Annotated in this window: 52 protein-coding genes and 2 tRNA genes (1 of these 54 running past the window's edge); 23 read left to right on the top strand and 31 right to left on the bottom strand. The window is 47.7% G+C overall.

Going from position 1 to position 57,671, the window contains the following annotated elements; all coding sequences use genetic code 11:
* The 6 genes from HNR50_RS17310 to HNR50_RS17285 form a co-directional block, all read left to right on the top strand.
* On the top strand, positions 1–223 hold the 3' portion of the coding sequence (locus HNR50_RS17310) for a PAS domain-containing protein (RefSeq protein WP_184748055.1). The gene continues 2,288 nt to the left of window position 1, outside the view; 223 of the gene's 2,511 nt are visible here — the last part of the coding sequence; the start codon falls outside the window, past its left edge; it ends in the stop codon at positions 221–223.
* A 127-nt stretch (positions 224–350) separates the two neighbouring features.
* Positions 351–725 (top strand): response regulator, encoded by a 375-nt coding sequence (locus HNR50_RS17305; protein ID WP_184748054.1) that lies wholly within the window; start codon positions 351–353, stop codon positions 723–725.
* 8 nt (positions 726–733) lie between these two features.
* Positions 734–2,137, top strand: a complete 1,404-nt coding sequence (locus tag HNR50_RS17300; protein ID WP_184748053.1) for a sigma-54-dependent transcriptional regulator — start codon at positions 734–736, stop codon at positions 2,135–2,137.
* A 341-nt stretch (positions 2,138–2,478) separates the two neighbouring features.
* A complete protein-coding gene (locus HNR50_RS17295) occupies positions 2,479–2,901 on the top strand; it encodes a YkvA family protein (RefSeq protein ID WP_184748052.1) in 423 nt (140 codons plus the stop codon).
* A gap of 135 nt (positions 2,902–3,036) precedes the next feature.
* The gene (locus HNR50_RS17290) at positions 3,037–5,121 is read left to right on the top strand and encodes a methyl-accepting chemotaxis protein (RefSeq protein ID WP_184748051.1); all 2,085 of its coding nucleotides are present in this window, start codon (positions 3,037–3,039) and stop codon (positions 5,119–5,121) included.
* 14 nt (positions 5,122–5,135) lie between these two features.
* Positions 5,136–5,702, top strand: coding sequence for a chemotaxis protein CheW (locus HNR50_RS17285; RefSeq protein WP_184748050.1), 567 nt, complete (start codon positions 5,136–5,138; stop codon positions 5,700–5,702).
* Positions 5,703–5,753: 51 nt separating this feature from the next.
* Here the strand turns inward: HNR50_RS17285 and HNR50_RS17280 are convergent, their stop codons facing one another.
* The 3 genes from HNR50_RS17280 to HNR50_RS17270 form a co-directional block, all read right to left on the bottom strand.
* Complete coding sequence (locus HNR50_RS17280) at positions 5,754–7,184, bottom strand: carbon starvation CstA family protein (RefSeq protein ID WP_184748049.1); 1,431 nt, start codon at positions 7,182–7,184, stop codon at positions 5,754–5,756.
* 111 nt (positions 7,185–7,295) lie between these two features.
* Positions 7,296–8,072: a LytR/AlgR family response regulator transcription factor gene (locus HNR50_RS17275; RefSeq protein ID WP_184748048.1), complete on the bottom strand. Its 777-nt coding sequence runs from the start codon at positions 8,070–8,072 to the stop codon at positions 7,296–7,298.
* Complete coding sequence (locus HNR50_RS17270; protein WP_184748047.1) at positions 8,048–9,721, bottom strand: sensor histidine kinase; 1,674 nt, start codon at positions 9,719–9,721, stop codon at positions 8,048–8,050. Before HNR50_RS17270 ends, HNR50_RS17275 begins: the two co-directional genes overlap by 25 nt.
* 62 nt (positions 9,722–9,783) lie before the next feature.
* Between HNR50_RS17270 and HNR50_RS17265 the strand changes: the two genes are divergently transcribed.
* The 8 genes from HNR50_RS17265 to HNR50_RS17230 all read left to right on the top strand — a co-directional run bounded on the left by HNR50_RS17265 (position 9,784) and on the right by HNR50_RS17230 (position 21,251).
* Positions 9,784–10,752 (top strand): substrate-binding domain-containing protein, encoded by a 969-nt coding sequence (locus HNR50_RS17265; protein ID WP_184748046.1) that lies wholly within the window; start codon positions 9,784–9,786, stop codon positions 10,750–10,752.
* The gene (locus HNR50_RS22785) at positions 10,749–12,245 is read left to right on the top strand and encodes a histidine kinase (protein WP_184748045.1); all 1,497 of its coding nucleotides are present in this window, start codon (positions 10,749–10,751) and stop codon (positions 12,243–12,245) included. Before HNR50_RS17265 ends, HNR50_RS22785 begins: the two co-directional genes overlap by 4 nt.
* The gene (locus HNR50_RS17255; protein ID WP_184748044.1) at positions 12,230–13,723 is read left to right on the top strand and encodes a response regulator transcription factor; all 1,494 of its coding nucleotides are present in this window, start codon (positions 12,230–12,232) and stop codon (positions 13,721–13,723) included. Before HNR50_RS22785 ends, HNR50_RS17255 begins: the two co-directional genes overlap by 16 nt.
* A complete protein-coding gene (locus HNR50_RS17250) occupies positions 13,720–14,745 on the top strand; it encodes a substrate-binding domain-containing protein (RefSeq protein WP_184748043.1) in 1,026 nt (341 codons plus the stop codon). The genes HNR50_RS17255 and HNR50_RS17250 overlap by 4 nt, the downstream gene beginning before the upstream one ends.
* Positions 14,746–15,003: 258 nt before the next feature.
* Positions 15,004–16,503 carry an ATP-binding cassette domain-containing protein gene (locus HNR50_RS17245; protein WP_184748042.1) on the top strand — a complete coding sequence of 500 codons (1,500 nt, stop codon included), beginning with the start codon at positions 15,004–15,006 and terminating at the stop codon, positions 16,501–16,503.
* A 16-nt stretch (positions 16,504–16,519) separates the two neighbouring features.
* Complete coding sequence (locus HNR50_RS17240) at positions 16,520–17,956, top strand: sugar ABC transporter permease (protein ID WP_184748041.1); 1,437 nt, start codon at positions 16,520–16,522, stop codon at positions 17,954–17,956.
* Positions 17,957–18,075: 119 nt separating this feature from the next.
* Positions 18,076–19,263 carry a substrate-binding domain-containing protein gene (locus tag HNR50_RS17235; protein ID WP_184748040.1) on the top strand — a complete coding sequence of 396 codons (1,188 nt, stop codon included), beginning with the start codon at positions 18,076–18,078 and terminating at the stop codon, positions 19,261–19,263.
* 125 nt (positions 19,264–19,388) lie between these two features.
* Positions 19,389–21,251 carry a methyl-accepting chemotaxis protein gene (locus HNR50_RS17230; RefSeq protein WP_184748039.1) on the top strand — a complete coding sequence of 621 codons (1,863 nt, stop codon included), beginning with the start codon at positions 19,389–19,391 and terminating at the stop codon, positions 21,249–21,251.
* 73 nt (positions 21,252–21,324) lie between these two features.
* On the opposite strand, the gene HNR50_RS17225 is transcribed toward HNR50_RS17230, so the two are convergent.
* Complete coding sequence (locus HNR50_RS17225; protein ID WP_184748038.1) at positions 21,325–26,760, bottom strand: ATP-binding protein; 5,436 nt, start codon at positions 26,758–26,760, stop codon at positions 21,325–21,327.
* A 230-nt stretch (positions 26,761–26,990) separates the two neighbouring features.
* Between HNR50_RS17225 and HNR50_RS17220 the strand changes: the two genes are divergently transcribed.
* From HNR50_RS17220 to HNR50_RS17210, 3 genes are all read left to right on the top strand, one after another.
* Positions 26,991–27,659 carry a BUD32 family EKC/KEOPS complex subunit gene (locus HNR50_RS17220; protein WP_184748037.1) on the top strand — a complete coding sequence of 223 codons (669 nt, stop codon included), beginning with the start codon at positions 26,991–26,993 and terminating at the stop codon, positions 27,657–27,659.
* Between the two features lie 69 nt (positions 27,660–27,728).
* Positions 27,729–27,800: transfer RNA gene (locus HNR50_RS17215), tRNA-Gln, on the top strand.
* Between the two features lie 6 nt (positions 27,801–27,806).
* A tRNA-Met gene (locus tag HNR50_RS17210) sits at positions 27,807–27,879 on the top strand.
* A 76-nt stretch (positions 27,880–27,955) separates the two neighbouring features.
* Here HNR50_RS17210 and HNR50_RS17205 read toward each other — a convergent pair.
* Positions 27,956–28,894: a DUF5692 family protein gene (locus HNR50_RS17205; RefSeq protein ID WP_184748036.1), complete on the bottom strand. Its 939-nt coding sequence runs from the start codon at positions 28,892–28,894 to the stop codon at positions 27,956–27,958.
* Positions 28,895–29,078: 184 nt separating this feature from the next.
* Here HNR50_RS17205 and HNR50_RS17200 point away from each other — a divergent pair, with 184 nt between their 5' ends.
* A complete protein-coding gene (locus tag HNR50_RS17200) occupies positions 29,079–30,449 on the top strand; it encodes a glycoside-pentoside-hexuronide (GPH):cation symporter (protein ID WP_281389135.1) in 1,371 nt (456 codons plus the stop codon).
* A 68-nt stretch (positions 30,450–30,517) separates the two neighbouring features.
* Here HNR50_RS17200 and HNR50_RS17195 read toward each other — a convergent pair whose 3' ends face one another.
* The 11 genes from HNR50_RS17195 to HNR50_RS17145 all read right to left on the bottom strand — a co-directional run bounded on the left by HNR50_RS17195 (position 30,518) and on the right by HNR50_RS17145 (position 37,845).
* Entirely contained in the window at positions 30,518–31,369 is an 852-nt protein-coding gene (locus tag HNR50_RS17195) for a class I SAM-dependent methyltransferase (protein WP_184748034.1), read from the bottom strand.
* A 119-nt stretch (positions 31,370–31,488) separates the two neighbouring features.
* Positions 31,489–32,388, bottom strand: coding sequence for an alpha/beta hydrolase (locus HNR50_RS17190; RefSeq protein WP_184748033.1), 900 nt, complete (start codon positions 32,386–32,388; stop codon positions 31,489–31,491).
* Complete coding sequence (locus tag HNR50_RS17185; protein ID WP_184748032.1) at positions 32,385–33,722, bottom strand: MFS transporter; 1,338 nt, start codon at positions 33,720–33,722, stop codon at positions 32,385–32,387. Before HNR50_RS17185 ends, HNR50_RS17190 begins: the two co-directional genes overlap by 4 nt.
* On the bottom strand, positions 33,719–34,276 hold the full coding sequence (locus tag HNR50_RS17180; RefSeq protein WP_184748031.1) for a TetR/AcrR family transcriptional regulator: 558 nt from the start codon (positions 34,274–34,276) through the stop codon (positions 33,719–33,721). Before HNR50_RS17180 ends, HNR50_RS17185 begins: the two co-directional genes overlap by 4 nt.
* A gap of 116 nt (positions 34,277–34,392) precedes the next feature.
* Positions 34,393–34,752, bottom strand: coding sequence for a NifB/NifX family molybdenum-iron cluster-binding protein (locus tag HNR50_RS17175; RefSeq protein ID WP_184748030.1), 360 nt, complete (start codon positions 34,750–34,752; stop codon positions 34,393–34,395).
* 69 nt (positions 34,753–34,821) lie between these two features.
* Complete coding sequence (locus tag HNR50_RS17170) at positions 34,822–35,685, bottom strand: ATP-binding protein (RefSeq protein WP_184748029.1); 864 nt, start codon at positions 35,683–35,685, stop codon at positions 34,822–34,824.
* On the bottom strand, positions 35,675–36,526 hold the full coding sequence (locus HNR50_RS17165) for an ATP-binding protein (protein ID WP_184748028.1): 852 nt from the start codon (positions 36,524–36,526) through the stop codon (positions 35,675–35,677). The genes HNR50_RS17170 and HNR50_RS17165 overlap by 11 nt, the downstream gene beginning before the upstream one ends.
* A gap of 3 nt (positions 36,527–36,529) precedes the next feature.
* Positions 36,530–36,895, bottom strand: coding sequence for a NifB/NifX family molybdenum-iron cluster-binding protein (locus tag HNR50_RS17160; RefSeq protein WP_184748027.1), 366 nt, complete (start codon positions 36,893–36,895; stop codon positions 36,530–36,532).
* Positions 36,896–36,960: 65 nt separating this feature from the next.
* Positions 36,961–37,272: a DUF134 domain-containing protein gene (locus HNR50_RS17155; RefSeq protein WP_184748026.1), complete on the bottom strand. Its 312-nt coding sequence runs from the start codon at positions 37,270–37,272 to the stop codon at positions 36,961–36,963.
* A gap of 91 nt (positions 37,273–37,363) precedes the next feature.
* Positions 37,364–37,540, bottom strand: coding sequence for a DUF5320 domain-containing protein (locus tag HNR50_RS17150; RefSeq protein WP_184748025.1), 177 nt, complete (start codon positions 37,538–37,540; stop codon positions 37,364–37,366).
* Positions 37,537–37,845: a DUF5320 domain-containing protein gene (locus HNR50_RS17145; RefSeq protein ID WP_184748024.1), complete on the bottom strand. Its 309-nt coding sequence runs from the start codon at positions 37,843–37,845 to the stop codon at positions 37,537–37,539. The genes HNR50_RS17150 and HNR50_RS17145 overlap by 4 nt, the downstream gene beginning before the upstream one ends.
* Before the next feature lie 131 nt (positions 37,846–37,976).
* Here HNR50_RS17145 and HNR50_RS17140 point away from each other — a divergent pair, with 131 nt between their 5' ends.
* Entirely contained in the window at positions 37,977–39,425 is a 1,449-nt protein-coding gene (locus HNR50_RS17140) for a hybrid sensor histidine kinase/response regulator (protein WP_184748023.1), read from the top strand.
* 3 nt (positions 39,426–39,428) lie between these two features.
* Here the strand turns inward: HNR50_RS17140 and HNR50_RS17135 are convergent, their stop codons facing one another.
* The 3 genes from HNR50_RS17135 to HNR50_RS17125 all read right to left on the bottom strand — a co-directional run bounded on the left by HNR50_RS17135 (position 39,429) and on the right by HNR50_RS17125 (position 41,415).
* Complete coding sequence (locus tag HNR50_RS17135) at positions 39,429–40,163, bottom strand: nickel/cobalt transporter (protein WP_184748022.1); 735 nt, start codon at positions 40,161–40,163, stop codon at positions 39,429–39,431.
* A gap of 130 nt (positions 40,164–40,293) precedes the next feature.
* Positions 40,294–40,926, bottom strand: coding sequence for a DUF1007 family protein (locus HNR50_RS17130; RefSeq protein ID WP_184748021.1), 633 nt, complete (start codon positions 40,924–40,926; stop codon positions 40,294–40,296).
* A 141-nt stretch (positions 40,927–41,067) separates the two neighbouring features.
* Entirely contained in the window at positions 41,068–41,415 is a 348-nt protein-coding gene (locus tag HNR50_RS17125) for a cupin domain-containing protein (RefSeq protein WP_184748020.1), read from the bottom strand.
* Between the two features lie 246 nt (positions 41,416–41,661).
* Between HNR50_RS17125 and HNR50_RS17120 the strand changes: the two genes are divergently transcribed.
* Positions 41,662–42,063 (top strand): GFA family protein, encoded by a 402-nt coding sequence (locus tag HNR50_RS17120; protein ID WP_184748019.1) that lies wholly within the window; start codon positions 41,662–41,664, stop codon positions 42,061–42,063.
* A gap of 75 nt (positions 42,064–42,138) precedes the next feature.
* Here the strand turns inward: HNR50_RS17120 and HNR50_RS17115 are convergent, their stop codons facing one another.
* From HNR50_RS17115 to HNR50_RS17095, 5 genes are all read right to left on the bottom strand, one after another.
* On the bottom strand, positions 42,139–43,230 hold the full coding sequence (locus HNR50_RS17115; RefSeq protein WP_184748018.1) for an ABC transporter permease: 1,092 nt from the start codon (positions 43,228–43,230) through the stop codon (positions 42,139–42,141).
* A gap of 1 nt (position 43,231) precedes the next feature.
* Entirely contained in the window at positions 43,232–44,320 is a 1,089-nt protein-coding gene (locus tag HNR50_RS17110; RefSeq protein WP_246434069.1) for an ABC transporter permease, read from the bottom strand.
* On the bottom strand, positions 44,317–45,819 hold the full coding sequence (locus HNR50_RS17105; protein WP_221439924.1) for a sugar ABC transporter ATP-binding protein: 1,503 nt from the start codon (positions 45,817–45,819) through the stop codon (positions 44,317–44,319). Before HNR50_RS17105 ends, HNR50_RS17110 begins: the two co-directional genes overlap by 4 nt.
* 111 nt (positions 45,820–45,930) lie before the next feature.
* On the bottom strand, positions 45,931–46,917 hold the full coding sequence (locus HNR50_RS17100) for a substrate-binding domain-containing protein (RefSeq protein WP_184748016.1): 987 nt from the start codon (positions 46,915–46,917) through the stop codon (positions 45,931–45,933).
* Between the two features lie 326 nt (positions 46,918–47,243).
* The gene (locus tag HNR50_RS17095; protein ID WP_184748015.1) at positions 47,244–47,861 is read right to left on the bottom strand and encodes a TetR/AcrR family transcriptional regulator; all 618 of its coding nucleotides are present in this window, start codon (positions 47,859–47,861) and stop codon (positions 47,244–47,246) included.
* Between the two features lie 88 nt (positions 47,862–47,949).
* Between HNR50_RS17095 and HNR50_RS17090 the strand changes: the two genes are divergently transcribed.
* Complete coding sequence (locus tag HNR50_RS17090; RefSeq protein ID WP_184748014.1) at positions 47,950–48,651, top strand: DUF4386 domain-containing protein; 702 nt, start codon at positions 47,950–47,952, stop codon at positions 48,649–48,651.
* Between the two features lie 69 nt (positions 48,652–48,720).
* Here the strand turns inward: HNR50_RS17090 and HNR50_RS17085 are convergent, their stop codons facing one another.
* The gene (locus HNR50_RS17085) at positions 48,721–49,203 is read right to left on the bottom strand and encodes a metal-dependent hydrolase (RefSeq protein ID WP_184748013.1); all 483 of its coding nucleotides are present in this window, start codon (positions 49,201–49,203) and stop codon (positions 48,721–48,723) included.
* 132 nt (positions 49,204–49,335) lie between these two features.
* Between HNR50_RS17085 and HNR50_RS17080 the strand changes: the two genes are divergently transcribed.
* Positions 49,336–49,797 (top strand): pyridoxamine 5'-phosphate oxidase family protein, encoded by a 462-nt coding sequence (locus HNR50_RS17080; RefSeq protein WP_184748012.1) that lies wholly within the window; start codon positions 49,336–49,338, stop codon positions 49,795–49,797.
* Positions 49,794–50,240 (top strand): MarR family winged helix-turn-helix transcriptional regulator, encoded by a 447-nt coding sequence (locus tag HNR50_RS17075; protein WP_184748011.1) that lies wholly within the window; start codon positions 49,794–49,796, stop codon positions 50,238–50,240. The genes HNR50_RS17080 and HNR50_RS17075 overlap by 4 nt, the downstream gene beginning before the upstream one ends.
* 37 nt (positions 50,241–50,277) lie before the next feature.
* On the opposite strand, the gene HNR50_RS17070 is transcribed toward HNR50_RS17075, so the two are convergent.
* The 6 genes from HNR50_RS17070 to HNR50_RS17045 form a co-directional block, all read right to left on the bottom strand.
* Positions 50,278–52,065 carry an FAD-dependent oxidoreductase gene (locus tag HNR50_RS17070; RefSeq protein WP_184748010.1) on the bottom strand — a complete coding sequence of 596 codons (1,788 nt, stop codon included), beginning with the start codon at positions 52,063–52,065 and terminating at the stop codon, positions 50,278–50,280.
* A gap of 2 nt (positions 52,066–52,067) precedes the next feature.
* Positions 52,068–53,246 carry an NADH-quinone oxidoreductase subunit D gene (locus HNR50_RS17065; RefSeq protein ID WP_184748009.1) on the bottom strand — a complete coding sequence of 393 codons (1,179 nt, stop codon included), beginning with the start codon at positions 53,244–53,246 and terminating at the stop codon, positions 52,068–52,070.
* Positions 53,246–53,782, bottom strand: a complete 537-nt coding sequence (locus HNR50_RS17060) for an NADH-quinone oxidoreductase subunit C (protein WP_184748008.1) — start codon at positions 53,780–53,782, stop codon at positions 53,246–53,248. Before HNR50_RS17060 ends, HNR50_RS17065 begins: the two co-directional genes overlap by 1 nt.
* Positions 53,783–53,789: 7 nt before the next feature.
* Positions 53,790–54,443, bottom strand: a complete 654-nt coding sequence (locus HNR50_RS17055; protein WP_221439923.1) for an NADH-quinone oxidoreductase subunit B — start codon at positions 54,441–54,443, stop codon at positions 53,790–53,792.
* Positions 54,444–54,452: 9 nt separating this feature from the next.
* A complete protein-coding gene (locus HNR50_RS17050; RefSeq protein WP_184748007.1) occupies positions 54,453–55,367 on the bottom strand; it encodes a respiratory chain complex I subunit 1 family protein in 915 nt (304 codons plus the stop codon).
* On the bottom strand, positions 55,368–57,671 hold a 2,304-nt coding region (locus HNR50_RS17045; protein ID WP_184748006.1), incomplete at its 5' end, for a proton-conducting transporter transmembrane domain-containing protein.

Here is a 57,671-nt window from a genome sequence, read left to right as displayed (position 1 = left end):
TCTCGATGTTGTTATGCCCGGGATGGACGGATTGAACTGCCTTATCGGTCTCAGAAAGATTAAGCCCGCCATTCCCGTTATCGTGGAAACGGGGTTTACAGCAGAGGAGAAAATAAACAGAATGAGAGAGATCGGCATCCAGGGCTTCATTCGCAAACCGGCTGGAGAAAAGGAAATTCGGCAGGTTATAGACGATGTTCTGAGTGCAACAATAGATGCTTAAAGGCAATAATTGTTGCTGGTTTTTCCCGGTACGGCCCAGGAAAACACCATGAGCGAACAGATCGATCCGGCATGATAATTGCAATGTAATCAGTGATTCCGGACACTTCCGGTTGCGCAGGTTCATTATGTCTCATGTTGGTAAAAGTAAGATTCTTTTTGTAGATGATGAAGAGGTTATCTGCTCCATGGCAGCTGAATTTCTGGAGATGCAGGGATTTATTGTCGATACTTATGAAGACAGCAGAGAAGCTTTCGATGCCTTCTGTCGGGATCCCGATGATTTTGATATCGTCATAACCGATCAGGTTATGCCGAAAATGACCGGAATTGAGTTATTGAAGAATATTATCGGAATCAGAAGTGCCATTCCCCGCATTCTCTGCACCGGATTCAGTGAAGAGCTGAACCATAAAGATGAAAAAGAGGTGGGAATCGACGCTTTTTTTATGAAACCCTATCGTTTTGACGACTTGATAGGACAGATTAAAAAGCTCGTTTAAATGATCTAATGAGTGACAGCAATCAGACCATTATTGTAATTGATGATGATAAGCCGATCCTTGTCAATCTGGAGATGGTTCTCCAGTCCGATGGTTTCAACTCGGTTGAGACATTTTCCTCAGGCATAGAGGGGCTTGAATACATTCAGTCAGGCAAAGGGGATGTCGTCCTTCTCGATTTGAACCTTCCCGAAATATCCGGTCTCGAAATTCTGAAAACAATTAAAAAAGAGAGACCACTTCTTCCTGTTATCATTATAACCGGTCAGAACGATGTGGCTACAGCCGTTGAAATAATGAAAAACGGAGCATTCGACTATCTGGCCAAACCGAATGATATCGGCCGCGTTACCGTTTCAGTTCAAAACGCCTTGAGAATGGGAGAGCTTCGCTCCTCCTTTACCCTGCTGAAAAGGCAGTTTTTTAAAGATGATCTCGACCGTCCCGAAGCTTTTGCTTCCATCATTACGGAAAATCCCGCCATGTACAGGATTTTTCATTATATGGAAGCCATCCGCCATACGTCACAGCCTGTGCTCATCACAGGGGAAACAGGGGTAGGAAAGGAACTTTTCGCCAGAGCTTTTCACACACTGTGCGGCTGCGAAGGTGAGTTCATCCCTCTCGATGTGTCATTTCACGACAATATAATGCTGACTGACGCTCTCTTCGGACATGTGAAGGGAGCCTATACCGGCGCTGAAGATACCAGGGGCGGTCTTGTCAAAGCCGCAAAAGGCGGCACCCTTCTTCTCGATGAAATAGGGGATCTCAGTCTGGAAGCTCAGAGCGTGCTTCTCCGTTTTATTCAGGAAAGGGAATTCCGCCAGGGGGGAGACGACAGGCTCCAGTACAGCGATGCCCGGATAATTCTGGCGACCAACCGCGACCTTCAGGCCATGGTTTACGAAGGGAAATTCCGAAAGGATCTCTATTACAGGCTTGAAACTCACAATATTAACATTCCGCCGCTGAGAAAGCGGTACGGCGATATTGTTCTCCTAACGGAGCACTTCGTAGCCCTCAGCTGCGAGGATCTCTCCATTCCCGTTCCGGTAATTTCCCCGGGCTTTATCAAAGTTCTGGAGAGTTACAGCTTTCCCGGAAATGTGCGGGAACTGCAGAACATTATTCAGCATGCCGTAACCATGTCTGCCGGTGAACTGTCGGCGGAAAGCCTGGCCGATAAAATCGATCAGATCCCCGGAGAGAAAGCGCCCGGCGGAGACGGGAAGTCCATTTTATTCGGAGGCAGGGACTTTCCGACGCTCAAGGAAGCAGAGAACCTGCTGGTTGATGAAGCTCTGAAAAAAGCGGACTATCACCAGGGGAAAGCGGCGGAACTGTTGGGGATCAGCCGGCAGGCCCTTAATAAAAGGCTCCGGCAGAGAAGCGAAGCCCTTTCAGAGTGATGTGGTCCGGTAGCTTTTGCCGGGACGTATGACCTTTTCCACTTTCTCATGCATACCGAATCTAGATATCCTATATCTTCTCCTACGGTCATTCCCGGAATGACTTCTGCATTGTCCGGCGCCTTGGATATGTTGGCCAGAGCCCGCTCCTCAGCCCAGTCTGTCAGCTTCTCTTCAACATCGGTTCCCAGAAAAACCGGTTCGATCTTCTGGATCAGGGCATTGATGACATAGCGTTTTTCGTTGTTCCAGACGACAGCACGATGAAAGAGAGAGAATAAGCGAATCCTTTTTTCTAATTGTTTTTCCCGTTATACTGTAAAAAAATAATGAGGTATTCTATGAGCGATAATTATGATTCCGATGAAAAAATAGAAGATATCCATAAAGGATTCAAAGCGGCGAAAAGCGAAGCGGAAGAAATTCTTGGTGATAAAAAAGAGACGGAGAAAATTCTCAATAAGTCCATGAGCGCGGCATTCAAGCTGAGAAGCGGACCTTTAGCCCAGGTCTGGGAAGACCTTCAGCTCCTTTTCGCGCTAATGAAGGATTACACTTCGGGACGCTACCGGGAGATCCCTGTGGGATCGATTGTCGTCATCCTCGGAGCCCTGATCTATCTTGTCAATCCCATTGATCTCATACCCGATATCATTCCCGTCCTGGGTAATGTTGACGATGTCTTAATAATCGGCCTGGTTCTGAGCCAGGTTCACGCTGATCTCCAGTCTTATAAAGAATGGTGCAAAAAGAACGATCTGTAATTCTCTTCCGGTATTTCATTCCCTGAATTCGCAAATCAGGTTTTTAAATCTTATAATTAGACTCAGAAACAAAATAATCGTCGGAGGCTGGAATGAAAAAGTATGCACGGCTCATTTCGGGAATGAGAGGTCTGTATGTTTAAAAATTTGAAACTCGGTTTAAAAATGGCTTTGGGGTTCGGTATGGTAATTATGCTCGTCGCAGTGGTCGGGCTGTTGGCCATTTTCAATATGCGGCAGATCCAGACGGCTTCAACCCGTCTCGAACAAGAATATGTTCCTCAAGTCGCTATTGCCAATAATGTCGAGCGCTATTCTCTGCTGACAATGTACGGCATCCGCGGGTATTCTCTCACTTTCGAAGAATCCTATCTGAAAGAGGGAGAGGACAATTATGCCCAGGTCATGAAATATATCGGTGATGCGGAAAAACACGCCGAAACCTATGAAAACCTGACAGTGCTGAAAAGCGGGACAGCTACGGCCAAAGAGGAAGCTGAAACTTACGGGAAACTGGTTGAAGAGACTAAGACCCATGTGGACGAAATACTGTCTTACCGCACACAGGCGGATAGCAGCGCCGCACTTTTCCTGCAAAACTGTAATGCCTATCTGAATGATCAGCAAACCAAGCTGATAGAAATGTTCGATGAAGATGAAAGCCCCGCTGCACTGAAAAACAGGCTTAATAAAATAGTCGAGTTGAACAGAGTTCTGGATCTGGGGAATGCCCTTCGCGTGGCAAACTTCAAAGGACAGTTGTTCAATGATTCGGCGCTGATGACCGAGGCTATAAAAAACTTTGGCGAGGTGTTCACTATTGTCGAAAATATCCTTGCAGAAACAACTGGAGATGCGAATATCCGGCAGTTGAACAATATATCCTCTTCAGCGCGCCAGTACATGAATGTCATGAACGGTATCATGGGGGGGTACAGCGATCTTGCTGAATTGAATGCTCAGAGAAACCAGTCGGCCGACCAGGTTCTGGAAGCTTCGAAAAATGTGGCTATTCAGGGGATTTCCACCACTGAGGAGATAACGGCTCAAGCAGTCACCGATATTTCAAGATCGGTTCTGATTGTTATTATAGGGCTTATCGTTGCTCTCGTCATAGCCGTAATCGTAGCCTTTTTCCTGACCAATATTATTACCACGGCACTGAAGAAAGGTGTTGTCTTCGCCGTTGAGCTGTCCAAAGGTATACTGACCGCCCAGCTCGACGTGGTTCAGAAGGATGAACTGGGTGAATTGGCCCAGGCTCTGCGGAACATGCGCGATAAACTGACGGAAATCGTTTCCCAGGTCGCATCGGGAGCCGAGCAGATTGCTTCGGCCAGCGAGCAGCTGGCTTCGGGGAACCAGGATCTGTCGACCCGTACGGAACAGCAGGCCACGGCTCTGGAGGAAACCTCATCCGCCATTGAAGAAATGAATTCTTCAATTCGTTCCAATGCTGACAATACCGGATCGGCCGATCAGCTGTCCCGGGACGCCCTGGAGAAATCGGGCGAAGGAACCGCAGCTGTCAATACCATGGTTACGTCCATGAATGAAATCAGCGTGTTCAGTACGCGGATTGCCGATATCATTGAAGTTATCAACAACATTGCCTTCCAGACCAACCTGCTGGCTCTTAACGCTTCCATCGAGGCCGCCAGAGCGGGCGAGCAGGGGAAAGGATTCGCCGTTGTCGCCGTAGAGGTGCGAAAGCTTGCCAAGCGGTCCGATAAAGCTGCGGCGGAAATTGCGGAAATCATTAAGACAAGCAATAAAAAGGTTGATGAAGGCGTTGAAATCGCCAACAAAGCGGGAGAAACGCTCAATGAGATCAATGCGGCGGTAAAGAAGGTCACCGCTCTGGTCGGAGAGATTTCCGCTTCATCCCAGGAGCAGTTGTCCAGCGTTGATCAGATTGATAAGACATTATCCAGTCTCGATGAAAATACTCAGAAGAATGCCGCTCTGGTCGAAGAAGCCGCTTCCTCAACGGAAGAACTGTCTTCCCAGGCTCAGGAACTCAATACGGTTATGCAGTTCTTTAAACTGAACAGGAAAAATACCTACAAAGCTATTGAGAACAGGAAAAAGCTTCAGTCAACAGGAGTTGCGCTCGTTGAGGAAAAATCCGGAGCAGATAAAGAAAACAGGGCATCTGGCGATTCCGCCTATGAGACGTTCAGTTCTCTTGCCGACGAATCAGATTTTTCCGAATTCTAAGGAGGTTTGGCATCATGAGTGAAAATTACGATAATAAGACGCGGGACGGGGCAATAGAGACCGGCAAAGCAGATGATGAAGAGGAGGATCTTCTCGTCTCCCAATTGAACATGGATATTTCCAACCAGTTTGTTGTGTTTTCCGTAGCTGATGAAGAATACGGAGTTCCCATACTGGCCGTTCAGGAGATCATCTCTCTGCCCAATCTCACTCGAATCCCCGGTGTGCCAAAGTACATCCCCGGAATTATAAATCTGAGAGGGAATATTATTCCCCTCTATGAATTGCGAATTAAATTCAAGTTGGAGAAAGAGGAACTGGACTCCAATACTATAGTCATCATTGCCGAGACGGGAGATGAAAACAGCAGCCGGACTGTAGGATTCATTGTCGATTCCGTTTCTGATGTCCTGAGCATCACTCCGGAAAATCTAAGCGAGAAGCCGGAATTTTCCAAAAATGTCGATGCCCGGTTTATCGAGAAGATCGGAAAGGTCGGAAACAGGATGATCATTATCATCAATCTGACGGATTTCTTTTCCGAAAGCGAGCAATCTGTTCTGGATAATGTTATTCAGTAAAAAAAAAGAGGCTGCCCATGAAAAGGGCAGCCTCCGGTGAAAGTTTCTATATCAGGCTTCCTGCAATGCGGGAGCCTGTTTTTTTACGACCTTGAGAAGGAAGAGAACAAACAGCCCCGCGGCAACCACGATTCCCACAGGGTAGGAAATGGATGTGGAAAGTTTGAGTCCTTCAGGTGCCTGAAGTATGTAAGTTGTTACAACAGCCGTCATGAAAACCGAAGGCACCGTTGCTATCCAGTGGAATTTCCCTTTCTTCACAAGGTAAACCGCCGCTGTCCAGAGAACGATCGTAGCCAGAGTCTGGTTTGACCATGCGAAGTATCTCCAGATGATAGAGAAATCGATGAAGTTCAGTGCGAAACCGATCGCGAAGATGGGAAGAGCGACGAGAAGTCTGCTTTTGATTCCTTCCTGTTTCATGCCCAGCGCGTCGGCAATTGTCAGTCTGACGGAACGGAAAGCCGTATCTCCCGAAGTGATAGGGGCGGCGATTACACCGAGAATAGCCAGCATTCCGCCCACTGTTCCGAGCATACCGATTGATATTTTGTTGACCACGAGACCCGCGCCGCCGGCAGCAACAGTTTCCGCCAGGCCGGCAATTCCGCCGTTGAAGAATGTCATGGCTGCAGCAGCCCAGATAAGAGCGACAATACCTTCTCCGACCATGGCTCCGTAGAAAACTCTTCTTCCGTATTTTTCATTGGGAAGGCATCTGGCCATAAGCGGGGACTGGGTGGAGTGGAATCCGGAAATGGCGCCGCAGGCGATTGTGATAAAAAGCATGGGCCAGAGGGGAAGACCCTTGGGATGCATATTTGTCAGCTCGATTTCAGGGATGGGCATTTTTCCGAAAATAAGGGCGCCGCCGACTCCGACGGCCATAATCAGGAGCACCAGACCGAAAAGAGGATAGATTTTCCCGATAAGCTTATCTACGGGAAGGATGGTGGCTACGAAGTAATATACCAGAATCAGTCCGAGCCAGAACCATTTGTTGGCGAAAATACCTGTAAGTCCCAGGTTTGCCAGCAGTCCCGCAGGACCTGCCATAAATACTGTACCGACCAGGACCAGTAGGATTACGGAGAAAACCCGCATTACCATTCTCATCTTTTCACCGAGATATATGCCGACGATTTCCGGTACGCTTTTTCCGTCGTGGCGGATACTGAGCATTCCTGAGAAGTAATCGTGGACACCTCCGGCAAAGATTGTACCGAATACGATCCAGAGAAACGCCGCAGGTCCGTAGAGAGCTCCCATTATGGCACCGAAGATCGGCCCCAGGCCGGCGATATTGAGAAACTGAATCAGAAAAATTTTATACCACTTGAGGGGGACATAGTCGATTCCGTCGTTGAGAGTGATGGCGGGAGTTTCCCGTTTTTCATCACTGCCGAAAATCTTGTCCACAACTTTACCGTAAGTGAAATAACCTACGATGAGAACGGCGAGGGCCGTTAGAAAACTTACCATGAATTTTCCTCCGAAATTTGTTTTGTTTCAGAGGGAGGATGCCACGATGGCGGTCTTTGCTGTTGCTGGCCTGCACCATTGGTAAGAAGAGGCGCATGAACGGTAGATCTATCAGATCCCCATCAGTTCTTTGAATTCATCCTTGCGGCTGCGGCTTACGGGAACCGGTGTCCCGGATCCTTTCATTTTAAGCCGGTAGCTGCTGTTTACCCATAGATCGATCGATTCCACAGATTCGGGACGGATTATAAAGGAACGGTGACAGCTGAAAAACTCCGGAGGCCGCAATTTCTCTTCGGCCTGATGAAAAGTGAGATTGGTCCGGAATTCCCCTTCATCGGTAACGACTATGACAAAACGGCCCCTTGCTTCGGCAAAATGGATGGAACTGATTTTCAGAGGGATGATTTTATCTCCCTGATAAACCGATAGGAAACGGACGGGCTGTTTATCTTTATCCAGATAGTTATCGAGAAAGGCTTTCAAGGCATGGCGGCTTTCGTCCTGACGGTCCGGAAGGCTGCCTTTTACTTTTTCCAGAGCTGTATCCAGTTTGCTCTGGCGGATCGGCTTGAGAAGATAGTCTACGGCGTTGACTTCGAACGCTTCCAGAGCGAACTGACTATAGGCTGTCGTGAAAATGATCCGGGTGGGTATGTTATGGCGTATAACCTCTCTGGCTGCTTCCATTCCCGTCATACCGGGCATTTCGATATCGAGCAGAGCCAGATCCGGCTTCTCTCTGCGGATCAGTTTTAGTGCTTCTCCTCCATCCCCCGCCGTTCCGACAATTTCGACCGAACCGTTTTTCTGAAGGAGATGGACCATCTCTTCGCGGGCCGGTATTTCGTCTTCGGCGACGATCACTCTGATGGTATGGTCATCCATAAGGTCGTACCTTTTCCTTTTCGGCTGTTAATATTCAAGCCGTATGAAGGGCCGTAGGCATTGATGAGCCTCCGATGAACATTGATAAGCCCTACGGAGCTTCCCTTGCCGTCAAGAAGACCGGCGGCTTTCTCTTTGTCCATCCCCGCGCCGTTATCTTCGATCCGGATCACTACGCCTTCTTTTTTCTCTTCCAGTTCAATGGATATTCTGCCGCCTTCCACTTTTCCGGAGATTCCGTGCTTGACGGCGTTCTCCACAAGCGGCTGGAGGATGAGCGGAGGAACCGATACGGCCGGGGGAGTTTCGGCGGGAAAAATCACTTCCAGCCTGTCATCAAAGCGGGCCTGTTCTATTTCGAGATAAGTCCGGATATGTTCCAGTTCCCGGCTCAGGGGGATAAAGGCGTCCGGTTCATGGAGCCGGTAGCGGTAGTAATCGCTGAGATCGAGAAGCAGCTCCCGGGCTTTTTCCGGCTTGGTCCGGACGAAGGAGGTTACCGTATTGATGGCATTGAAGAGAAAGTGGGGGTTAATCTGGGACTGGAGCGCTTTCAGTTCCGCCCGGTTGAGAAGCCGGGACTGTTCCTCGAGCCGGCTGATCTCCAGCTGTAGAGAGAAGAGGGACGCCAGTCCGACAGCCACTTCCACATCGACTCTGGTTATGGCGTATTCCCGGCTCCGGTAGAGTTTCAACGCTCCCTTTACTTCATCTCCCGATTTGAGGGGTACAATGACGGCGGATTTGAGAGGACAGTCGGGATCGGAGCAGTCTATTTCCTCTTTGATTCTGGCTATATGGTACCGCCCTTCGGTTATAACCCTTTTTGTCAGTGAGGTCCTGAGCGACCTTCCCGGTTTGTGGTGATCTTTCCCCATCCCCTCATGAACCAGGCAGGCATCGGTGCCCGTAATGGATACGGCAGCCAGGTTCAGTTGTTTCAGAATGATATAAGCTGCTTCCCGTGCCGTTTCCTCATTGAGTCCCTGACGGAAAAAGGGGAGGGTCTTTTCGGCGATTTTCAACACTTTCTGGGAGTGACGCGCGGCGATCTGTTCCCTTTCCCTGAAAAGGGAATCGGCGATGGCGATAAACATGCCGATGGCAATACCGTTTCCGATAATCATGGGGACGCCGATCAGGCGGACCAGTTCGACCGCTTCATTAAAGGGACGGGCTGTGAGCAGAATGATGATCATCTGCAGAACTTCCGCACCGGCTCCGAAGAGACTGGCGAAAAGCCATTTATTGCGGCTCTTCTGAAAGGATTTCCATAGCAGCGAAGCGATAAGCCCTTCGGCTATGGTGGAAATCATGCAGGAAATGGCGGTAAACCCGCCTAAATCGATAAGCCACCGGTGCATTCCCGCGATAATTCCGGCGCTGATTCCCACGACAGGTCCCCCGAGAAGTCCCCCGACGAAAACTCCGACGACCCGGGTATTGGCCAGCGCACCACGGACGGGTATTCCCGTATAGGTGCCGATAATTGCGATTCCCGCGAAAAATAATATGATGATGAGCCGGTCGGTAAATGACATGCGGGATTTGGAGAAAATCTTCCCGAATATCTTAACTTTGGAGAAGACGAAACTGAAAAAAGCAATCATCCCCCCCTGGCTGATCAGGCTAATTAAGAGATTAAACATAGGCTTATGATAGCACAGAAATGATTCTTTACAATTCCCCCTAATGCTTTTAAGATTGTGAAGTGAATCGATTCTTCAAATACGCTCCCAACATTTTTGCCGCTCTCATTCTGGGATTTATGGTGCTGTCGGTTCTTGAACTCGTGCAGAGTCCCTTTCTCATTTTTGAGAAAAATACGCCGCAGCCACTGAAGACCTACCACTATGCTTTCTTTCTTCCTTCCCAGAATTATTCCTTTTTCCGCAAACTGAGAGAGGGAGCCCTCAATGCCTCGCAGACCATGGATTGCGCCATCACCTTTTACGAGCTGGACAACGATCCTCTCAGTCTGGACATGGTCGTCAATTCGGGCTATGACGGTATCGGAATTTATCCCTATGTCAAGGATGACAGGACCCTGGCCGCTCTGGCGCGGATTTCCGAAGCCGGTATCCCCGTCGTTCAGATCGAAAATGAAATTCTCCGGGACGAAACGACTTTTTTCATCGGAACAAATAACTTCGAGACAGGAAAAGCCGTGGGCAAACTGGCCATGAAAGCCGGTAACGGAAAATTGAATATGGCCCTGGTATACAGTGAAAAAAACCCCGGGCTCATGACCGACAGCAATCTTATCGAGATGGGGCTCAATTCCACAATGGGGAGCCGCCTCGGAAATCTGCATACGAGGCTGACGAGCCTCAATCCCCTTGATGCCGAAGGGCTGACCTATGATCTGATCCGCGGCTGGGAGGATCTGGATATCATCATACTGACAGATCCCAACGATACGCTCGTCGCCGTACAGGCCATAATCGACCTCAACATGGTCGGTTCCGTCCAGGTCATCGGATTCGGAGAAGATGAGCGGATCCAGGAATATATAAATAAAGGTCTGATGCTGGGAACCATTGTCAGAAATCCCTTCCGCATCGGCTTCAGCGCCGTAATGGCTCTCCAGGAAATCAGCACCAACGGATACACATCGGCTTACGTCGATACGGGAATCAGCGTTCTGCTCGGAAAGTTGCCCGGAGGAGAAAACAAGTGATCCGCTTTCGCATAAGCAATTCCCTCAGGGCCAAACTCCTTTACTATTTCCTGCTGTCCATGGTCTTTACCATTCTTTCCTTCGGTATGATTTTCGCCGCATCCCTCGCTGTTCAGGATATAGCCGACCAACGCTTCGCCGATGAACAGTATCTTCACGAGCTGCAGGGGCTCCTCGATGAAATTCAGGAACCTCTGGAAACCTATCTGGCCATCTATTCCTCCTCTTCGCTGGCCACGCTTCTCTATACAACGGAAACTCTCAAAGATGCTTTGCCCCAATCCCGGCCGGTGAGCCGGGACGAGCTGGAGTTGCTGAAAAAAGAGATCTATTTTCTTATCGATTCCTATCTTCTCCAGGTCAATCAGATCATCGAGCTGAAAAGGGGCCGCAAAGTCCAGGCTTACACCGATGCCTTCGAGGAGATGTCGGTCCTTTATAATTACATTACAGCGCGTATCAATGAAGTCAGTCTGAAAGGTTTCCGCCGGCAGCTGGGAGAATACAGGAATTTCCTCGATCTCTTCCGGACCGTGCAGATGTACAGCCTCATACTCATTCTGCTGATTATGGCTTTCGCCTATTCCCTGCTGATGAAAAATATCAATACGATCTCAACGCCGGTGCTGCAGCTTTCCATCATGGCGGGTAAAATCTCCGCCGGTGATTTTGACGTTCCCGATGTTAACTTCCATTCGGTTAATGAAATCAATCATGTGGCGGCGGCATTCAACGAAATGAAAAACAGCATAAGCCACTATATTGACGAGCTGAAAAAGCAGAAGGATATCGAACAGGAGATCATGACTGAGCGTGTGAGGAACCTGAAGATGGAGCAACTGCTCAAGCGGATGGAACTCTACACCATGCAGGCGCAGATGAATCCCCATTTTCTTTTCAACACCCTCAACACGGGGGTTCAGCTGGCCATCGTGGAGGAGGCGGAGAAAACGGCGGATTTTATGGAAAACCTTGCGGCGCTTTTCCGTTTCAATATCCGGGAAAAGAAATTTTTCGTCCCGCTCCGCCATGAATATGAAGGGTTGAAATCCTATTTCAATATTCTGAAAATCCGTTTTCCCAATACGCTGAAGCTGGAACTCGATGTGGAGGAGGAGCTTCTCGACCAGTTCAGCTGTCCGGCCATGATGCTCCAGCCCATTGTGGAGAATTCCGTGCTCCACGCTTTTAAAAACAGAGAAGGTCTGGGGTCCATCGTTCTTTCGATCCATTACGAGCTCCCTGTTCTGAAGATTTCCGTCAAGGATGACGGCATCGGAATCCCCGAGAAAACCGTACAGGCGCTGCTGACACCCCACACTCATGATTACCAGCTCAGTTCCAAGGTTATGGGTCTGGAAAACGTTATACAGCGCTGTTATTTTTTCTATCCCGATGAGAAAGATGTAGTTCAGATTATCAGCGGCCCCGAAGAGGGGACGGAAATAATTATAAATATCAATACGGAGGTGGAACCATGTATCGAGTTATGATCGTCGATGACGAAGAACCTGTTCTCGATAGTTTCGCCTTTATATTCAGCAAATATGTTTCCGATTTCACGCTTTGCGGCAAAGCCCGGTCGGGAACGGAAGCGGTGCGGCTTATCAGGGAACTGAATCCCGATCTGGTTTTTATGGACATTCAAATGCCCGGCGTTGACGGAATTGAAGCAATCCGGCAGATTCAACCCCTTTTTCCCCATACGGTATTTATTCTCGCGACAGCATACGAGCGCTTCGATATCGCCCAGAAGGCCATTCATCTGGGGGTTTTCAGCTATCTTGTCAAACCGGTATCTCGGCAGAAAATTCTGGAGGAGCTGAAACAGGTCAAAAAACACCTCGATGAGAGAAAGAAAATCAGCGAGAGCCAGGAGGAAGAGGAGGAATTCCTCGAAAAGCGGAAAGAGGAATTCAAGCGCGATTTTCTCTCCAGCCTTATCTGGAAGAATCCCGATAAAGACAAATGGGAGGAGTTCTGCCGTCTCTTTGATGTTAACAGTGAACGGTCGGCCATTTATCTGGTGGGCGGTATTCCCGGAGCCTCCATGGATCTCCGTCAGGATATTTACAATGAAATAAGCCGGAAAATCCGCTACAAATACAAGTGCCATACAGCTGATCTGGGCGATAAGCTTCTTCTTCTCTTCCCCGAAGAGAGGGAGATGAAAGATCTGGAAAAGAGGTTCCGGGAAATCCTCTCTGCCTATGAATCCTATCATATTATTCTGGGCGCCGGGGATTTCCGCACTTTTAATCAGCTTTCCGATTCATTCGCTCTGGCTTTTGAACCTTTCTCCGATGAAAATGGGGAGAACAACGGCAGAAACCGCGAACAGAAGCGAATTCACAAGGTTTACCGGGAGATTCTGACTGCCGAAAGGGCCATAGGGGAAAATCTATTCAAGGAATACTGGATCGAAGTGTTTAAAAACTACACTTTTGATATAGCGAAAGGAAAAATGGTAGGTCTTTTTACGCTTATCCTTCAGAATATGGATAATCATCTTCTGATCCGGAGCAATTTCAATATCGATCCCGCCGAAGAGATTATACCCCTTGAAAATATGGAAGACTGGAGAAAATGGGCTTCTGTCGCGGCGAAGGAATTATTCGATCTGCTGGATAAGCAGAGGAGCCAGAGTTACCCCAAGCCCTTAAAAAAAGCCCTTTCCTATATCGCGGAAAACTATAGCAGTCAGATCCAGCTGACGGCAGTCGCTGATGAATGTCTGGTTTCCCCCAGTTATCTGAGCCGGCTCTTTTCCGAGCATCTCGACACGAAATTTATCGATTACGTTAACCGTTTCCGCATCAATCAGGCGGTCATTTTACTGCGTGACAGGAAATTATCCATAAAAGAAGCTTCCTATATGGTGGGATATCAGGATCCCAATTACTTCAGCCGTATCTTCAGAAAGATAATGGGAGTTTCGCCTTCAGATCTTGAAAAAAGGGGTTCATTGTGATTATTCAGCGAGTCTTTACAGTTGTTCTTCTCTCTATTTTCCTTCTTCCGTCCTGCAAAGTAAAGAAACCCGATGATGATCAGCCCATCCGAATCGGCTTTTCCGCCGCTTCGGAAACCTTTCTCCTCGAGCGGTGGGACCGGGATATCAAAATATTCATGAATACGGCCAGGGAGCTGGGGGCCGATGTTATCTTCGCCAAATCCCCCGGTAACGCCCTGGACCAGATACCCCAGATACAGTATCTGCTCGGTCAGGATATTGATGTCCTTGTGGTTATCCCCCAGGACAAGGCTCTGCTGAGCGGAGTTATTCAGAAAACTCTGGACAGGGGGATCCCTGTTCTCGCTTACGACCGGCCGATAATGGATGTCCCCATAACCGGGTATGTCTCTTTCGACAATAACGAAGTCGGGAGGCTTCTGGCCTCTTCTCTGGTTTCCAGAGTTCCTGAGGGAAACTATCTGATCGTCAATGGTTCCATTCACGACAACAACAGTTATCAGGTGAATAACGGCGTTCATGAGATCCTCGATCCGCTGGTTCTCAAAGGAGATATCAGAATCGCCCGGGAAATCTGGCTCGAGCAATGGAGTTATGATGAGGCTCTTGTGGAGATCGGTAAGTTTCTGGATCAGACTGAAGATGTTCAGGCGGTCTCTGCCGCCAATGATCTCATCGCCCAGGCAGCTGTCCGCCTTCTCCTCGAACGGCAGCTCGCCGGTAAAGTTCAGGTCGTCGGGCAGGATGCCGATCTGGTTTCCTGTCAGAGTATTGTTGAAGGCAAGCAGCTTATGACCGTTTACAAACCGATTCAGAATCTGGCCGCCCGGGCGGCGAAACTGGCTGTCGCTATGGCGGAAAGAAATATGCCCGAACCGGATCGTTTTATCGATAATAACAGTTCGAAGGAAATTCCCTATTTTGTGGAGAAGCCGATCCCTGTTTTCAAGGATGATATGGATTCCACAGTAATCGCCGACGGCTTCCATTCCCGCGAAGACGTCTATAGAACCCCTTAGCACATACTTGTTGTCAAAAATGTCCTTATTATCTCGAACACACTGGAGCGATATGTCAAAAATGAACTGTTTTTGACAGAAGAATCCTATATCACGCATTCAAATTTCAGGGATACAATAAATCAAAAGTATTTAATATCTATTTTAATTCTCAATACTGGATTCGGAATTAGGTATTAATTTTCTGTTAAGACTTAAGAAAAATGAAAGGCTAAATACATTTAGAGGTGTTTTTTGGAAAACGATATTTTATTGCGAATGAAATCAATTACGAAGACATTCCCCGGTGTAAAAGCGCTTGATGATGTGGATATCTCAGTCAAAAAAGGAGATATCCATTTTATCGTAGGCGAAAATGGTGCCGGAAAATCAACATTGATGAAAGTACTTAGCGGTATCTACCCTCATGGTTCCTACGACGGAGATATTATCTTTGACGGGCAAATCAAACGATTTCACGGAATCAAAGATTCAGTTTCTGACGGTATAGTCATTATAAATCAGGAACTGGCGCTCTTCCCGAACCTGACGGTTTACGAAAATGTTTTTGTCGGTCATGAGATTCATAACAAATTATCGGTTATGAGCTGGGACGAAACGAAAAAAGAAGCTAAGAAGTATCTGGACATGGTCGGTCTCGATGTTGATCTTTACAGTCTTGTCGGTCTGCTGGGTGTGGGGAAGCAGCAATTAATTGAAATTGCCAAGGCGTTGAGTCAGAACGTAAAGCTCCTCATTCTGGATGAGCCCACAGCGGCCTTGAATGAAGACGACAGTGAAAACCTGCTGAACCTCCTTCTGGAGTTGAAAAAGCAGGGGCTCACTTCTATTATGATTTCCCACAAGTTAAAAGAAGTGGAGGCCATTGCAGACTCCATTACTGTTTTGCGGGACGGAAAAACCGTTGCAGCCATGACTAAAGATGAGGCGAATGAACAGACCATAATTAAAAACATGGTCGGTCGGGAGATTGAGGATATATTCCCCAAGAGGCCCGAATACAAAGGTGGACCTGTTGTACTGGAAACGGTTCATCTGAATGCTTTCGATACTTCGCTTAATCGTTATATTGTCAGCAATTCCAACATAAAAGTTCATAAAGGTGAAGTTGTCGGTATAGCCGGATTAATGGGCGCGGGCAGAACAGAGCTGGCTCACAGTATCTTTGGAAATCCCAAGAAATACAAATTATCGGGAAGCACAATCGTTTTCGGGAAAGCGCTGAAACTGAATTCTCCCAAAAAAGCCATTGAAGCGGGTATCGCTTATGTTTCGGAAGACAGAAAAAAAGACGGACTGATTCTGGAAGAGACCATCGGGCAGAATATTACTGTCTCGGCGTTAAAAAAGATTTCCAGAATGGGGATTATCAATTTTCTTTCACAAAACAGATATGCTGAAAAATATGTGAAGGATATCGACATCCGTACTCCATCGGTTCTTCAGCAGGTAAAAAATCTGAGTGGAGGAAATCAGCAGAAAGTTCAGGTCAGCAAATGGCTGTTTGCCGAACCGAAAATTCTCATATTGGATGAACCCACCCGAGGTATCGATGTCGGGGCGAAATATGAAATTTATACGATTATTAACGATTTGGTTGCCAAGGGAATGAGCATAATCATAATTTCTTCGGAGCTTCCGGAGATTTTAGGTATGTGTGACAGGATCTATGTTATCGCTGAGGGTGTTCAGACTGCAGAATTCGATATCAAAGATGCCACACCTGAAAAAATTATGCATAGCGCAACAACAGCTTAGGAATTTAGGAGAAATTATGACTGAGAATACTAACGTATTTAAAAGAATCGGATGGTCGATTTACAAATATTTCCTCACGATAATATCAATGTTCAGAACAAATATCAGAGATTACGGGATGTTTGTCGCATTGATCTTTATTTTTATCGTTTTCGGATTTATGACTAATTGGGTCTTTATGGGACCGTTCAACTTTACCAACCTGATGAATCAAACGGCTTATGTTGCCGTTCTCGCTGTAGGTATGACTCTCGTTATCGTTACCAGGCAGATCGACTTGTCGGTTGGATTTCTGGGAGCCTTCTCGGGAGCCTATGTCGTCGTCGCAGTAGAGACAGGCGGGCAATCGGTTCCCATGGCATTGCTGGGAGCCCTGGGGATTGCCGTTTTCGTTGGTATCATAAAAGGTTTTTTTATAGCAAAGATCAAAGTTCCATCATTTGTTGTGACTCTTGCGGGAATGTTTATTTTCAAAGGTTTCCTGTTTATCAAAACCGGTAACAGAACCATTTCAACGACTAATGAGTTCTTTCTTCAGATCGGAACCGGTTATTTACCGACAGTTGAAAAAAACGGATATGATATTGTTACTCTCATCATTGGGGTTTTTATCCTGATTGCGGTTATCCTGTCGGGAATGTCCAGCCGGAAAAAGCACAAAAGGTTGAATATTCCCAGTGAAAAAATGGAAATCTTTATCACAAAGCTTTTCGTCCTGAGTTTAATCATCGGCTATTTGACTTATGTTTTCAGTGCCAATAAAGGCATATCCTACCTGTTGCTGATAACTGTTGCAATTGTCGCCATTTATCACTTTATGACGACTCAGACAACCCTGGGCAGACGGATATATGCAGTGGGAGGGAATCCCGAAGCAGCAGAGCTTTCCGGAATCAATGTCGAAATGATCTTAATCATCGTTTTCATCTCTATGGGGATTATGGCTATGTTTTCCGGTGTTATGTATGTTTCCCGTCTTCAGAACGCTTCGCCGAAACACGGTCCGTTCTGGGAATTGTATGCAATCGCAGCTGCGTTTATCGGTGGAACAAGTGCCAGCGGCGGTATCGGTAAAGTCGTCAATGCCGTGGTCGGCGCCATTGTAATCATGTCTCTAAAGAACGGAATGGCTCTTGCGGGAATTGACGCTAACATCGAACCGATCATTCTCGGTGGTGTATTACTGCTTGCCGTTGTATTTGACATCTATACAAGAAATGTTAATGCGGTCGACATGGTCGGAATCCATTACGCGAAAAGACAGTACAAAGAGGATTTTGCAGCAGCGAAAGCCAACTTTGCCAAAGCAAAATCTGAACTAAAAGCGGCAAGAAGTGAAAACCGTGAAAACCTTATCGAATTCGAGTATGAGTTTACTAATGCTCAGGGTGAGTTTAACAGGATTAAAGACAAAATCAGAGGAAGCCGGGAAGCTGATTTTGCCCGGGCTTAAATTATAGAAACTGGATTTAGAGTGTTGCATTCGCTCCAAGCGGATGCATGCACTTTAGTAATAGAAAAAATTGCAGAAAAACTAATAATCTGTAATTTAAATTTCAAGAGGAGATTTGTATGAAACGTGTTTTACTATCGCTACTGATTTTAGTAGTCGCAACAGGGTTTACATTCGCCAGTGGTGGACAGGATTCCGGTGGAGTTAAAATCGGTGTCGTATTACCCGATGCATCTGAAGAAAGATGGGCAAACCAGGATGGTGCTTTCTTTAAGAAAGAACTGGATGCTCTTGGTGCCGGTTATGAATATGAGATTCTCTTTTCTGAAGGTGATGAGTCCAAAGAAAAGCAGAATGTTGAAGCATTGATCGCCAGAGGTGCAAAAGTTATTATTATCACTTCTCAGGGATCCGGTGCATCAGCTGTTGCTGCCGCTCACGCAGAAGACGTAGTTGTTATCGCTCACGACCGTATGGCAAAATCCTCTAACGACGTAGCTGACTACTACACAACTTTCAACAGCTGGAATGTTGGTAAAGCAATGGGTAAACACCTTGTAGACGCAGCTCTGGCAGAAGGCGTTACTCCCGACAACAAAGCGGACCTGGCAATCTTCGCAGGACGTGTTGCTGACTGGCCCAACGCTACATACTTCTTCGGCGGTGCCTTTGAAGAACTGCAGCCCAACCTCGATCTTTTCCATATTGTAAACCAGGATGCAGCGGCTTTCGAAGCACTTGATCTGTACACTGAAGCTACATTCGATGACGCTGCCAAAGACGCTCTCCAGGGAGCTATGCAGTCAATCGATACTGACTGGAACCCTGAAACTGCAGGAATCAAAGCTGCCGGTGTTGTTGCTCAGATTAACAAAATGTCTGACAAAGTATTTGTTCTGGCTCCCAATGATGACACATCTGCTGCTATCAGACTCGAGTTTGCAAAAATGGCTACACCTTATGCAAAATACTACACAACAGGTCAGGATGCTTCCAACGTAACTCTTGCCAGCCTTATGGGCGACACTGTTACCGGTAAAGGTACTCAGACAATGACAGTATTCAAAGATGTTTCCAAACTGGTACACGATTCTGTAATGATCGCAAAGAACATTGTAGATGGTAAACCCGGACTGACAGGACTGACCAGCGGACCTTCTATCGATGGTGCTCAGACAGCTTATTCTCCCATCGACACACTGCTGGCTTCTAATCCTCAGCTGACTTACGACACAATTTTTGCAACTGGTTACAAGGATGAGAATCATCCTGACTTTGCTGATATCGATTTCAGCCCTTACAAATAATCGTATCGTAAATAGATAATAAAAATACCTTAGAGCCTGGCTTTAAGGTATTTTTTTTCGAATAAAAGGGGAGGATTTTCCGTGTTATACTGTAATTGCGTCATAGGCCTGTATGAGGATACTTTATGAAGATCAAAAATAAACTGCTATTTCTAATTTTCTCTCTTCTGGCTTCCATGATCATTACAGTTGCTGTTTTTCTGGGATTCCAGCAAGTGGTTAATGTTATCGAAGGAGAAAAAGCGGAGCTTCTCTCATTAAAAGACAGAGTTCTCAATGAGCAGAAGGAACTCTCATTTTTTCTTTACAATGATGTCATTATTCTGAATCAGCTGGATGAGCTCAATAAAGCTATCGCGGAAAAGGAAGTGGTTCTGGAAAATGTCAACAAGATGAAGCTTCTCTCTTCCCTCAATGATAAGGTGGCAACCGCCTTAAGGCGGATTGTGCTTCTCGATGAATTGCAGGTAGAAGCCCAGGATAAACTCAGAGCGGATATAAAAGAATTATTGAATGTCGCCGATAGGGTTTTTTCTGTAAAAGTCCAGGGTATAAGTACAACCTTTACATTCAACATGGCTCTTTCAGACAGTTTTACCGGACTTGAAGGCTATAGAGATCTGAACACCATTATCTACAGGACAAAAACTCAGATTTCGGCACTTTACGAAGCTCTGGAAGGTTCCCAGGTTACGATCGAGGAACAGTACGATATTATCGATGAACAGATTGAGTACTATACCAGGCTCGGATATTATATTTCAGCCGGTTTCGCCATAATCGTCATGATTCTGTCCATTGTCATTTCATTCCTTATCGCCAACAGGATTGCCGGATCAATCAACATTCTGAAAAAAAGTCTGTCGGTCATGGCTTCCGGAGATCTGACAAATGAAATAAGAACGACAGCTAAAGACGAAGTCGGTCAACTGAGCCAGGATATGAGTCAATTTCAAACCGGGCTTAACCGTTCTCTCAAGACTATTAAAGAAATCTCCAATGTAAACAGCGAAGTAAAAGAGGAGTTGATCGCCACTGCTTCCGAGACATCTTCCGCTGCTGTTGAAATTTCAGCGAATATCAACTCCATCAGCACGCAGATGTCGTCGCTTGATGAAAACATATCTCTTTCCAATAAAGAGGCGCTGGATATAGCTTCCTATATTTCCGAATTAAGCGACCACATAAATGAACAGCTTGTTATGGTCGAGCAGTCCACCGCTTCCATTACGGAGATGATCGCTTCCATTGCAAACGTATCCAAATTGACTTTGAACAACCAGAGCGTCATCGGCGAGCTGGTGGATACTGCCAATGAAGGGGATTTGAGGCTGACCGAGACGACGGGGATTATCGAAGATATTAATTCATCTGTGAATGATATAAACAATATGGCCGGTATCATTCAGAATATATCCTCCCAGACCAATCTTCTGGCCATGAATGCCGCCATCGAAGCGGCGCATGCCGGCGATCAGGGAAAAGGATTCGCCGTCGTCGCAGACGAAATACGGAAACTTGCCGAAGCATCGGCAACCAATACAAAAGAGATCTCCAAAACATTGAAAGGCATTATCGGAAGAATAGAAGACGCTTCCCGGGCCGGGCAGAGCACCAGAGACGCCTTCAATTATATAAACCAGAAAATCAGCACGGTCTCGGAAGCTCTGCTCACCGTTTCATCCAGTACTGATGAACTCAATGTGGGCGGGCAGCAGATTCTCGAAGCCATGTCGAGCCTGAGAGATACCTCTTCACTGGTAAAAGACAAATCCGATGTTGTAAAAACGGGCTCCGGGTCGGTAAACGAACTGATGGGCTCGGTTTCCCGGATTTCGGGTATCGTCACTAATGCCATAACCGAGGTGAATATCGGATTCAATGAAGTATCCGACGCCGTCGCCGGATTGAAAATGTTATCCGATCGAATCGGAGAAGTCGGTGAGCAGCTGATTTCTGAAGTCAATCATTTCAGGACAGATTCGTAATATTCTACACCTTATTATTCACATGAAAGCGACCCGGGGAAAGTTTCCCCCGGGTTTGGACATTGCCGGCTTATCAGCTGAACTTCTTCATTCCCGCTTCTAACTGTTCAATGATATAGGGCCTGAGCTGAGATGCCCCGATTATATCGTCTATCGAACCGACCTTTCTGGCTCTTTCCACGGAATGAATTTTATCAAACTTGTCCGCCAGCTCTTTCTGCTTCTCGTTGTAAACGCTGTTGAAAAGCTCCTGGTATTCTCTGGGCGAGCATTTCCCTTTGTTAAGGGCTTTCTGTTTGGCAATGACTCTTTCATCCTTGTAGGCTTCCCGCGATACGGTTTTCGGGAAAACAACAGCTGCCGCCGGGGCACCTCCGATAACAGAGGCGAAAGAACCTTCGAGCGCTGCTGAACGAATATTGGGATTGAGCGATTTGGAGAACACGACGTAAGCCCCACCGTGATATCGGGCGATGACGACGAAAACGATCGGCCCGTCATAGTTGACCATGGCCCGTCCGATTTCAGCACCGTACTCCAGCTGTAGCTGGCGGAGCGATTCGGGAGACCCGTCGAATCCCGAGAGGTTCGCCAGAACGACCAGAGGCACCCGTCCGGAGAAGGCATTGATGCCCCGGGCGATTTTCTTCGATGACTGGGGGAAGAGGGTACCCCCGGACCAGTTTTCCGGCCCGTTGAAGGGAATGGAACCGATTCTCGATATGTTGCGGCTCTCTATGCTGATAAGCCCTACGGCATAACCGCCGATTCTCGCCTCCCAGACAACCGCGGTATCAGCCTGTTCCATAGCCCGCCAGCGCTCGAGATGATCGCAGTCCTTATCGACAACGGACTTCATGACCTGTCGTATGTCAAAGGGTTTTTTTCTGTCGGGATTCTTCTCTATGCTGAAGATATCTCCCACATTGACAAAACCCTGCCCGAGAAAATCCTTGTAGGGGAATAGGGATATGTCTCTGTCCCGCGCGTCGGAAGTTTTTCTGACGGCGGGGAAACGGGATCCCGGTTCGGAGTACATCAGGTTGTAATGATTGAAGAGCACCCTGTAAGCTTCAGTAATATCGTTCACTCTGATCTGGGACTGCCCGTTGGGTCCCATGATTTTTTCCGCGCCTCCTATGTCGAGGTTGTTGTCTCCGGAAACACTTCCCGAAAAATCGAGAGCTTTTTTTCCGGTTAGCAGTAGCGATGCCTGTTTGGTCATTATCAGAAGTCCCCGGGTGTGCATCAGCATGGTCGCTTCGGCGTTCCAGTAGGACTGGGCCCCTACATTGATATCGGGAACGATGATGTTGATCTCCCCTCCGGCCTGAGTGAACTCTATAATCCGCTTGAGGGTTCTGGCTGTCCAGTCGAGGTTCTCCGTTCCGCTTTCCATATTTATCTTGGCTCCCGACGATATGGGAATCCATTCCACGGGAATATTCTCCCTTTCCGCCAGATCGAGAGCGGCGTTGATGCGGCTGCTCTCCGGCTCGGCGAGGCTTCCCAGATCTTTGGTCGGGTCGGCGAGAATGATGACTCTCCTGATCCAGATTCCCAGAACTTCAGACTGATTGGAGATGAGACCGAAAACGATATTGGAACTGTTGAGTCCCGGTTCGCGGCCTTTGACCGAGGTAATCTCTCCATCGATCAGATCGTATTCCTCAAATTCCCCTTTGGGCATCTCGCTGTGAATGGGATAGCCTGAAAAGGTGAGCATTTTAATAAATTCGTAGGGGTAGATGACATTTCTCTGCCGAGCGCGCACCACATTGGACGTGTAGCTGTCCAGCGCTTTGAGAGGCGCTGTGGAGGGTTTTCTTCCGCTAACAGAATACTGTTCGTGGGTCACATGGGAGAAGATCAGTTCCAGGTCGCGGATGCTGTTTTCGTTGCGTTTGATGCGTCTGGTAAGGAAAACGAGTCTCTGCATTCCCAGGCCTGTAGCCATTTTAACGAACTTTTTCTCCAGATCTTTCATCTGGGGAAGCCGGAGATTCATAAGGCTTCTGTTGTGGATGATAACGCGGTTCCACTGAAGCCTGTATTTATGTCTGGCCTGTACCGCTCTCATGGCGTAGGCCGCTTCTGTAAGAGCCGATTCGAATTCCACAAGTTCCTTAACCCTACCGCTTGTGGTTATGACGATTTCCGAAATAGAGATGGAAGAGTAGGCGAAGAGCCGGACATCCTTCTCATTAGCCTTGGATCTTACTTCGAGAAGAGTCACATAATCGCTTTTATAGACTATTTCCGTATCGAAATCACGGAGACGGAAAACTCTCAGTTCTCTGAACTGAACGGGGGAGAACCCTCTTCTCAGCGTATCTTCGACCCATTGTTCCTTCCAATGGTAGGTGAGGAAGTCATATACTTTCCCCTCGGGATAGATTCCGATCGCGATGAATTCAGAGGATTCTCCCGCTTTCTGGCTGATCATTTCAATCAGCCTGTCTTTATTGACATCGCTGCCGTAGGTTTTTATAAAGAGGATGATTTCCGGTTTGGAGCTGCCGGTTTTTTTTATCAGTTTTTCCAGGGGAAGCGAAGTCAGTCTGTCAATGCCGTTAACGGCTGCGGTAAGACAGTGCTTCGTTCTGCCCTTTTCCCTGTATACTATGTGAGAGACGTAAAAATCATCTTCCTGGACTATGGATTTTTCAATGATGTCCCTGTCCCTGTTCAGATGGGTTCCCAGAATCCTTAAGGGAATGTGTGTTCTCTCCGCATCATCTTCAATTATCAGATTGACCAGATCCCGAACGATAATGCTTCCCGAATCGGCCAGTTCGTTTATCTCATTCTCCACCCGGTCCTCTCTCGTGACGTTCAGCCGGGAAATGAGCTCGTTGACCGCCTCCAGATGTGTATCGTCTTTCCGGCGCCTTTTTATGCTGTTGATTTTCTGGTACATAAGATGAAGGGCCATATCGACTATCGAATTGGAGTGGTCCATATAGAGGGCGATGACCTCGTTTATGACAGATGTAAATCTCTTATGAGTCTCATCGGGAAAGGATAGATCCTGCATTCGGAAGAGCATTTCCGAAATCAGTTTCATTTTCAATTCGAGAATATTGCGGGATTTGAAGATATGGAACAGCGCATGATTTTCATCGGGAACACCGTAACATTCGATTGCCATTTTCAGATTATTGACAAACTCATCGGGGAGGCCTTTTTCCTTATCCCTGTCGCTTCTGAAATAGTGTGTCAGCATTTCCTGATAGGTCAGCGGCCTTGTAAAACCGGTTGTCTCAACCTCAACGGACTGAAAAAGCCTTTCCACAATATTACCGTATTCCAGAGCCTGGAGAAAGAGATCGGTCAGACCGGTGTAGGAAGAGAGATCATCGAGAATCGTTTCCGGCTTCTCCCGGTGATCATAACCCAGAAAAATTCCCAGAAGCTCACCTTTCAGCGATGCGTAACGTTCCTCATCGCTCTGTTCGGAGGATTTCCAGTTTACCGGAGGAGCTTTAGCTTCCGTAGACGATTCTCCCTGCTCAGCCGATTCCATCAGTATCAGCTTCTGTCCGGCCGAAACCTGTTCGCCCGCTGAAACGGAAATTTCTTTGATAATCCCGTCGGAAGGAGCCTTCAGAAGCATTTCCATCTTCATGGCTTCCAGAACACCCAGGACGTCATCTTTTCTGACTTCCTTTCCCGGTTCGCAATTGACAGCCAGAACGATTGCCGGTGAGGGGGACCTGACCCATCCCCCGGAATCGCTTTCAATCATGACTGGCGTGCCGTCGATCTCGCACTGAAGCTGATCTCCCCGCGCTATGAGTAGAACATCCCAGCGGCGGTCTTTGTAGATGAGAACGCCGCGGTTATCTTCGATCAGGCTTTTGCACCGGATTATTTTATCTCCCAGATTCAGTTCATAGGAGTTTTCTCCCAGTTGCCTGACAAGGAAAGTATAGCTGTTTCCCTCAGCGCCCAGAGTGACTTCATATCCTGTATTCTCAGGCAGGATACGGGGGCGGCCGATTCTGATCAACTGCTGCTTGAAGCTGGAATAATCTCTTTTGTACTGGAGGAAATGCTGTTGGATGGCTCCGGCTATAAGAGCGGCTTCCAGTTTTTCCCTGTCCGCCTTTCTTCTACCCGATGCGAGCATCTCTTCGACATATCCTGTATGAATCCCGCCTTTGATGATCTCTTTCTGACCGAGCAGTTCGAGCAGAAAGGCTTTGTTGGTGGTTCCGTTATCGATAGCCACCGTCATTTCGTTCAGAGCCCGCTTCAGCCGGGACATGGCTTCTTTTCTCGTGGAGCCGTGGGCAATGATCTTTCCGACCATGGAGTCAAAATCGGAGGGAATGAGCGAGCCCTGAATAATGCCCGAATCGACTCTGATTCCCGCGCCGGCCGGCGGGATAAAGAGGGTAACCTGTCCGGGGGCGGGACTGAAGTTCCGGTCCGGATCCTCGGCATTCAGCCGCACTTCCATGACCGCTCCCGACGGTGCCGCGCTGCTGAGATCGCATTCCTTTCCCATAGCCACATCGATCTGTCCTTTGACCAGATCTATCTGGTACAGCGTTTCGGTTATGGGGTGCTCCACCTGGAGCCTTGTGTTGACTTCCATAAAGTAGAAAGCCTTCCGGTTCAGATCGTAGAGATATTCAACAGTTCCCGCACCGACATATTCCGCCGCTTTTATCAGTCTGGCAGCAGCGGCTTCCATATGGGCAACGATTTTTTGTGGCAGATTCGGTGGCGGAGTCTCTTCAATGATTTTCTGATTTTTCCTCTGCGCGGAACAATCCCTGGCTCCGAAGGTATTGATATGCCCGTGGGAATCGGCCAGGACCTGAACTTCCAGGTGGCGGCCCTTTTCAACCAGGAGCTCTATGAAGACTACGTCGTTACCGGTAATCCGGATCGTTTCCTCTTTGGCTGAATTGTACTGAGTCTCCAGTTCTTCGGGCGTCCGGACGAAACGGATTCCCCGGCCGCCGCCGGCATTGGCCGCTTTGACGATTACGGGATAACCTATCTTCTCTGAAATCTTCTTCGCTTCGTCGAGAGTTTTTACGGCTCCGCGGCTCCAGGGGAGAATGGGCACTTCGGCCTTATCTGCCAGTTCCTTTGCAGCTATTTTGTCTCCGAGAAGGGCCATGGCAGTACTGGACGGACCCATAAATGCCAGACCCGCTTCTTCGACTTTGGCGACGAATTCCGCGTCCTCCGAAACAAAACCCCATCCGACCCAGAGAGCCTGGCAATCAGCGGTCTTTAAAGCCTGCAGCATCAGATCATGGTCCAGATAGGGGCTCTGTTGTTTCCCCGGAAAGAGGGAAAGGGATGAAAGGGGCAGATTGAAATCAGCCTGATTGACGAAGGGAGCATTCTCTTCTTTATCTATATAAAAGGCGACGGTTTTGAGTTCCGTGCCGTGTAAATCGTTGTATTCCTTAACAGCGCGGATAAAGCGGAGGGCCGCTTCGCCTCTGTTGAGAATCCCGATCCGGTGGTTTTTCTCCAAATTCATAATGTACTCCTTAGGTCCTATATGTGCTCTGTCCTCGAGCCTCGTTCTGCGGTAAGTCCTCATTGGCGAGCTATATGTATACGACCAGCCTTTTTGCTGGTAAATAGTGTAATCCCTTTTTATTTTTTTTATAATGACAAAAAAACATAAAATGTAAAAAAAGATTTATGATTTCATGAAAAGCCGATTTCTGCTTTAATGAAAACCGAATCCAAAAGAGGGAGAGCAGAGTGAATTTTGATATATCATCAGCTGCAGGGGAAACTGTAGAAACGCCGATTGGAAAACTGAAAATCATCAAATTTTTAGGAAAAGGGAAGTCCGGTTATTCCTATCTGGCGAAAAGGGGAGAGGAGTCCTTTGTTCTCAAACTGATGCACTATGAAGAAGTCAGCTGCTATTCCTTCGACGATGCCAATAAGGTTGATCTGGAAGCTGAAGCCTACAGGACTCTTATCTCTCTGGGAATATCCGTTCCCCGGTTGTATCTGTCGGTTCCTGAAGAACACTATCTTATAAAGGAATTCATCGATGGACCGGTGGCGACTGATTTTATCAAGGAAGAACTCTTATCACCGGCGATTCTGAAACAGCTCTTTGAAATGTCATCCAGACTTGAAAGCAAAGGGATCAATATCGATTATTTCCCCAATAATTTCGTTCTGAATGGCGATAAACTGTATTATATCGATTATGAAATCAATACCTATAAGGAAGACTGGAACCTGGAGAACTGGGGGATCTGGTACTGGGCCAACAGCCGGGGGATGAAACTGTTCGGCGAAACGGGAGACGCGTCTCATATCAATGCCGATCCCGACAAAGGCCTTCCCCATAAGGAACCGTTCAGGACTGTCATTGAGGAGTGGATTAATACCTATTCCTCTGCTAAAAAATGATAAATTTATTTAGAAAAGGGGATTTACACGAAGGCTGATTTTCGTTTATTATTCGCAAGGTATCAAGTTATCCCGGTAGTGTAATTGGCAACACTGCAGATTCTGGTTCTGCCTTTGGGGGTTCGAGTCCTCCCCGGGATGTCACATGGTGGCGTAGCTCAGTTGGTAGAGCAATCGGCTCATATCCGGTCGGTCAGGGGTTCAAGTCCCTTCGCCACTATAAATACTTAAAAAGCTTCCTTTCCGGGAAGCTTTTTGCTTTATAACAACCTTGCGAAAGGACTTGAACCGGGATATCAAACCGAGGCTGTATCAGCCAGTGCCGCCCGGTATGACGGTGTATCACTGTAAATCTCAGAATGAAGTGGATTCAGTTTATTTCTGATAATCTTTCTCAACTGATAAATAAACAACGCCGCATTAGCGATAAGGGCTATCAGGCTGAGGGTAAAAAACACCTTCGGATTATGTGTTGTCGGAACAGGGGCGATCCTGTCTGCAAAAGAAGGAACCGTCATAACAAACATAATCCACAAGGCCAGGGTCGAAGCCCTGTGCTGCAGCCAGGCGCCTTTTTTGATCAAGAAAGCCGGTATGGTACAGGATAGGAGGAGAGTCAATCCGCAATAGAAAGAATGATCGGCGATGGCGTTGTAGGTATAGGCAAAATTCCACAGGTCATAGGCAATGATCCAGGGCCATATCATATCAGGCCAGATCATATCTCTGCTTTTGTCTTTTGAGAGAACAATGCCGGCCCAACCCGAGATTGTCAGAATATTGAGAAGACCCGCAATGCCGTTCATTATATTCCAGGGGCCGGACATGACCCACAAATGATCGATATAAGCGCCGTCCCATAGGCGAAAACTATATATCTGGAAGTCTCTGATAACCGCTTCCAGAATATTCAGTGCCAGTATCAGCGGGGGAAAGAGCCGCGCGAAACTTTTTTTTGACAATCCGGGTACAAAACGGATAGCGAAAAAACCGAGCACTCCCGCCAAAGCGGAATAGGTTTTTACCCAGTTAAACCATGTGCCGGTGCCGTATTCATTACCGGGGGCTGCTGTCGTCGGCCAGACAAAAATGGTCAGAAGCAGCGGCAGGATCAGAAAAAGAGCTAATGTACCCCATTTTGTTCTTCTTCCCAGTTCATTGAGCCCCATAAGGGCAAACAGAATAAGCAGCATGATGGCCCAGTTAGCCAAGCCCGGTATGTCGTATAATCCCATAAGTTCCTCTTTTTCTAGAAAAATCCATTGAGGATTATGACATACCTTTTAATACTGAACAAATAAAAAATAAAATGATTCTTCAACCTTCCAAAAAAAAGCCCCGGCAGCAAAAAAAAGTATCTTTTCCACGGTTTGTATTCCTATAATGAAGTAACAGAATTCTGTCCGGGAGATGAACATTTTGGATTCCAACAACAGACGCAACCACTACACTTACGGATTGGGAACAATAGGGCGGGATATGATCTATGCCCTTATCAGCATGTATCTCATGTATTTTCTCACTGATATTCTGGATCTTTCTACAGGAACTCTCTGGTGGATTACCGGAATCATTCTCTTCGCCAGAGTTTTCGATGCGCTCAATGATCCGGTTATGGGAATAATTGTTGACAATACCGAGCATCGGTATGGAAAGTTTAAGCCCTGGATTGCCCGAGGCGCCTTTCTTTCCGGTATCCTGACAATTCTGCTTTTCACCGACTTCGGTCTGAAGGGTCCGGCTTTCGTCGTTCTCTTCTTTTTTCTCTATCTTGGCTGGGGTCTTACCTACACGGCTAACGATATCGCCTACTGGTCCATGCTGCCGTCCCTGACGCTCGATCAGAAGGAGAGGGAGAAGATGGGAGCCTTCGCCCGTATCTGCGCCAATATCGGCTTATTCTCGGTTGTCGCGGGGATTGTTCCCCTTACCAATGCTCTGGGTGCGAAGCTGGGCAGTATGACAAAAGCCTATTTTGTTTTTGTTCTGATCTGCGTTCTGATTATGTGGGCAGGGCAGAGCATTACGCTTTTCGGTGTCAAAGAGCCAAGAAATGTTTTCAACCGCGATAAAGCCACGCCTCTTAAGGAACTGTTCAGCGTTATCGTAAAGAATGATCAGCTTCTTTTCGTGGCTCTTTCCATGAGTCTGTTTATGATCGGTTATGTAACCACAACAAGCTTCGGGCTCTATTATTTTAAATATGCCTATGGAAATGAAGACATGTACGGAGTTTTCGCTCTTGTCCTCGGCGTTTCCCAGCTAGCCGCCCTGGCTCTTTTTCCTCTGTTCAGTAAGTTTTTTACCAGACGTCAGCTCTATACAGGCGGGACTGTTTTCATCGTTATCGGCTATATCCTGTTCTTCCTTTCTCCCATGAAAATTCTCTATATCGGAATTTCGGGAATTCTGCTCTTCTTCGGGCAGGCTTTTATACAGCTGCTCATTCTGATGTTTTTAGCCGATACGATCGAATACGGTCAGTGGAAGCTGGGACGGAGGAACGAGAGTATCACCTTTTCCCTTCAGCCCTTTATCAATAAGATAGGAGGCGCCGTGGGAAGCGGCGTCGTCGGTGCCGTCGTCATATTATCGGGTATTGCCGAAGCGAAGGGGCCGGAAGACGTGACACCCGAGGGACTGTGGATGATGAAATCCGCCATGCTGCTTTTTCCCCCTTTTATCATTCTGATCAGTTATTTCATTTACCGTTTCAAATATAAAATTGATAAAGATATGTACGAGAAAATTCTCGGCGATCTGAAAGAGAGGGGAGAGCTGAATATATAGGGAATCCCGGGTTAAGGCTGGACAAAAATTTTTCATCCAGCCCCCTTTTAACGGATTGGCATATCTGTTCAGTTCTTCTCAGCTATGGTAAACGTAACATTTTCTTCGGCCCGGATACTGTCTTCCGGAAACACATCCTCGTGAAAGGACAGGGCTGTAAAACCGTTCTGTTGAAGAAGCTGTTTCAATTTCCCATGATCGTAATAATGAGTCCAGAAACGATAAATACGATTCCTCTCACTGTCATCGAAAACGACATGCTGCTCCAGTATGACTTTTTCCTCTTCATAAACAAAGGAGTGGGAGAGCGCCAGATAGGGGGAATCCTTCCAGAATCCCTTCTCTGTGCAATCCCAGGAATTCGGGAACGATGTCTTATGAAATCCTCGGTCATTCAGGACATCAAAAATAAAACGTCCATCACTGTTAAGGCTTTTATGAATCATTTTCAGCAACTTTCTGTAATCATCGGGAATCAGAACCCCGAAATCGCAATAAATCATAACAATCAGGTCGTAAACGTTCTCCTTCAGTTCCAGATCCAGATAGTTGCTGCGGATATAATTTATCTTCAGTCCCTTTTCCGCCGCTGATTTTTTTGCGTAATCCAGTGAGTTCGCGGAGAAGTCCACGGCTGTTACATCATGACCCATGGAGGCAAAACGTTCGGCGTATAATCCCGGACCGCACCCCAGATCGAGAATTGACAGTTTTTCCTTTCCTGCACCGGGTGCTTTTGAACAGATCCAGTCTACTGTTTGATCTATGGATTCCGGTTTCCGGCTGGCCAGATCGAGGGTTTCATCGAGATGGACGGGAAGAAGTTGTTTTGAGATGTAGGGATCGTTCCACATTGTCGCGGTTCCGGGACTGTAGAGCTCCGGCTGTTTAATTGCGGTAAGTATATTATTAATCTTCATATATGTTCCTTCAGAGTTTCTTGAGATATTGAAATATGGTTTTAAAAGAAGATTAATAACGTTTCATAACAGATTTACTATATCGCGGAATATACGGGATTGCAAGCTTAACCGATTGCTTAAACGCCGGTGTTGTCGAGAAATCGGTAAACGACTTTGCGGTAGTTTTCCGGATCTGTTTCATAGGATTCGGCATGTCCCGCCCCGGGAACAAGATAGAGGAAAGCCGATCCCGATTTGGCTTTTTTCAAGTTTATGGAATTGGACGGCGTCGTATAGACATCGGAACTCCCGTGAATAAAAAGAACCGGGACTTTGATTTTATTCACGGCATTCAGAGCCGAGACATCACTGTAAAAGAGTCCGGCGCGAATTTTCGATATGAAATTGCCCGCATAAAGAAGGGGAAACGCAGGCATTTTGAATTGAACTTTCAGTCTGTAGCGGAACTGATCCCGGAGGCTCTGAAAAGGGCAGTCCGCAATGATAAAACCGATTCTGTCATCAATCTCTCCATGGAGAAGCGCTGTGGTGGCACCCATGGATTCGCCATGTACGCCGATCATCGTATCCCGTCCCACGCGGTTTTCTATCCAGTTGACCCAGCCGACATGATCCATCTTTTCCCTGTGTCCCATTGTACAGATCTTTCCTTCGCTCAAACCGTGGTACCGGTGATCGATCAGCAGAAGATTGAATCCTCTGTCGTGAAACATCTTCATATATTTGACAGAGCCGTAGAGCGTATAGGAGTAACCATGGCTGAGGATTATCGTCTTCTGTGATCCTTCAAGGGGATACCAGAGCCCGTGAAGCTTCAGGCCGTCGCGCGACTGGATATAAACATCCTCTTTCTCCAGGGAACGGAACCATTCATCATCGAATTTTCCCGCTTCGACTTCCGACCGGTATGATTCTTCGTAATCATGGGTTTTCGGGTTCAAGGATATTCTGGAGAGTATATATCCGGCGGCACCGGTTGCGATCAGTATGAATGCGGCTATATAAATCAGTATCATCGTGAATCCTCCCGTTCTTCTCTGAACCTGGTAAATAATAACAGAGAAATGAAACCTGTAACAGCGGCCACGAAACCGGTCATTCTTATTCCCAGATCATCGCCGGGATTTTTTCCGAGCAGAAGGATGGAGCTGAAGGATACCATGGCTATCATCTGCCCCAGTTTATTCATAAATGTCTGTACGGAAAAGAACATGGCTTCCTTATATATACCGGTTCGCTCCCCGTCTTTCTGGGCGATATCCGCGACGATGGCGTTGGGGAGGATCCCAAAGACGGCGAAACCGATGCCGGCGATGCATGCGAAGATCAGGGCCTGCAGAGAGGGGGGAAGGGGAATCAATCCCAGAAAGCCGCAATAGACATAGGCTAATATCAGAAGGATCATGGCGCCGATACACAGAGGCTTTTTTCCTATCCGGCCTGCGAGAAAATTGACAGCCGGATAAAGAGTAAAGGCTATCAGGCCGGTCATGGCTGTAATAACGGTTACCCAGGTCTCACCCATGCCCAGGAGAACTGTGACATAATACACATTGCCGGTCTGGAAAATGGTTATTGCGATCCCATAAGCCAGAAAGAAGATTTCGAAAAGCAGGAAATTCCTGTTGCCCAATGTCGATTTGAGTGCTGTGGAAAAACTCATGGGGTTGGGTTTCGATGTGACATATTTCTTTTCATCTATGGTCAATACGGGTATTAGCATAAAAGCAAATCCCGTCAGAGACAGCAAAGCGATAGATAAGCGGATAGATGTCACAAGGGTGTATCCCATGTTCTGGAAAACCGGCCAGATAAATGAAGCGGCGCTTGCGATAATATACCCGATAAACCATGTCAGGGCGATGTAAGTCGAAAGATCGAGCCTTTCCTTTTCTGTCTGCCCCAATTCCGATGTCAAAGCGAAGTAGGGAGCGACGTAAGATGTGTAGGCAACATAATAAGCCAGCAGAGTTAGAACCAGCCACAGAGAATTCAGCAGCTGATTGCCCTCTGTCGGCATGATAAAAACCATTATGGTCAGGGCTGTGAAAGGTATCACGGCTTTTCCCATAAAGGGGATCCGTCTCCCTTTTCGATGTCTGCTCCTGTCGCTCAGTGAGGCTATCCAGGGATCCGTTATTCCGTCCATCAGCCTGCCCAGCATGGTAATCAGGCCGATGACTGTGAATACCATGAAGACGGGATTCCTCGGTATATAAGCCGGCAGTTCCACTGCCTCAGGCGGGTTGTAGAACCAGACGAGCCATACCTGGATAATTCCCGATAGTATGGACCAGCCCAGCTGTCCCATTGCGTATTTCCATTTTAAAGAAACGGTCAGGTTGCTCATATGATCCGGTCTCCTGCAATTATTCCGTGAAATAGTATATCGGTGATTTCGGCGATGGATTCGGGAAAAGCTTTGTCGGATCTGAGAGAGGTTACGGCGCTTAAGTATATATCCCTGAAAAGCCGGGGATTTATTTCCCTTATGCGGCCCAGAGATATCTCCTGCTCCATTAGTCTGAAAAAGTCTTCCCAGTCCTCGCTGTACAGTCTCTCCAGATATTTGAATTCTTCAGGATATTTTCTTTTGAGCAGGCGGAGATCCTGTACCATGATCCGGGATTCCGATTCGGGCTGCACGGTAAGCAGTTTTTTCATTTTCTCCATAGAGGAAAGTCTGTCGTTGTTCAGGATCTGTTTCTGAATCTCTTTGATTCTGTTCCGTTCTTTATCGATGAGGAGACGTATGACTTCGTTCTTGGAAGAAATCCTTTTGTACAGGGTCCTTTTGCTTATTCCGAGCTCATCCGCAAGATCGTCAGTCGTAAAGTTTAATCCTCTTTTAAGGAAAGCCCGGAAAGCGGCTTCGCTTATCTGTTCTTCGGTTATTGCTTCCATAATTAGAGGATAAAATGAAAAGTAAACTATGTAAACTGAAAAAGTAAATCCAGTTTACTTATGTTGAGAAAATTTACAGAAAAAGGGGCTGTTGCTTCAGCCCCTTTGGATATCAATTAATGATGATGATCGTGTTCGCAGGCGGAACCGGTCGAATCCAGGTTACCGCTGATATAGGTTGCAAGAGTCTCATCTATGGAGCCTTTTGCTCCGAGAATCACTTCCACGCCTCTCTGCTTGAAGAGGTTGATAGCCATTCCGCCCATTCCTCCGGTAATAATGGCTGTCGCGCCATTATCTCCGACAAATGCGGGAATCACGCCGGGGGCGTGCGGCGGGGGAGTCAGATATTCTGTTGATACCACCTGTCCGTCTTTTACGTTGGCAAAAGCGAATTCTTTCGCATGTCCGAAATGCTCTTCCACGCTGGCTCTGTCATTGGTAGGGAAAGCCACTCTCATGTCATAATCACTCATTATTTAACCTCTGATATTTTTCAAAACTGTGCATATGCAATATACCTTCTGTAAGTTACAGAGTCAACTCTATTCAGCTGTCAAAGTCTTCAGAAGATTCTTCCAACCGGCTGATAGGAAAAGTTCTTCCTCTGCCAGGGAGGGGATTTTTTTTCCCGTAACGGCCTGAACGATTTTTTTATCGAAGGGCAATTTCATCAGGACGGGAGCCCCGCTCTTTTCCGCTTCGATCTCTATTTTTTCAGACATCTCCCGGGAGAGATCGTATTTATTTATTACAACGTATGCCTTGCCGGAGAATCGTGCAGCAACTTCAAGAACCCTCTTCAGGTCGTGCAGTCCCGACAGAGTGGGTTCTGTTACGATGACGACAGTCGATGCCCCCGTTATAGAGGATATGACATTGCAGCCGATTCCGGGAGATCCGTCGATAAGCACATACGGCTTCTCTTCCGATTCTGCTCTTTTTTTTGCTTCATTTCTCACCCGGGAAACCAGTTTGCCTGAAGTTTCCTCACCGGGGACGAGCCGGGCATGAACCATGGGTCCGTATTCGGTTATCCCTTTGTAAACCTTTCCGGTTGTCACGTCTTTGAGGGTAATCGCATCGGCGGGACAGATGTATTCGCAGACTCCGCAGCCCTCGCACTTCATGGGGTTGATACGGGGTGTCTTGTCTATGGCTCCGAACCGGCAGTGTTCTGCGCAGAGATTGCAACGGGTACAGAGATCTTCATCGATCCGGGCTTTGGCGGAACCGGAAAATATGGATTCCTCTTCGATTCGGGGATTCAGGAGTATATGAAGATCCGGCGCATCAACATCGCAGTCGGCAATGACGACATCTTTCAGGAAGGGAGCGAGTGATGCTGTAAAGGTTGTCTTTCCTGTGCCGCCCTTGCCGGATATGACAACAATTTCCTTAACTTTCATGGCTTCTCTCCGCTTCTTTTTGAATATTCAGCCATAAATTTCTGTATAGGCTTTTGTGTTCTTCGCTGATTTCCACAGCGAGCTTTCCCGATGCGTAGGCTTCCGCTACAATTCGTTCAAAGGGAATTTCCCCGGTAATGGTGAGATTCTCTTCACTGCAGTATTCATAGACTTCGTTATCGCCGAGACCTGCTTTGTTGACCACCACAGAGAAGGGAATATTCATTTCCTTCAACATCTCGACAACCATCTTCATATCGCTGACGCCGAATGGTGTCGGTTCTGTAACGATAACCGCGTAATCGCTTCCTTCCAGGGCTGCGACGGTGGAGCAGGAGGTTCCCGGCGGCGAATCGACAAGAACAAGGTCGCTGTGGCTCATTTTTTCATTCAGTCTGTTAATGATTTTAACCCCGGATAATTCTCCGGTATAAAGCTGACCGTACAAAAATCGTGATCCGAAACGACTGGTTCCCGAGAATATCGTGCCGATTCCCTTCTTTTCATAAGAGATCGCGCCGGCAGGACAGACCAGCTGACACCCACCGCAGTCATGGCAAAGATCCTTGAGCGGCATAGTCGCCGCGGCTCCGGCAATAATTGCGTTGTAATGACAGAAATCGGCACACTTTCGGCAGTGAATACATTTGTCTTCATCTACAACGGGATACCCGGTCCGGATTTCTTCCTCTTCTGTAATTTCAGGAGCCATGAAGATATGGCTGTTCGGTTCTTCCACATCGCAGTCAATAAGAAATGATTCCTTGACCAGGACGGCAAGATTATTGGAAACGGTTGTTTTTCCCGTTCCTCCTTTTCCGCTCAGAATAGTTATTTTCATTCTTTACGCCTTGTGGAGTCCTTTGTTGCCCGGTTCTTCAATCAGAGAGAGCTTTTCTTCTTTCCATAAATCCAAAGCTTCTTTGACTGTAGATGCCCCTTGCTGGTTATAGGCTGTAATATTGAATTTTTTCAGGGCATCCATGGCCTGAGGGCCCACTTCGGGAGCTATAATGACCGAGACGTTATTGTCGACCAGTTGCTGTACAGCAAGAGCTCCCGCTCCGCCTTTGGCCGTTCTCGCCCTGTTTTCAATACAGGTTGTTTCACCTGTTTCTGTTTTGTAAATTAAAAAGTTAGTGGTTCTGCCGAACCTTTCATCGACTGATGAGTTCAAATCGCAGCCGGTGCTGCAGAAGGCTATATTCATTGTGTTCCTCCGGTCCTGTTTTAAAAGTGCATATGCACAATATATACCTTTCCGGAGGATGGAAGTCAAGACTGACCGGTGTCCGCTTCGTGATTTATCACTTTATTGTGAACAACCAGTTCTTTGGAGTGGAGCAGGACATCGACAATTTTTTTGCGTCCCGAAAGGAGAAGCCTCTGTACTGTTCCCCGTGAGACTCCCATGGCTTCCCCGGCTTCGATCTGGCTCAGCCCGTCGTAATCACAGAGTCGGAGCGCTTCGAATTCATCGAGTTTCATTTCCACTTTTTCCAGTTCTCTGGAAGGTATTCCTGATGGTTTGAAATTTCTGTCACCGTCAAGGTGCCGGCAATTTCTATGTTTAAATCTTCTGGGCATTAAATACTCCCTTGCATTCATGAAAAACATGCCGTGAATACAGCATGTTTTTCATATTAGAGCATTTTGCCCGTTCTGTTAATTCATAAGTTCACTTGGCTTGTGGATTTTTTTTTCTGTTCCCGTAATCAAAGTGACCGGCCAGGCGCGATGGTGCTCCGGGAATTTTGTCATTTTCATATCCCGGTTTACCCCATCCGTAACAGAACCCCATTTTGCGTCCTGTTCCGGGACCTTTGTTTTCAGGTCCTTTGCCATTTCCCTTCATGATTTTGCACTGTCTCCTTTGTCCAGTAGTTTTTCAATCTTTTCCAGACGATCAAGGATATTCTGCTGTACTGTGCTGTCGAAGCCGCCGGTTTCATAATATCCTCTGCCGAAACCCTGTCTCATGCCTCTTCCCGGGCCTCTGCCGCGGCCGAATCCGGCTCCTCTGCCGTATCCTCCGCCCCGTCTCATACCCATGGGAGCTTCATCGCTTTCAAAGCCGGGTCTGTCGTTTCCGTTGCAGAATCCCAGTCCTCTTCCTGTTTTCGGTCCTAAGTTTTCGGGACCTTTTCTGTTTCCTCTCATATCATTACCTCCGATAGTATTTTATTACAAATGTGCATATGCACAATATACTGGCTGCAATATGAATTGTCAAGTGTTTAAAGCGATTTGTTCATTTGAAATGTTTTATAGAGATGTTTATCATTTAATTAATGGACCGCATTCTGATAATTGAAAACAATAAATCAGTTTCCCAACAGATTCAGCAGACATTGGAACAAGGCGATTTTAAGGCTGTTTTATGCATCAATTATAATGAAGCTGCCATGGAAATCATGAAAGGTGAGTACTTTGCTGCCATAGTTGATATGGATCCCGGAAACGAAAACTGGCAGAGTACAATCAGCCTCATTTCTTCCCGCGCAATACCGGTCATCTTATTTTCCGACCGTGAATATACGGCCGAATTAAGGGAAACGCTTCAGAAAAAAAATATACTCGAGTTTATCTCAAAAAACCGCAAACAGAGTTATGACGATCTTTTCTATGCGGTGAGGAGAATGGAGCTCAACAGGGAAATCAAAGTTCTCATAGTTGATGATTCTCCATCGGCGAGGAAGATCAGCCGGTATATACTGGAGCGGACAAAGTTTTCCGTAATGGAAGCGGGAGACGGAATGGAAGCTCTCGGGTTGATCGAATCGAATCCCGATATCAGAATTGTTATCTGTGATTTCGAAATGCCTCATATGAACGGCTATGAACTGGTAAAAATCCTCCGGGAACAATACAACAAGGAGCGTCTCTCCATAATCGGTCTCTCTCACCCTTCGACAAAAGCCTCATCGGCCACTTTCCTCAAATCCGGAGCCAATGATTTTATCAGCAAGCCCTATTCTCCGGAAGAGTTCTATTGCAGGATTATTACGCAGGCAGAACTGCTGGAAGCTTTTACAAAAGTGAATAACCTCAATGAGCAGAAAAATAATCTTATCGGTATGGTGGCTCACGATATAAGAGTTCCTCTCGCAAATATTGAGATGATCTGTAACAGGCTTCTTGAAAAATCGCGCGATGATTTGACCGATCATATTTCAAAAGCTCTGACGGTCATCTCCCGGGCTTCAGGTAAGATGATGTCATTTCTCAATGACCTTCTGAATATAACCAGTCTTGAAAAAGGGCAGGGGAAACTGGTTCTCCGGGAAAACTCTCTCTCAGAACTGGTTGAAGAGAGGTTGGAATCGATCTTCTTCGTATCGGCTGAGAAAAAAGGGATCTCTCTGAAAATGAAATCTGAAGAGCTCCCCGCTGTCAGTTTTGACAGGGACAGGATATCCCAGGTTATCGATAACCTGATCAGCAATGCCGTCAAATTCACTCAGCCCGGAGGCGAGATCATCATCAATCTGAAAAACAAAAAAGGGCGTGTCGTGTTCAGGGTCTGGGATAACGGACCCGGAATGAGCCGGTATGATAAAGAACATGCATTTCTGGAATTTCAGAAACTTTCCGCCAAACCGACAGGAGGAGAGACCTCGACAGGACTGGGACTGGCTATCTGCCGGAAAATAGTTCTTATGCATAAAGGCCGGATCTGGGTCGAATCGGAACCGGGGCAGGGGGCGGAGTTCTGCTTTTCTCTACCTTTGGAACAGTAGGTTTTATATGGGGATAATGGTACGGAAAAAAGGATATGCCATCCAGAGGCTGAAGAGAAACAGGAAGAGATAGCTCCCTTTTTCCAGTAGCAGAGTTGTCCTCTCCACAATATGCTCTTTTTGCTTAAGGAGTAAAAATAGGCTTTCCCTTCCGAAATAAGCCAGATAAGCCGCCAGGGAAATGGTCACGCCCATTCCCGCAGATAAACTGATAACTGCCAGAATCCCGGTTTTCATGATGCCGAGAGCTGTGGAAAAGGTCATTATCATGATGACGCCGGGACAGGGAAAGAAACTGGAAGCGGCAAGAGTCCCGTAGATATTGCTGTTTGCCTCTCTGTCATGATGATGCTTGTGGCGCCGTAAGAGAAACCACAGAGCCAGAATCATTAGCAGTGTGTAGCTGATCCCTTCCAGCCATGAACTGACATTCTGAACTTCTGTTGACCGGATGCTTCGGAATATCAACTGGAAAAAAAGTATCAGGAGGACAGCCGTTCCGCCGTGGATGCCCACCGACAGGAATGAAGCGGCGAGCGGTTCGTACCATTTGGTTTTTCGGGAGAGCAGCAGGGAAAAAATTATTGTTTTGCGGTGTCCCGGCCCTGCAGCGTGAAGAATCCCGTAGAGAAAAGCTGCACCCAGCAGAGAGAAGAAAAGTGCCGGATTGGACCCCTCCTCAAGACCTTCCAATCTATCAGCGAGAATTTCTCTGAATTTCAGTTGAGTCTCTACCATGAAACCTCCTGAAGAAGGTGGCCGGACGGCAGGTTGTTCTTTTTCCGAACTGCCCAGAAAGGGATTGGCGGTCAGGGAAAAAACAGGAAGTGCCAGGAGAAAAAGAAGGAGAAAAAATCTGTGAAATGAATTAATACACAAAGTGGATTTCCTCTGGAAAGTAGGTGTTCAGTCCGGGACGCCATTCATCATAGGATCTCGTGTCCGATGCGGGAGCCAGTGGATCGTAGTAAACCGGATAATTGGTGTTTTCCTCTATGGTATAGGAACTCTGAACCGGTAAATCTGAATTAACCGAAACCGGCGCTTCCTCAACCATGTATGTGGCGCAGAAGAAAGTGGGATCGTAAACGGACAGGTAGAATTCCCGCTTGGTGTTTTCTTTCAATGTTATATAGAAACGGTAGTTGAGCATCTCTTCATCATCAAGGTAGGGATGAAAATCTGAAACTTTGTCCGGCGATGTTCTGCCGTCATCATCGCGGATACTGATAAAAAAACCATAATTTTCCAGATTTATAAAGGCATGATTGTAGATTTCTTTTGCTTCTTCCTTATTGAAATTGCCGTCACTGTCCATATCATAGGTGCTGGTGATATCTACAGAAAAAAACCTGTCGAATGCAAAGTTTATCCAGGCTCCATTCAGCTCGCCCTCTTCAAAATGAAAATCGCAGCTGTAATAGATCGCCATATGCGGATGGGCATGGAGTGTTATAAAAGAAGAAAGAAAGAAGAGAAAGGAGAAAATTATTTTTTTCATGTTTTATAGATAACAGGATGTCAGCTCTCTGTCAATGTTCATGCATATGCACAAAGCTGAGTACTGAAAATCACTTTCGGGAAAAAGAGTGAAAACGACCGGATACGCCTTCCGGAAGGGAAGGCGTCATCCCGCCCGGTTTTACTTATCGCCTTCTTCGGGAACGATGCAGATAAAGGAGAAATCTTCATTACCGGTATTGCGGAACTGGTGCATCTCTCCGCCGGGCACAAAAGCCGTGTCTCCTGCTTCAACAGGTCTTTCTTCACCATCGATAAAGAGTGTTCCCTCTCCTTTGATGATATAGTTAATATGAGGCCAGGAGTGCTCGTGCTTAGGCGTATATCCTTCTTTTCCCAAAGTAAATATTCTCATGACATGACCGTCCCATCCCTGGGCGGGAGATATGGCCGTCTGTTTCACCGCGTTTTTGATTCCTTCCATATTCAATTCGATCTTTTTCATATCTTTATTTTTCAATATGGGCATAATTGGTTCCCCTTTTTGGTTTATTGATTTCCCGATGATTATAACACTGTGCCGCCCCGATTTAAAAGTATAAATCAACTCAATATGGGAGAGTTATATTTTAATTCTTCTTATGGAAATATTATCATATATTTTATTACAGTTTATGATAGAGATCGTGGTACATAATAACCGTTTCTGTAATATAGCAGTTCAATTGAAGAATGACAGGATCTGTTCTGGATGATGAAAAATAAGGATTTGTATATGAAGTATTCAGGATCATGCCTCTGCGGAAACATTAAATTTGAAATTCATGGGACTTTTGAAAGCTTTTTCTTCTGTCATTGTAAGTCCTGTCGTAAAGATACCGGTTCAGCTCATGGGGCGAACCTCTTTTCCTCCCGGGCAGAGCTGAAATGGTTGAAAGGTGAAAAGGAAGTAAAGACATTCGATTATGAAAATTCCGGCCACATAAAAAGTTTCTGTCCGAACTGCGGCTCCGCACTTCCGAATCTTCAAATGGAAAACAAGCTTGTGGTCGTTCCTGCCGGAAGTCTGGATTCCGATGTAGATATCAAACCAACGGGACATATATATCTGGAGGAAAAAGCCAACTGGGATGAGAATCTCGAAAGGGTTCCTCAATTTCAGACTTTACCTGAATGAGAGACTTTTAAGAACAGGCAGAAACCATCCCGGACAGAGTCGGCAATGCGAAAGTGCCGGGATGGATTCAAGGGTTTATTCCCTTTGCCTGACCCGGGGATGAAACCCGGACTTCAACCATGAGGGCAGAACCATTGTGATATTTTTCCTGTCGCGGAGCGACATAACGACGCTCTGCAATACAATGAATAAATAGAGCAGCAGGCCGCTTATAATCGCCTGGTAGTTCGATTGGACACCGGCTGCCCGGATCAGCTCGTTAATGATCAGAAGGGTCAGCGTTCCAATAGGAGCGCCGAGCAGGTTTCCGACCCCGCCGTTAAGCAGAGTACCGCCGATTATAGCCGAAGCAATGGCCTTCATCTCCGCTCCCGAGGCATTCCCCACATTGCCCGCTCCTGTCGTCATGATGTACACGAACCCCGCGATTCCTGCGGTCAATCCGCAGATCACATAGGTGAAGAATATGGTCTTCTTCACATTGATGCCGAGCATCATGGCGCTGTGGCTGTTTCCTCCCACAGCGTAGACGTTGCGTCCGAAGCGGGACCATTTCATAAGTGCGGCCAGCAGCAGGAGGAGTACCACGACGACTATGACGCCGGGTTTTATCTCCGAGGGTATGAAAACGCCCAGTCTGTTTCTCGTGCCGAGCCAGGAAATCACCATATCAAAATCTCTCAGTGCAACAAAATCGGGTCTTGTTACATTGATCGGATCCTTGTGCAGAGTTGTCAGCAAGCCCTGAGCCAGAAACAATCCCGAGAGAGTTATAATAAAGGGCTGTATCTCAAGGTAGGCAATAAGGTATCCCTGGAGGAGGCCGAATGCGATACCAATGGCGAGGGCGAGAAAGACAGCCCCTCCGATGCTCCCCGCTTGCGATTCCAGAAGAACGGCGCAGGCCATGGTTACCAGACCGCAAACGGCGCCTATGGAGATATCGATGCCCCCTCCTATCATGACGATGCTCAATCCGAGAGTCATGATAATGAGCGGTGCGTTCAGGTTAAAGAGGTCAAAAAAAGTCTGAAACTGCATAAAGCTTCGGGGAAAAGTGATTATGGCAAAGATATACATGAGCACGAATATGACAGCCGCTATGAGAAACAGAAGATTGGAATTCGATAGTCTTGTTTTCGCTTTGATTGCCTTCAGTGATGCCATCCTAATCCTCCTTCTCTGCGGCCGGTTTTACCGCGCCGGAAATTTTAAAAATGTTTCCAATGAAAGCCCCGCTTCGCACTTTTTCAAGGGTTTTCTTTGCAAAGGCCCTGACAACCGGAGAAGCGATTACCATGAGAATGATAATGAAAACGGCTTTGAATACCTTAATCATAGCCGGCTCGATTTCCAGCCTCAGAAGGGTCCGGTTCAGCATCTCAATGGTGTAGGCTCCGATTATGGAACCGGTGATGCTGAACTTTCCTCCGATGAGAGAGTTCCCGCCTATGGCTACAGCGAGTATGGCATCCATCATGATCAGCTTGAGCAGATTCACGCTGTCATGGCGACCCGCTTTGTTGACGGCGATGAAACCGGCGACGGCCGTGCACACTCCCATGATCAGAAAGGTCAGGAAAATAATCTTTTTGGGATTGATTCCGTTCAGACGCGCCGCGCTCCGGTTTATTCCCACCGATTCCACATAGAGCCTGAGGTTGGTTGTCTTAAGGACCAGGGCTACTATGATGATGAAAACCGCCGTCAGGATAATCGGCGTCTGTATAGGCACGCCGGGAATGACGGTCCCGATCTGATTCGATATTTCGTTGGCCAGAATGGGGGACAATTTCCCGTCGATCATAAAAGCGATTGATCGGCCTCCCGTAAAGAGGATGAGTGAGGCGACCATGGGCTGAACTTTGAATATGGAGACCAGAGTTCCGTTGAACGCCCCTGTTGCCAGGCCTGCGGCGCAGCTCAGGAGAAAACCTCCCAGAATGGTCAGAACCGTGACTTCTCCGGCCTGGAGAACGAACCATACGAAAACGGCAGACGTGATAGTGGCGCTGACGCCTATGCTTATGTCCTGGCCCTGAGAGGCCGCTGTGATCAGTGTCATGCCAATGGACAGGATAACAAGTTCCGAAGCTCCAAAGAGGATATTCGGGATATTTCCGTATAAGGCGCCATTGACGACGGTTATGGTGAAGTAGTCGGCCCCTTTTATCAGATTAATGATAATAAGCAATACCATAACCGAAAGGGGGAGGAAAAGATGAGACAGGTTCGATTTCATTTTGAGCATTTTCATTTACCTCCCTGAGCTATGACATTCATGACATCGTTTTCCGTCAGATCCGCTCCGCTGAGTTCTCCGACTATTTCCCGGTCTTTCATAATTATCATTCTGGAGCAGGTTCGGAGCATTTCTTCGATTTCCGAAGAGATGAAAGTCAAACTCATTCCTTCTCCGGCCAGCTGGAGTACCAGCTTCTGAATTTCCACCTTGGTTCCGATATCGATTCCCCTCGTCGGTTCATCGAGAATCAGGTATTCGGGATGGGTAAGGAGCCAACGGGCCAGAATGACTTTCTGCTGGTTGCCGCCCGAAAGAGATCTGATCGGCGTGTCGGCAGTCGGGGTCTTTATATTCAGTTTTTTTATAAACTCATTGGCAAACTCTTCGGCCTGTCCCCGCGTAAAAGGTTTGAAGAAGCCTTTCAGAACCTGAAGAGCCAGAATAATGTTGTCCCGAACTGAGAGATCGGCGATGATGCCGTCTCCTTTACGATCCTCCGGCAGGTAACCGATTCCCTTTCTCATAGCATCCAGAGGCGTTCTGATTTTCACGGCTCTGCCGTTCATTCTCACTTTTCCGCCCGTAACCTTGTCCGCGGCAAAGATCGCGCGGGCACTTTCGCTCCGTCCCGAGCCGAGAAGTCCGGCGAACCCGTTCACTTCGCCTTTGCGGATAGTGAAATCGAAGGGTCTGACACCGGCGTCGCTTGAAAGGGCCGTGCTTTCAAATACCGGTTCGCTTTCATCCTTTTTCACCGTATCCTGATTTTTTATCTTTGTGACATCATCCAGATCCTTACCCATCATCTTAGAGATAAGTTCGATCTGGGGGAGAGACGATGTTTCATATTCACCGATCTGCTTGCCATTGCGGAGAACCGTAATTCTGTCGCTGATTTCGTAAACCTGCTCGAGAAAATGGGTTATAAAGATGATCCCCACGCCCCGGGCTTTCAGTTCGCCCATAAGATGGAAGAGTTTTTTTACCTCATCTTCGTCAAGTGACGAAGTCGGCTCATCAAGAATGAGGATCTTGCAATCCATATCGACGGCTCGCGCAATGGCTATCATCTGCTGAACTGCAAGGGAGCAGCTGGTCAGTTCCTGAACGGGACTGGCCGGAATTCCCAGCGAGTCGAGCAGCCGCGCGGCTTTATCGTTCATTTTTTTCCATTGAATAAAGGGGCTGCGGCCCCGCCCCGTAAACAGATTCTCTGCCACGGTCAGGTTGGGGCAAAGAGTGATTTCCTGATAGACCGTGCCTATCCCGGAGTTCTGCGCTTCCTGAGGAGACCTGAAGTGGATGGAGCGTCCGTCCAGATCTATGAAGCCCGAATCCTTTTCGTATACCCCGGTAATGACTTTTACCAGTGTGGACTTTCCCGCGCCGTTTTCGCCCATAAGGGCATGAATCTCGCCTTTCCGAAGCATGAAGTCTACGTTGTCGAGAGCTTTTACACCTGGAAAGGTTTTGCTGACAGCTTTCATTTCGAGTATGATTTCTGACATCAATCAACGATCTCCTAATGTGATTCCGAATAAATCGGCCCGAGCGGTTTCCGAACTTCTCCGAAACCGTACCGGACCGATTAAAAATAATATTGATTATTTACTGATTCCTGATTATCTGGTTACAACACCTTTTCCGGGATCGGCATTGATTCCCCAATTCTCGATGTCAGCATCGGTAATGGTGTCAGTTGTAAAGAGCAGTTCTTCCTGATAAACGATTCCGCTGGGAAGGTTTCCGCTCTGTATCCATCTTGAAATCTCGGCAGCCTGACGGGGATTGCACTGCATGTCCGCGTCCCAGTATCCGGCCTGTACGTTCCGGAGAGCAAAGCGGTTAAAGTCGAAACCGATTATCTTGACCTTGCCGTTTTTTCCGTGGCTGATTCCGGCTGCTTCGAGAGCCTGAACAGCGCCCTGGGCCATACCGTCGTTTTCCGCGTAGATGACGTTGAAATCTTTTCCGGCCGCAATGGCGGCTTCCACAACTTTCCTGGCTTCTTCAAGACTCCAGCTGTCACCGCCTGTTCCGTCGGCTACTATATTGAGTTTTCCCTCTTTTTCAGCTTTGAGAACAGCGGCGCTTCGGCCGATTTCTGCTGCAGAGCCCATCTGGCCGCGAATGAGAATCAGATTAATTTCGTCCAGATCCAGTCCCAGAACCCATTCAACTGCTGTATTGCCTTCATAAGCCATATCAGAGAGAAGAGCTGCCTGGTAGTTGGAAGCAGCCGTATCTATGGCACGGTCAAAGAGAATGACTTTGATGCCTGCATCTTTTGCAGACTTTAACGTATCGTCCCAACCGGATGAATTCGCTGCTGATATCAGGAGGTAATCAACTCCATCTCTGATGTAGCCTTTTGCCGCTGCGATCTGTTCGCTGTTATCACCGGTATTGGTCTGTTTCGCGTCATAGCCGTTCGCTTCCGAGAAAACAGTGTTCATTGCTTCGACATTGGCCTGTCTGTAACCTGATTCTTCGGGGGGCAGGTTTACAATACCCACTTTGATCAGACCGGATTCCTGGGTGCCGGAAGCTGAAAGAACAAAGGGGCCGATTGCGATTAAAACTGCCAGTACACATAAGATTTTCTTCATGTAACCCTCCTTTGGGAACAAAAATAACGTAAATGAAATCAAATGATTGTTTCAGCCGCGTACGGGTAATGAACCCGCTGTTTATTCACTTTTTGAAACAATTTTTTTTTGAATTTGCAACGCTGCATTGCCTTTTCACCATATTAGATTCACCGGATTGAGAAGTACATGAGGAAATTTATCGACTTTTGTTTGAAATTTTCACATTATCATTCCCTTATGAAGTGAAGGGGGAAAAAGGTTTGTTTTTTTATGAGAAAGTTACAAAATTTTACGAAACCCGGGAACCGGTCAGGGATTTGAATCAGTTTTTCAAATGCCCCTGATTATTTCAGAGAATCTGCTCCATAGCGGGATAAAAACACTTCTATCAATTCATCTATGACTGGATCGATATCCGCCAGGCTGATGCCCTCTGACATGAGGGCATTCCATGTGATGCATCCCTCAACAAGGCCGTAGAACACTTTTGCCGCAAGCTCAGGAGATGCGCATCGGATTCTGCCATCTGCGCCGGCATCTTTCAGCCAGTTAATCAAAGCCTTATGAGGTGAGTACGCGCTGTAGGTTTGTCTGCAGAAGAGGGGATCCATAATAAAAACAGAAGTCAGCAGTTTTGACAGGCTTCTGCGCCGGGGATCGTCAATCATATGCATGGCCGCCCGGACAAATGATTCCAGTTGCTCTCTGATTGGTATGGAGGGAGAATAATCGAGGGGCTTTTTTAAATCGCTCTGAGCCACAAAGATTTCGACAATTTCCTGAAACAGCTTTTCCTTACTCTGGAAATGGTTGTATACGGTTCTTTTTGACACATGGGCCGTTTCGGCAATCTCGTCCATGCTGACAGCTTCATAACCTTTTTGGCCGAATAGATCGATGGCGCTATCCAGAATTAGCTTGTGCTTCCGGCTTGTATCGCGTTTTTTTCGTTCTTTATTCATTTCCAAGATTAATATCCTTGATTAATTACACTTTCGGGTGTAATTAATGGTTAGTTACACTCTATAGTGTAACATAAGGAGGAGAGAAATGGATACTGTTTCATCCGGCAAAAAAACCGCACGGATCGCCGGATTGTTTTATCTGCTCTATATTTCAGCTTCAATTATTTCCGAAGCCATGGGACATTTTGTCTTTGAAGAAGCCGGGGAAACCGTGGAATATCTTATCGGGCACGGGACAGCATTCAGGGCGGGGATCCTTGTCGCACTGTTTTCCGGTGTTCTTTTTCTCATTGCCGCATGGGCTTTGAATGTTTTATTGAGTAAGATCAATAGAGAAGCAGCTCTCTTGTTGTTTCTTCTGAATCTGGCTGGATTTGTCATCTGGTGTATCAGTCTTTCCCATCTCTTCTCAGCTGCCGATTTGTTATCGGGAGCCTATTCGGAGGTATTCACTCCGGAGGAATTAAAGGCTCAGGCGATGGTGTTCATCAATTCGAGAAAAACCGGCGCTGCAATTGCGCAGATCCCCTATAGTCTCTGGCTCCTGCCTCTGGGATACCTGATCTATAAATCAGATTTCATTCCCCGGATATTTGGCGTTTTTTTATTTGCCGATGCTGTCGGGCTTCTTCTATATCTCAGTCAGGAGCTCGTTTTCCCGTTCTGTAATCTGATCTCATATCCCAGCTTTTTAATCAGTTTTATCGCTGAAGTATCTCTCGCTTGCTGGCTCCTGCTTATCGGAGTTAAGAAGGGCGATCCGGAATCAGCTTTAATAACCCGCTGAGACCCTTTCCGATCCATTAGTGGCAAAGTAGAGAGAGATTAGGAAGATTTGAACCAGTCAACCAGGGAGTCAGTTAAAAAAATAGTAAACAAAAAGCCCGATTCCGATCAGAGTCACCCCAAGATCAACGATATAGGACAGGACAACAGAATTGTTGTATAACCCCAGGCCGACCAGTTTCGAATTGTCCGAGAAGGTGAGGGGGAGATCGGGCGGCTGTGGCTTTCTCGGCTTTTCACCCATTACGGCGCCCATGGGATGAGTTATAAAATCGAGGATCCAATGGCTGAAGACTGCTATTCCAATGACAAGTACGGTCCGCAGATCTGCCTTCAGGACCGCAGTGATTCCCATGGCTATTGCCGTCCAGATGAGAGAACCAGCGAGACTGTGAGTCGCTTTGAAAATGAGAGATCCTCGGTCTTTAAAAAACGCAGCGGGGATGCATAGAAGATCAAGTACTTCCGCGCTTATTACGATAGCTGCAGCCGGCGCTTCCGGGGCTGCCAGGGTCAGTGCGAATCCAACTCCTATATGCGCTAGTCCTGCCATATTCACTCCTTTGTTAAAGATTACTACGATGAATTGCGGGACACAAATCTTTTATTTGAATTATAAAAAATTATCGAATTTTAATATATTATGTCGTATTATACTATATAGTACTAAAATCAGGAGGATAATATGGAAAAAAAGGAAATTTTAGAAAAAATAAAAGAACTCTATAAAGAATGTTTCGTTTTCTATTTGGCGACCGTTGATGCGAATGGTAATCCTGGAATTAGAGCGGTAGAAAATCTTAGATATCCCGTCAACTATCCCGAGCTGGTCGATAAATTTGCCGGAATGGAGAACTGCTTTGATCTTTATATGTCCACTTTTAAGTCTTCGGGAAAATACCGGGATCTGGAGAAAAATGATAAAGCTTCAGTTTATTTTCACAAATCTCCCGAGTGGTTCGGTGTTTCAATGCTCTGTGACGTTGTAATACTCGATGACAAAGAGAGCAGGAAAAAGTTCTGGGCTGATAAATTCGATTATTTCTGGAAAGGTATCGACGATCCCGAATATAAATTAATAAAACTTGTTCCGATAAAAATTGATGGTTGGACTGGTGAACATCAGTTCCATTATGAGAATATATGAAAAAACTGAGAAAAGGGGGAATCCTTCTTTCCAAAGTGCATCAGTTAAGCGGTAGAATTTTCAACCGCCTACTAAAGGATTCCCGATTTGACGAGCTAAATGGAGCTCAGGGACGGATCCTTTTTGTTCTCTGGGAGCAAGATGATATTCCAATTACCGATCTGGCAAAAAAGAGCATGCTGACCAAGTCGACATTAACCGCCATGCTGGACAAACTTGAAACTACGGGATTTATCAGGCGTGTTTCCGATCCCTCTGACCGTAGGAAGATCCGCATTCAACGTACTGGAAAGGATAGAGATTTTCAGAAACTTTTTACCAGAGTGTCAGAAGATATGACTGGAATCTGGTACGATGGGTTTTCTAATGAGGAAGTCGAGTCATTCGAGACTTATTTGCAGAGAGTCCTTGACAATTTAATCAGCTGGGAAAGCCATTCCTGATCTGATAAAAAAGGCGGTCCGAAGACCGCCCCAATCATCATTTATCTTTCAGAAACTTATCGATGCCTTTGGCCGCTTTATGGCCGTTGGCTATCCCGTGAATAACGTCGGGACCTTCGATTATATCTCCGCCGACGAAGAGCCAGGGGATATCGGACTGGAAGTCCGGGCTCACCTGAATCCGTCCTCTCGGACCGAATGTCAATTTTTCCTTAATGTTATCAGTATAACTGATATCCATTCCCTGACCGATTGACTCGACGATCATTTCCGCTTCGAAAACTTTCTGGTTCTCCATGTCCATAGAAGGGTTGAACCGGCCTTCGTCATCGAAGATTCTCAGACATTTGGCCACTTTCAGTCCCTTGATCTCGCCGTTTTCGACAATGATCTCCTGAGGACCCCAGCCGGGATCGATAGTTGCCTTTTCTTCACGCGCCTCGATGACTTCCTCATCATCGGCAGGCATGGAGCCTTCCGCTTCCAGACAGGTCGCTGTCACATCCACTTTACCGAACTTCTTATTCTGGAGTCTGGCAATAGTTCTGGTGATGTCCATAGCCACGTTTCCACCACCGACAACGACAATTTTTTCAGCCAGATCGATCTCTTTGCCATAGGAAACATCTCTGAGCAGATCGATGGCCTGGTAGACCCGTTTGTGGTCCGAACCGGGCACTCTCGTGCTTCTTCCCAGGTGGAGACCGGTTCCGGCAAATACCGCATCGAACTCTTTTTCAAGAGTTTCCAGGGGTACATCGACGCCGACTCTGGTGCCGAACTGAAATTCCACTCCGAGCGATTTGATGTAATCCACATCTTTGTCGATCATTTCGTAGGGGAGCCTGTATTCGGGGATCCCGTATCGGGTCATCCCTCCCGGCGCCTCCTGAACTTCGAAGATTTTCACTTCATAGCCCATCAGAGCCAGGTAGTGGGCTGCCGAAAGACCGGCGGGACCGGCGCCGACGATAGCGACCTTTTTACCGTTTTTCACGATTTGATCGGTTCCCAGGATCTCCTTGTACCGTTCGGCAGGAACCTGATCGGCGATATACCGTTTCAGCCAGCGGATAGACAGGGCATCGCCCTTGTGACCCACCGAACAGACCGTCTCGCACTTATGTGTACAGATTCGTCCGCAGATTTCAGGCAGCGGGTTGGTTTCGTATAGAATCCGCAAGCCCTCTTCCATGTCGTCATTTCTCACCGCCTCGATATATGCGGGAATACCCATATGAGCGGGACATGTGGCTGTACAGATTCCGCAGGCCACGCAGCGGTCCGCTTCCTTCTGAGCCTGTTCGAGAGAATAACCCTTGATCATTTCCACAAAGGATTTGTCTCTTTCTTCCGCATGGAGCTCGCCCATTTCCACTCTATTAGTGCTGTACAGGTCGTAACCTTCCATTTTCGTGTAGCCTTCTGTTCTGTTGTTCCAGTGCTTTTCATCCACACCGGGGACAAAGCGGAAGTCTTCGGGATCGGAAGAAATCCATTTGTACTCGTTAGTCAGCCTGAGCGACTGAGTCGTACAGACATCGACGCAGAGAGCGCACCAGCAGCAGCGCCCGTAATCGATCATGGGGCGGAGACCCGAATCGCCGTCTTTCGCTTCATAACCGGCTACTTCAACCAGGTCTATGGCGGCATTCTGGCAGATCTCCTCGCAGGTTCCGCAGCCGATACATTTATCGGCATCGTTCATATGGAAACCTCTGTACCGCGGAGCCGCTTCCACATTTCGCGAGTCCTTGATGGTAACCGGTGTTTTGAACAGGTTACCCCAGGCGGTAAAGGGCATTAAAACATCTTTTAAACTCATGCCTACCTCTCTACTTCAGGCGGATAGGTGTGGAGCGACGACATGACGCCCGCCGTATCCGCGATATTAAGATTGATTGCCATTTTCTCCATCAGCGTTACCGCATGGGTGTAGGAGGGACCGCGGACGTTGATCCGTCTCGGGTATCCGCTTCCGTCGGTTACGGTGTAGTAACCGTACTCGCCTCTGGTACACTCGGCTCTTTTGTAAGTCTCCCCATAGGGAATCTTCCAGTGGAGAACGTTGGGAACTTCAGCCATGAATTCCCCTTTGGTCGGAACCTGAGGGAGTATCTGGCGGATCAGATCGATGGTTGTCAGAATGTCTTTGTAACGAACTTTCGTTCTGGCAAAAACATCGGAGTCGTATTCCAGGTGAACGTCGAAGTCGAGCCTGTCGTACATGAGGTAGGGATTGTCCTTTCTCACGTCCTTCGCCACACCGGCGGCCCTGGCATTGGGGCCTGTTATACCGTATTCATCGACCCATTTGGGATCGATGTATCCGAGGCCGATGGCTCTCTTTTTGAAAACCGAGTTGTGGAAGAGAACTCTTTCCACTTCCTCCATAACGGCGCTTATTTCATCGAGCGTTTCATTCATTCTGCCGACAAAACCTGAGGGAAGGAGGCTTCTGACTCCTCCGGGAGGCATGTGCATATGGTAGATACGTCCGCCGGAGATCTCTTCGAACCGGTCGAGAACAAGGTCTCTCGCCCAGATGGTCCACTGGCCGATCAGTCCCAGACCGAATGAGCTCCCCTGTCCGCCCATCTGGGCGAGATAGGACTGGAGCCTGGACATTTCCAGAAGGAGAGTCCTCATCCAGTCGGCCGCTTCGGGGACTTCGATGCCGCCGAGCTCTTCGATTGTCGAAGCCAGACAGTATTCGTTGAAGTCCGGTTCCGGAACGGCGACGCGGACACAGATGGGAAAGCACTGGATAAAGCGCCGTCTTTCCATCAGCTTCTCAAATCCTCTGTGGAGGTAACCCACATGGGTGACGCAGTCCATGATCTCATCGCCCTGAATGGTCAGCTCGAGAGACATATTTCCGGTCATACCGGGGTGGATGGGGCCCTGCCAGATTTTGGTGAACTGCCCGCTTTCCACATCTACAATCGGTTTCCCTTTTTCATCGTGTTCGGGAAACAGCGATCTGTCTTCATTGAAAGTAAACATCACATTCCCTCCGGATACAGTTTTTTCTTCATGTGTTCCGCCGGATCGATCTTGGAACGTCCCGGTCTCGGGAAGTAGGTCTCCTCGGAGTACTTCTTCGTATCGAAGTCCCTTCTGTAAGGAGGCGGTCCCTGCCAGGCTTCGTCGAGAATGAAGCGGTGTCCCTGACGGGGACTTCCCGGAAAGGATATACCGAACATTTCATTCAGTTCCTGCTCGTAGGTCGTTACGGCAGGCCAGAGGTGATGGGCTGTCTGCATCTCAGCAGTTTCCCTGTCGATTCTAACCCTGAGGCCGATGTCGTGCTTCGCTTTCGGATTGTTGAGAAGATAGGTGAGCTGAAACTCTCCCTCTTCCAGCCAGTCAACGGCGGTGAGCAGAACCAGATGGGTGAACCCTTCGTATTCCTTCAGGTATGCGACGGCGTCGACGCCGTATTTCTTTTCCACAGTGACAAAGGTCAGGTCGTCCCGCTGATAGATTTCAGCTGTCACGGGGAATTTTTCTTTCAGTCGATTGACAATCTCTTTCATCATTCCCTCCTTACCAGCTGTACTCGGGCAGACCGACGTCGCCGAGAATCTTTTTCTGATTTTCTTTATACCACGCGAAGTTCTCCGCGTATTTGTCAGCACCTACGCCTTTGCCGGCGCGGATAATCTTTTTCAGTTCATCGAAACCGGCTATCAGCGCTTCGGGACGGGGCATACAGCCGGTCACATATGTGTCAACGGGCATGAAATGATCCAGCCTGTTGATGGTGTTGTAGCTGTCCCAGTACATACCGCCGTTGATGGTGCAGCTTCCCAGTCCCATAACGTATTTGGGAGAGGGCATCTGCTCGTAGGCTCTTACGACGATCCGCAGCGTTTTTACCGACAGGTACCCGGATATCATAAGCAGGTTGGCCTGTCTGGGAGTCGGTCTCCACTGAATGCCGTAACGATACGCGTCGTGCTTCGGCGTCATAAGGGGGCGCATTTCGATGGCTCCGCATCCCGAACCGTAGGCCAGGATCCAGAGCGATTCGCTTCTCGCCCAGTTTTTGAAGTTTTCCAGTATGCCCGGAATTTTATCATAATCCTTCCGGGGCGTCGGGATGGCGTCGCAGTAGTAATCCTTCATGGGATCGATTTCAATCTTCTCCCCATCAGGTGCGATAACCGTCCTCTTTTTAAAATCTTTAAATTTTTCCATAGATTCCTCTTACATAAACTGCAGCAGCAGGATAGAAAGCAGCCCCATAATCAGAGGCACCTTCAGGAAAAAGCGGATGGACTGATCCACTCTGAACCGGGGATAAATGGTTCCGGTGACAACGGACCACATATAAAGGGTCGTTGCCTTGAGGATGAACATCCCCCAGTTGGTGGCTCCGCCGAAGAACATATTAACGAACAGTATGGTCTTGGCAACGGCGAAGATCGGACGGTTTGTCGACAGAATCGCCAGAAATGAACCGTGATATTCCGTCGGCGGTCCTATGGGGATTTCCTGCGGCGCCAGAACGACGTCAAAGGGAGACCGCATCATCGATCCCAGGTAGGCGAGCATGGCCGTAGCCGTCGCCATGGGGTTGGTCCACATGGTCCAGTGCATGAAACCGCCCTGCTGTACAGATACGATTTCCGAAATGGACAGACTCTGGTTCTGAATGAAAACCGAAAGGAAAGCCAGAACGAGGGGAACCTCTGCAGCCGTTACCTGAGCCAGACCTCTTGCGACGCCGATGGTCGAGTAGGGCTGTCCCGTTTCATTTGAACCGAGCGCCATTCCCAGAGTTCCGAAGAACATGAAGTAGAGAATCAGAATGGCGTCTCCGGCGAAGGAGAAGTTGCTGAATATTTCCGAACCGTAGATCAGCGGGATGAACAGAACCATCCCCACACCGCTGGTAAGGCGGAATATGGGTCCCAGATAATACATAACCCCGTGATAGACCAGCGTATCGAGAGAATAGTTCTTGATAAGGTCGATGTAGGGCTGGTAAATCCGGATCCCGTACCGTTTGTTTACCCTGGCGTATACCTTCCGGGTAAAACCGTTAAGCACCATACCTATGTTCCATATTATAAACACAGTTAGTAGCGCGTATAAAATTTTAGTAATAATAGGATTCATTTACATAACCCCCTGAAAGAGAAATACAAGCACCACATAGGCGATCAGGTGGAAAGCGTAGCTCTGCCCGTTGCCGTTGTAGATTCTGCGGATAAAATCCGATACGCCGTGAAGCGATCTGGCTGTGTAATCCCAGAACCGGTGGAGAACGGGAGTCACGGCAAAACCGACAGCCCTGTTGTAATGGGCGAAGAAATTATAGGCAAAGTGTACCAGCTCGGGTCGCGAGGGATGTTCTCCCGAGTAGAAAATATTGAACTGTTTCACTTTCTGCATTTTCTTGCGGCTTGTGATTATTAAGCTGAGAACCAGAACTGTCGCGAAGATTCCTCCGATGACGTACATGATCCAGAGTCCATCGAAATAGCCGACGGCCGTTGTCGCTCTTGTCCCTTCCCAGTGGAGGGCTCCGTCGGGGAAGTATTTTACAACCCATTCGCCGATCGGCTTGAGCAGAGCGTTGGGCAATGTCGAAAGGTACATGACCACTCCGATAATGATATAGGTGGGAAGGAGGAACCAGAAGTTCACTTCCTTCACTCTTCTCAGGTTGTCCTTCAGCTGCCCCAGAAAGACCGAATGGATCAGGCGGAACAGATAGAGGAAGGCCACGAGGCCGGCGATGATGAGCAGCGTACCGGGAACGACGAATCCCTCGGTAACAAGCAGGTTGTAGGAGAGCCACTTGGCGGCGAATCCGACCAGGGGCGGAACGCCGGAAAGGGCGATAATGGAGATCAGGACCGCTATGAAAGCCAGAGGCATTCTTTTTATCAACCCGCCCATTTTATACATATCCTTGCTTCCCACGCGGTAACCGACACCGCCGATTGTGTAGAAGAGGATGGATTTGTACATGAAGTGGGCTACAACCATAGCCAGAGAAATCAGCCATCCCAGATGGGTCATCGTTGCCAGTCCGAAGAGGATCATGCCGAGCTGGCCGATACTTGACCAGGCGAGGAGTCTCTTGGCGTTTTCCTGGAGAGCGGACGAAATATTGCCGACCAGGGCTGTAAAAGCTCCGATCCATACGAGGATATTGAGTAACACTTTGGCATAGGATGCATCGGCTCCCATTCCCAGAAGGGTCAGGACCATACCGAAAACACCGGCCTTAAGCAGAATGGCGGAAGCCATTACCGAAACGTCCGTATCGGCCTCTCCGTGGGCTCCCGGCAGCCAGATGTGCATAGGCAGCGAGGCTGTCTTGGTCATGAAACCGAGGAAGAGCAGCGAATAGGCCAGCGCCGGATAGAGAGCGATATTTGTCAGGGCCGAAAGGCCGAGAGTCCCCGAAGCGGCGAAGGCAATGGAGAAAGCCATCATGATGGCGTATCCGCCACCCAGAGAGAAAAGCATGTAGCTGTAGCCGTGGGGCGCCGATTTCTTTCCTCTTATCAGGAGGAAGTAGGATCCGATTGTCATCAGTTCCCATCCCCAGAAGAAGTGGAAAAGATTGGTGGCTTCGACCAGAGTTATCAGTCCCAGAAACATGGCGAGAGCCATGGGGTAGAACCCCGCTCTTTTCCCTTTGTAGTAGAAACCGGAAAGGAGAGAGAGGACAGCGCCGATGAGGAATACGCCGGCGAAGATCATTCTGAGCGTGTCGCCCTGAATGCGGGGATAGAGATCATAGATATACCAGATAACTCCTGAAAGGGAGATGATATTCTTGATCCATACCGGCAGCCAGTCAATGAGCGCCAGAACCAGTATGAACAGCAAGGGCAGATAGTTCAGCCCTTTCATGGCTTCCACGCTCAGGCTGGCGTAGTAACCGGCCGCGAGGAGAAGAATCGAGAAGATTCCCGCAGGGAGCCATTTGTAAAGAGGTGTTTTGAATACCTCCATATCTTCATTTTCCTCTTTGAGGGCCAGTCCGAACCAGCGGAACAGATAGACCGCTTCAAAAAAGGAGGCAATGAGAATCAGGGCCGACCAGACGAACATGCCGTTCGTTCCGAGCTTCATAATAAGCTCCCATTTCGCGAAGAAAGAGGGGAAGGGGGGAAGCCCGGTCAATGCGAACAAGGCAAAACCGAACATGACGAAGAGAAGGGGTTTCTTTCTCAGAACAGCCCAGCTCTCCAGCTTTTCACTGTCGAACATGCCGGCGATCCAGAAGAGAACAGCCTTGGCCAGGTAGTGGGAAACCAGAATCCCCAGAGCGATAAAATCCCGCTTGTCTCCCAGCATATCCCCCAGACCCAGAATGATCATAAGCAGACCGATCTGACCGACTGATGAATAACCGAGAAGCCTTTTGGCTTTATTCTGTTTGATCCCCGCCAGGTTTGAGCC

The sequence above is a fragment of the Spirochaeta isovalerica genome, from assembly GCF_014207565.1.
Lineage (GTDB): Bacteria > Spirochaetota > Spirochaetia > DSM-2461 > DSM-2461 > Spirochaeta_F > Spirochaeta_F isovalerica.
The sequence above is the reverse complement of the archived record's forward strand: the minus strand, read 5'-3'. Positions and strand labels throughout refer to the sequence as shown.

What these genes read in the sequence shown, in the direction of transcription:
- HNR50_RS17185 (WP_184748032.1), bottom strand. Translation starts at nt 33,722, where the DNA reads ATGAGCAACCTGACCGTTTCTTTAAAATGGAAATACGCAATGGGACAG.
- HNR50_RS17240 (WP_184748041.1), top strand. Translation starts at nt 16,520, where the DNA reads ATGACTGAGAATACTAACGTATTTAAAAGAATCGGATGGTCGATTTAC.
- HNR50_RS17125 (WP_184748020.1), bottom strand. Translation starts at nt 41,415, where the DNA reads ATGCCCATATTGAAAAATAAAGATATGAAAAAGATCGAATTGAATATG.
- HNR50_RS17270 (WP_184748047.1), bottom strand. Translation starts at nt 9,721, where the DNA reads ATGTTTAATCTCTTAATTAGCCTGATCAGCCAGGGGGGGATGATTGCT.
- HNR50_RS17050 (WP_184748007.1), bottom strand. Translation starts at nt 55,367, where the DNA reads ATGAATCCTATTATTACTAAAATTTTATACGCGCTACTAACTGTGTTT.
- HNR50_RS17300 (WP_184748053.1), top strand. Translation starts at nt 734, where the DNA reads ATGAGTGACAGCAATCAGACCATTATTGTAATTGATGATGATAAGCCG.
- HNR50_RS17175 (WP_184748030.1), bottom strand. Translation starts at nt 34,752, where the DNA reads ATGAGTGATTATGACATGAGAGTGGCTTTCCCTACCAATGACAGAGCC.
- HNR50_RS17065 (WP_184748009.1), bottom strand. Translation starts at nt 53,246, where the DNA reads ATGTTTACTTTCAATGAAGACAGATCGCTGTTTCCCGAACACGATGAA.
- HNR50_RS17090 (WP_184748014.1), top strand. Translation starts at nt 47,950, where the DNA reads ATGGATACTGTTTCATCCGGCAAAAAAACCGCACGGATCGCCGGATTG.
- HNR50_RS17180 (WP_184748031.1), bottom strand. Translation starts at nt 34,276, where the DNA reads ATGGAAGCAATAACCGAAGAACAGATAAGCGAAGCCGCTTTCCGGGCT.
- HNR50_RS17055 (WP_221439923.1), bottom strand. Translation starts at nt 54,443, where the DNA reads ATGGAAAAATTTAAAGATTTTAAAAAGAGGACGGTTATCGCACCTGAT.
- HNR50_RS17165 (WP_184748028.1), bottom strand. Translation starts at nt 36,526, where the DNA reads ATGAAAATAACTATTCTGAGCGGAAAAGGAGGAACGGGAAAAACAACC.
- HNR50_RS17075 (WP_184748011.1), top strand. Translation starts at nt 49,794, where the DNA reads ATGAAAAAACTGAGAAAAGGGGGAATCCTTCTTTCCAAAGTGCATCAG.
- HNR50_RS17140 (WP_184748023.1), top strand. Translation starts at nt 37,977, where the DNA reads ATGGACCGCATTCTGATAATTGAAAACAATAAATCAGTTTCCCAACAG.
- HNR50_RS17085 (WP_184748013.1), bottom strand. Translation starts at nt 49,203, where the DNA reads ATGGCAGGACTAGCGCATATAGGAGTTGGATTCGCACTGACCCTGGCA.
- HNR50_RS17230 (WP_184748039.1), top strand. Translation starts at nt 19,389, where the DNA reads ATGAAGATCAAAAATAAACTGCTATTTCTAATTTTCTCTCTTCTGGCT.
- HNR50_RS17095 (WP_184748015.1), bottom strand. Translation starts at nt 47,861, where the DNA reads ATGAATAAAGAACGAAAAAAACGCGATACAAGCCGGAAGCACAAGCTA.
- HNR50_RS17120 (WP_184748019.1), top strand. Translation starts at nt 41,662, where the DNA reads ATGAAGTATTCAGGATCATGCCTCTGCGGAAACATTAAATTTGAAATT.
- HNR50_RS17160 (WP_184748027.1), bottom strand. Translation starts at nt 36,895, where the DNA reads ATGAATATAGCCTTCTGCAGCACCGGCTGCGATTTGAACTCATCAGTC.
- HNR50_RS17170 (WP_184748029.1), bottom strand. Translation starts at nt 35,685, where the DNA reads ATGAAAGTTAAGGAAATTGTTGTCATATCCGGCAAGGGCGGCACAGGA.
- HNR50_RS17290 (WP_184748051.1), top strand. Translation starts at nt 3,037, where the DNA reads ATGTTTAAAAATTTGAAACTCGGTTTAAAAATGGCTTTGGGGTTCGGT.
- HNR50_RS17225 (WP_184748038.1), bottom strand. Translation starts at nt 26,760, where the DNA reads ATGAATTTGGAGAAAAACCACCGGATCGGGATTCTCAACAGAGGCGAA.
- HNR50_RS17080 (WP_184748012.1), top strand. Translation starts at nt 49,336, where the DNA reads ATGGAAAAAAAGGAAATTTTAGAAAAAATAAAAGAACTCTATAAAGAA.
- HNR50_RS17155 (WP_184748026.1), bottom strand. Translation starts at nt 37,272, where the DNA reads ATGCCCAGAAGATTTAAACATAGAAATTGCCGGCACCTTGACGGTGAC.
- HNR50_RS17195 (WP_184748034.1), bottom strand. Translation starts at nt 31,369, where the DNA reads ATGAAGATTAATAATATACTTACCGCAATTAAACAGCCGGAGCTCTAC.
- HNR50_RS17150 (WP_184748025.1), bottom strand. Translation starts at nt 37,540, where the DNA reads ATGAAGGGAAATGGCAAAGGACCTGAAAACAAAGGTCCCGGAACAGGA.
- HNR50_RS17190 (WP_184748033.1), bottom strand. Translation starts at nt 32,388, where the DNA reads ATGATACTGATTTATATAGCCGCATTCATACTGATCGCAACCGGTGCC.
- HNR50_RS17205 (WP_184748036.1), bottom strand. Translation starts at nt 28,894, where the DNA reads ATGGGATTATACGACATACCGGGCTTGGCTAACTGGGCCATCATGCTG.
- HNR50_RS17295 (WP_184748052.1), top strand. Translation starts at nt 2,479, where the DNA reads ATGAGCGATAATTATGATTCCGATGAAAAAATAGAAGATATCCATAAA.
- HNR50_RS17255 (WP_184748044.1), top strand. Translation starts at nt 12,230, where the DNA reads ATGTATCGAGTTATGATCGTCGATGACGAAGAACCTGTTCTCGATAGT.
- HNR50_RS17100 (WP_184748016.1), bottom strand. Translation starts at nt 46,917, where the DNA reads ATGAAGAAAATCTTATGTGTACTGGCAGTTTTAATCGCAATCGGCCCC.
- HNR50_RS17130 (WP_184748021.1), bottom strand. Translation starts at nt 40,926, where the DNA reads ATGAAAAAAATAATTTTCTCCTTTCTCTTCTTTCTTTCTTCTTTTATA.
- HNR50_RS17135 (WP_184748022.1), bottom strand. Translation starts at nt 40,163, where the DNA reads ATGGTAGAGACTCAACTGAAATTCAGAGAAATTCTCGCTGATAGATTG.
- HNR50_RS17280 (WP_184748049.1), bottom strand. Translation starts at nt 7,184, where the DNA reads ATGGTAAGTTTTCTAACGGCCCTCGCCGTTCTCATCGTAGGTTATTTC.
- HNR50_RS17285 (WP_184748050.1), top strand. Translation starts at nt 5,136, where the DNA reads ATGAGTGAAAATTACGATAATAAGACGCGGGACGGGGCAATAGAGACC.
- HNR50_RS17275 (WP_184748048.1), bottom strand. Translation starts at nt 8,072, where the DNA reads ATGGATGACCATACCATCAGAGTGATCGTCGCCGAAGACGAAATACCG.
- HNR50_RS17110 (WP_246434069.1), bottom strand. Translation starts at nt 44,320, where the DNA reads ATGAAAATGCTCAAAATGAAATCGAACCTGTCTCATCTTTTCCTCCCC.
- HNR50_RS17235 (WP_184748040.1), top strand. Translation starts at nt 18,076, where the DNA reads ATGAAACGTGTTTTACTATCGCTACTGATTTTAGTAGTCGCAACAGGG.
- HNR50_RS17245 (WP_184748042.1), top strand. Translation starts at nt 15,004, where the DNA reads ATGAAATCAATTACGAAGACATTCCCCGGTGTAAAAGCGCTTGATGAT.
- HNR50_RS17305 (WP_184748054.1), top strand. Translation starts at nt 351, where the DNA reads ATGTCTCATGTTGGTAAAAGTAAGATTCTTTTTGTAGATGATGAAGAG.
- HNR50_RS17145 (WP_184748024.1), bottom strand. Translation starts at nt 37,845, where the DNA reads ATGAGAGGAAACAGAAAAGGTCCCGAAAACTTAGGACCGAAAACAGGA.
- HNR50_RS17115 (WP_184748018.1), bottom strand. Translation starts at nt 43,230, where the DNA reads ATGGCATCACTGAAGGCAATCAAAGCGAAAACAAGACTATCGAATTCC.
- HNR50_RS17060 (WP_184748008.1), bottom strand. Translation starts at nt 53,782, where the DNA reads ATGATGAAAGAGATTGTCAATCGACTGAAAGAAAAATTCCCCGTGACA.
- HNR50_RS17070 (WP_184748010.1), bottom strand. Translation starts at nt 52,065, where the DNA reads ATGAGTTTAAAAGATGTTTTAATGCCCTTTACCGCCTGGGGTAACCTG.